The 44,384-nt window shown below is 39.2% G+C and carries 33 protein-coding genes and 1 tRNA gene; 22 read left to right on the top strand and 12 right to left on the bottom strand.

What is annotated here, in order from left to right; genetic code table 11:
• Nucleotides 1–232: 232 nt before the first annotated feature.
• Nucleotides 233–1,756, top strand: a complete 1,524-nt coding sequence (locus tag HZA38_05715) for a DUF4139 domain-containing protein (GenBank protein ID MBI5414978.1) — start codon at nucleotides 233–235, stop codon at nucleotides 1,754–1,756.
• 7 nt (nucleotides 1,757–1,763) lie between these two features.
• Here the strand turns inward: HZA38_05715 and HZA38_05710 are convergent, their stop codons facing one another.
• The 6 genes from HZA38_05710 to HZA38_05685 form a co-directional block, all read right to left on the bottom strand.
• Nucleotides 1,764–2,648, bottom strand: a complete 885-nt coding sequence (locus HZA38_05710) for a DUF2156 domain-containing protein (protein MBI5414977.1) — start codon at nucleotides 2,646–2,648, stop codon at nucleotides 1,764–1,766.
• Between the two features lie 62 nt (nucleotides 2,649–2,710).
• The gene (locus HZA38_05705; GenBank protein MBI5414976.1) at nucleotides 2,711–3,397 is read right to left on the bottom strand and encodes an S-layer homology domain-containing protein; all 687 of its coding nucleotides are present in this window, start codon (nucleotides 3,395–3,397) and stop codon (nucleotides 2,711–2,713) included.
• 85 nt (nucleotides 3,398–3,482) lie between these two features.
• Nucleotides 3,483–3,851: a hypothetical protein gene (locus tag HZA38_05700; GenBank protein MBI5414975.1), complete on the bottom strand. Its 369-nt coding sequence runs from the start codon at nucleotides 3,849–3,851 to the stop codon at nucleotides 3,483–3,485.
• Nucleotides 3,852–3,970: 119 nt separating this feature from the next.
• Nucleotides 3,971–4,744, bottom strand: a complete 774-nt coding sequence (locus tag HZA38_05695; GenBank protein MBI5414974.1) for a hypothetical protein — start codon at nucleotides 4,742–4,744, stop codon at nucleotides 3,971–3,973.
• Between the two features lie 154 nt (nucleotides 4,745–4,898).
• Entirely contained in the window at nucleotides 4,899–5,588 is a 690-nt protein-coding gene (locus HZA38_05690) for a hypothetical protein (GenBank protein ID MBI5414973.1), read from the bottom strand.
• 5 nt (nucleotides 5,589–5,593) lie between these two features.
• Nucleotides 5,594–7,135, bottom strand: a complete 1,542-nt coding sequence (locus HZA38_05685; GenBank protein MBI5414972.1) for a glycine--tRNA ligase — start codon at nucleotides 7,133–7,135, stop codon at nucleotides 5,594–5,596.
• Nucleotides 7,136–7,346: 211 nt separating this feature from the next.
• Here HZA38_05685 and HZA38_05680 point away from each other — a divergent pair, with 211 nt between their 5' ends.
• From HZA38_05680 to HZA38_05650, 7 genes are all read left to right on the top strand, one after another.
• Entirely contained in the window at nucleotides 7,347–8,801 is a 1,455-nt protein-coding gene (locus HZA38_05680) for a tetratricopeptide repeat protein (GenBank protein ID MBI5414971.1), read from the top strand.
• Between the two features lie 168 nt (nucleotides 8,802–8,969).
• Nucleotides 8,970–10,652: a hypothetical protein gene (locus HZA38_05675; protein ID MBI5414970.1), complete on the top strand. Its 1,683-nt coding sequence runs from the start codon at nucleotides 8,970–8,972 to the stop codon at nucleotides 10,650–10,652.
• Between the two features lie 83 nt (nucleotides 10,653–10,735).
• On the top strand, nucleotides 10,736–12,400 hold the full coding sequence (locus HZA38_05670) for a hypothetical protein (protein MBI5414969.1): 1,665 nt from the start codon (nucleotides 10,736–10,738) through the stop codon (nucleotides 12,398–12,400).
• A 62-nt stretch (nucleotides 12,401–12,462) separates the two neighbouring features.
• Entirely contained in the window at nucleotides 12,463–12,792 is a 330-nt protein-coding gene (locus HZA38_05665; protein MBI5414968.1) for a hypothetical protein, read from the top strand.
• On the top strand, nucleotides 12,782–13,138 hold the full coding sequence (locus tag HZA38_05660; protein MBI5414967.1) for a type II toxin-antitoxin system PemK/MazF family toxin: 357 nt from the start codon (nucleotides 12,782–12,784) through the stop codon (nucleotides 13,136–13,138). The genes HZA38_05665 and HZA38_05660 overlap by 11 nt, the downstream gene beginning before the upstream one ends.
• Before the next feature lie 17 nt (nucleotides 13,139–13,155).
• On the top strand, nucleotides 13,156–14,814 hold the full coding sequence (locus HZA38_05655; GenBank protein MBI5414966.1) for a zinc-ribbon domain containing protein: 1,659 nt from the start codon (nucleotides 13,156–13,158) through the stop codon (nucleotides 14,812–14,814).
• Between the two features lie 57 nt (nucleotides 14,815–14,871).
• On the top strand, nucleotides 14,872–16,530 hold the full coding sequence (locus HZA38_05650) for a zinc-ribbon domain containing protein (GenBank protein ID MBI5414965.1): 1,659 nt from the start codon (nucleotides 14,872–14,874) through the stop codon (nucleotides 16,528–16,530).
• 47 nt (nucleotides 16,531–16,577) lie between these two features.
• On the opposite strand, the gene HZA38_05645 is transcribed toward HZA38_05650, so the two are convergent.
• Together HZA38_05645 and HZA38_05640 are read right to left on the bottom strand one after the other, a co-directional pair.
• Nucleotides 16,578–16,913, bottom strand: coding sequence for a type II toxin-antitoxin system RelE/ParE family toxin (locus HZA38_05645; protein ID MBI5414964.1), 336 nt, complete (start codon nucleotides 16,911–16,913; stop codon nucleotides 16,578–16,580).
• 7 nt (nucleotides 16,914–16,920) lie between these two features.
• On the bottom strand, nucleotides 16,921–17,151 hold the full coding sequence (locus HZA38_05640; protein ID MBI5414963.1) for a hypothetical protein: 231 nt from the start codon (nucleotides 17,149–17,151) through the stop codon (nucleotides 16,921–16,923).
• Nucleotides 17,152–17,254: 103 nt separating this feature from the next.
• On the opposite strand from HZA38_05640, the gene HZA38_05635 reads away from it, so the two are divergent.
• From HZA38_05635 to HZA38_05610, 6 genes are all read left to right on the top strand, one after another.
• Complete coding sequence (locus HZA38_05635) at nucleotides 17,255–18,934, top strand: hypothetical protein (protein MBI5414962.1); 1,680 nt, start codon at nucleotides 17,255–17,257, stop codon at nucleotides 18,932–18,934.
• A 70-nt stretch (nucleotides 18,935–19,004) separates the two neighbouring features.
• Complete coding sequence (locus tag HZA38_05630; protein ID MBI5414961.1) at nucleotides 19,005–19,301, top strand: nucleotidyltransferase family protein; 297 nt, start codon at nucleotides 19,005–19,007, stop codon at nucleotides 19,299–19,301.
• Nucleotides 19,291–19,632, top strand: a complete 342-nt coding sequence (locus HZA38_05625) for a DUF86 domain-containing protein (GenBank protein MBI5414960.1) — start codon at nucleotides 19,291–19,293, stop codon at nucleotides 19,630–19,632. The genes HZA38_05630 and HZA38_05625 overlap by 11 nt, the downstream gene beginning before the upstream one ends.
• Nucleotides 19,633–19,639: 7 nt before the next feature.
• Nucleotides 19,640–21,313, top strand: a complete 1,674-nt coding sequence (locus HZA38_05620) for a zinc-ribbon domain containing protein (protein ID MBI5414959.1) — start codon at nucleotides 19,640–19,642, stop codon at nucleotides 21,311–21,313.
• Nucleotides 21,314–21,501: 188 nt separating this feature from the next.
• Entirely contained in the window at nucleotides 21,502–22,641 is a 1,140-nt protein-coding gene (locus HZA38_05615) for an ATP-binding protein (GenBank protein ID MBI5414958.1), read from the top strand.
• Nucleotides 22,638–24,311, top strand: a complete 1,674-nt coding sequence (locus HZA38_05610) for a hypothetical protein (protein ID MBI5414957.1) — start codon at nucleotides 22,638–22,640, stop codon at nucleotides 24,309–24,311. The genes HZA38_05615 and HZA38_05610 overlap by 4 nt, the downstream gene beginning before the upstream one ends.
• 80 nt (nucleotides 24,312–24,391) lie before the next feature.
• Here HZA38_05610 and HZA38_05605 read toward each other — a convergent pair whose 3' ends face one another.
• On the bottom strand, nucleotides 24,392–25,012 hold the full coding sequence (locus tag HZA38_05605) for an NAD(P)H-dependent oxidoreductase (protein MBI5414956.1): 621 nt from the start codon (nucleotides 25,010–25,012) through the stop codon (nucleotides 24,392–24,394).
• A gap of 147 nt (nucleotides 25,013–25,159) precedes the next feature.
• Between HZA38_05605 and HZA38_05600 the strand changes: the two genes are divergently transcribed.
• The 5 genes from HZA38_05600 to HZA38_05580 all read left to right on the top strand — a co-directional run bounded on the left by HZA38_05600 (nucleotide 25,160) and on the right by HZA38_05580 (nucleotide 38,368).
• On the top strand, nucleotides 25,160–26,089 hold the full coding sequence (locus HZA38_05600) for an ATP-binding cassette domain-containing protein (GenBank protein MBI5414955.1): 930 nt from the start codon (nucleotides 25,160–25,162) through the stop codon (nucleotides 26,087–26,089).
• A complete protein-coding gene (locus HZA38_05595) occupies nucleotides 26,086–28,353 on the top strand; it encodes a Gldg family protein (GenBank protein MBI5414954.1) in 2,268 nt (755 codons plus the stop codon). The genes HZA38_05600 and HZA38_05595 overlap by 4 nt, the downstream gene beginning before the upstream one ends.
• Entirely contained in the window at nucleotides 28,350–29,303 is a 954-nt protein-coding gene (locus tag HZA38_05590) for a DUF4340 domain-containing protein (GenBank protein ID MBI5414953.1), read from the top strand. Before HZA38_05595 ends, HZA38_05590 begins: the two co-directional genes overlap by 4 nt.
• A gap of 75 nt (nucleotides 29,304–29,378) precedes the next feature.
• Nucleotides 29,379–31,121: an ATP-binding cassette domain-containing protein gene (locus HZA38_05585; GenBank protein MBI5414952.1), complete on the top strand. Its 1,743-nt coding sequence runs from the start codon at nucleotides 29,379–29,381 to the stop codon at nucleotides 31,119–31,121.
• A 302-nt stretch (nucleotides 31,122–31,423) separates the two neighbouring features.
• Entirely contained in the window at nucleotides 31,424–38,368 is a 6,945-nt protein-coding gene (locus tag HZA38_05580) for an S-layer homology domain-containing protein (protein ID MBI5414951.1), read from the top strand.
• 14 nt (nucleotides 38,369–38,382) lie between these two features.
• Here the strand turns inward: HZA38_05580 and HZA38_05575 are convergent, their stop codons facing one another.
• Nucleotides 38,383–38,907, bottom strand: coding sequence for a hypothetical protein (locus HZA38_05575; protein ID MBI5414950.1), 525 nt, complete (start codon nucleotides 38,905–38,907; stop codon nucleotides 38,383–38,385).
• Between the two features lie 340 nt (nucleotides 38,908–39,247).
• Between HZA38_05575 and HZA38_05570 the strand changes: the two genes are divergently transcribed.
• Nucleotides 39,248–39,322: transfer RNA gene (locus HZA38_05570), tRNA-Gln, on the top strand.
• A gap of 189 nt (nucleotides 39,323–39,511) precedes the next feature.
• Here the strand turns inward: HZA38_05570 and HZA38_05565 are convergent.
• Nucleotides 39,512–40,351 (bottom strand): hypothetical protein, encoded by an 840-nt coding sequence (locus HZA38_05565; GenBank protein MBI5414949.1) that lies wholly within the window; start codon nucleotides 40,349–40,351, stop codon nucleotides 39,512–39,514.
• A gap of 365 nt (nucleotides 40,352–40,716) precedes the next feature.
• Here HZA38_05565 and HZA38_05560 point away from each other — a divergent pair, with 365 nt between their 5' ends.
• Both HZA38_05560 and HZA38_05555 read left to right on the top strand, forming a co-directional pair.
• Entirely contained in the window at nucleotides 40,717–41,952 is a 1,236-nt protein-coding gene (locus tag HZA38_05560) for a DEAD/DEAH box helicase (protein ID MBI5414948.1), read from the top strand.
• A 148-nt stretch (nucleotides 41,953–42,100) separates the two neighbouring features.
• A complete protein-coding gene (locus tag HZA38_05555; GenBank protein ID MBI5414947.1) occupies nucleotides 42,101–42,787 on the top strand; it encodes a hypothetical protein in 687 nt (228 codons plus the stop codon).
• Nucleotides 42,788–42,799: 12 nt separating this feature from the next.
• Here the strand turns inward: HZA38_05555 and HZA38_05550 are convergent, their stop codons facing one another.
• The gene (locus HZA38_05550) at nucleotides 42,800–44,257 is read right to left on the bottom strand and encodes an S-layer homology domain-containing protein (GenBank protein MBI5414946.1); all 1,458 of its coding nucleotides are present in this window, start codon (nucleotides 44,255–44,257) and stop codon (nucleotides 42,800–42,802) included.
• Nucleotides 44,258–44,384 lie beyond the last annotated feature (127 nt).

Raw genomic sequence — 44,384 nt, 5'->3', positions numbered from 1 at the left:
TTTCTTATATGTTCTGCTTTGAATAGTATGACTGCTCTCGGAATGCCAAAAAGTTACAAAATAGTATGAAAACCTTAGAAAAAGAAAATTGCTCTTTCCTGAGTCTCTATATTATGATTTGTGCAACAAAGCCATCAGGAAGTAGGAATCAGGAATTAGGAATTAGGGAGAAATCTCTCTTCACTTCCGAAAATATTCCTCGTATAGTGGATGATGATTTTTCTCTCAGAAAATGAAAAAGCAAATTCTTACGTGGATAGCAGGAATTCTTGGAATCCTTGCGCTTTTTGGTATTTCCCTTCTTCTTCCAACAAAAACGCAAAATACGCGAACTATTCCGCGATATGAGCCGATTACATATGTGCATAAAACTACTACAGAAAAACCTTTGAATTTTTTCACAGAATTAGCAAGCGCTGATGCGGGGGAAAAAGAATCTGTTGCGCTCACGGTGTATAATGGTGATCTTGCACTCGTGAAAGAATATCGCGAAATTGATCTCAAGAAAGGTGCGAATCAGGTAAAATTTACAGATGTCCCCGAAGGAATTATGAGTTCTTCCGTTCTCTTTCAAGATCTTGCAAAAAATGTAGCATCGGTTTTTGATCAGACATTTTCATTTGATCTTGTCTCAAAGGAAAAACTTCTCGAAAAATATCTCGGAAAAAAGGTTTCGGTAAATGTCACAAGAGGCGATACTGTGCAAACGGTTTCAGGGACACTTCTTTCTTCTGACTGGGGGAATGTTGTGCTCCAAACAGAAGACAAAGTCATGGCCGTCAGTAATCCCGAAGATATTTCATTTGAAAAACTCCCCGATGGTCTTATTATCAAGCCAACACTTATTTGGACACTCTTTTCTCCTGAAGATGGGAAACACGAGACAGAAACGAGTTATCTCTCGACAGGATTTAGCTGGAAAGCTGATTATGTTGCAGAAGTGAATGAAAAAAATACTGAGATTTTTTTGAAGGGATGGACCACTCTTACAAATTCATCAGGAACAACATTTCCTGCGGCAAAACTTAAACTCGTTGCGGGGGAAGTGAATAGAGTTCAGCCTTTTTCCGGTGGATATGCGCCAATGGCAGACTATGGATATGCTGAAGAAAAGTTGATGGCGCCACAACCTGCCTTTGTTCAGGAAAATTTATTCGAATATCATCTTTATTCGCTCGATACTCCGACTGATATTCTCGCTCGAAGTGAAAAACAAATTTCTCTTCTCGAAATTCCAAGTGTCCCCGTGGAAAAGGAACTTGTTTATGATCCGCAAAAAGATGGTTCTCGTATTCGCGCAGAAATTTTCTTTGAAAATTCTGAAAAAAATAATATGGGAATGCCACTTCCTGCAGGAACAGCGAGAGTGTATCAAGCTGATTCCGAAGGATCACTTCAATTCATTGGTGAGGATAGTATCGATCACACTCCCAAAAACGAAGAAGTTCGATTATTTCTCGGAAACGTCTTTGACGTAACCGTGGAAAAAAGGGAGATGAATCGGAGAACTCAGGACAAACTTCTTCCCATTGGAAAAACATGTGAATTTGTGGAAGAAGAGGTAGAAGTCCACAATCGGAAAGATGAAAAAGTTTCAGTAACTATCTATGCAGATGAGTGGTGGGGAAATGAAATTGAAATCATAGGCAGCGATGCCTCTTGGGAAAAAGAAGAAGCGGGAAGATTTAAAACGAAAGCATTTCTCGGAGCGAATGAAGAAAAAATCGTGAAGTACACCATAAAGAGGTGTTGGTAAAATAAGTTCACGACTCCACTGCGTATTTTTTTACGAGAAATTCAGGATACCAACTTTCCTTTGCTTTTCTGAGTCCGGGAATTCCGAGATCGTCTTCACGATTGAGGTACGTAAAATTTTTCGGGAGAAATCGTGCGAATTCATGAAGGAGAAATGGAGAAATTCCGACATACTCATCATCCGATTTTTCGAATTGTTCCACAAAAGTACGTGTATTTAATGCTTCTCCGCAAGCAAATCCCACCATTTTTTTCTCCACAAAAACTGCAATTCCAGAGAGAAAAAGTGAGGAGAAAAAATCGAAGGCTCTGAGAAGCGAATTATGTTCTACCAAGAGAGAAACACTTTTTTTACGATGCTCAAACCATTCTTCTTCAAGGAGTCTTGCTTCGGGAATCATTTCTGAAGTGAGGAGTTTTACTTCGGGATGATATTCCAAAAATCGTTTTATAAAGTTTCTTTTTCCATCAAATTTTTTTCCGCGCAAATTACACAAATCTTCGATTTTATAAGCATAGTCAGAGGTGTCTCTTTCAAAAACATTCTTCACGTTTTGTGGTAGATTTTTGATAATCCCTTCATCAACATATTTCCATGAGTATTCCTCGATTTCAGGAAGGCGTTCTGTAAGAATTTCAGCAGGATCTGGACCAACTGGGGGAAGGAATTTTAAGAGTGGAGTTTCATCGCGAAAGGAGATGAGAAGATGGTTCTTATATTCACAAAATTTGAGATGATATATTTCCGCAAGGCAAAAAATATTTGCGAAAAGAAGATTCGAGATCTGAGGTGGATATTTTTGAAAATATTCAAGAAAAATTTTCCGATCCTCAAGAGAAACAGGACGAAGAAGTTTTTGAAGAAATTCAGGATGATGGAGCATGCGATTCATGAAAAATTCGATGGATGTATCAAATCCGAGGATATGAATTCATCGCAAGAGTTTTATGGCAACTAAATTGTTGCGAGGGAAAATACGTATTCTGCAGAGCGCTTATTTCCCACCGTATCGAGAACGTTGATTTCGAGGGTTCCTTCAGATTTCTTATACGCATTCACATATGCATCTCTGAGAGGTGTGAGATCAAACTCAAACGCCTGAGATCTTCCCGTTGTGCATGTTTTTTCTGATTTTTTGGGTGGCGTAATATAAAGATTCGCTCCTACGGGAACAGAGTCTATAAAGGTTCCATCCCATAAAATTTTGATGTCCAAACTGGAACACGCGATATACTCAACAATAAAGTTAAGTGTTTCACCACTCAGCGTCACTGAATTTTCTTTAACGGTAACAGGATGAAGAGTCTCAGTATTTGGGATGTTCTCCTGAACTTCTACTGTATTTTTAGGAGGTGGAGTTTGTGATTCTTTCACATTAATGGGAACGCTCGCAATTTTTTCGTCAACATATGTCATCATGCGATCAAGCATCACTGCAAGTTCCGCACGACTTACAGGATTCGCTGGACCAAAAGATCCATCGTTATATCCCTTGATAATTCCTTTTTCGGAAAGATTTAGAACGGATTCCTGAAACCAGTCATCACTACGAACATCAATAAAACCTTTTGAAACAGCGTAGACGGTAGGAATTGCCACGAGGAGCATTCCGAGGAGAAATGGGGGAAGAAATTTTTTCATAGGAAGGGAAAATATATACGTAAAAGAGTATACCATCATTTTTTGAAAATATGATATTTTTTCTCACGGGCAGAAATCGGGAATCTTATTTCCAAAGATCAAGCCATACTCCAGTGTAATGTACCACGACGTACAAAAAGAAAATATATCCGACAACTCCAAGAATTCCAGTTATGAGAATGGTGTTCAAAATGACATTTCTTTTGCGAATCGCTTCGCTCAAATTGCAAATTTTTTCTTTTTTCCAAAAATAGGAAATGAGAAAAATGAGGAGAAAAAGAATTCCAATACCTCGGAAAATCCATTTGTATTCGCCATAAAGTGTATCTGCAAGTGAAGAAGCAAAAGAAACTGTGCTCACTCCGAGCAGAACGAGGAGCACGGGGGAAAGGCAGCAGAGTGAGGCGAGTATGATCGGAGCACCAGTGATTTTGAGAATTTCTTTAAACTTCATTTCATCGAAAATAATACCATTTTTGTCCGAAATTCAAAATATGTTTTGTGATATAAATTCCAAATTTAACAAGAGTCACCCGTCTTCGGGTGACCTTTGGGTCGCCCTCTTTTGAGGGTTCAACTCTTATTTTGTAGTTTGCTCAATAAGTAAGCTCTTGCAAACGTCCATTTTCTTTCGATTTCCTGCTCAGAAAGTTCGAGAGCTTCTGCTATTTTTTTTGAAGATAATTGGAAGAAATATTTGAGATCAACAATTTTCGTCATATCGGGATAGTGCTCAGACATCTCATCTGTGGCTGCACTAAGCTCAGAAGATCTTCTTATATCATCTGGGCGCAAAGCTTTATATTCTGCATCTGGAAGTGGAGATTCTTTGTTCAATCTCTTCGCATATTCTGCGAGATAATACCGCAATAATCTTGCTGCAATAGTCAGGAAGTAGGGATCATCCGGGTTAGCTCCAGTTTGGGTGCATGCTTTAGTGAACATCTCATAATTTGATGTTCTCTGTGATCCTGCTTTTTTCTGTTCTGCCACCTTCTTCATTTCTTCTGAAAATATTTGTTCTATTGTTCTTAAAAATTCGTCAATGATTGATGGGTTTATTTGATTAATCCCTAGTGTTTGCCTGAGATCTCGCTCTAGATCTCCTCGTATTCTATCTTTTGCAGCCGCAAACACTCCAGGTCTTCGTTCTTGCTCTCGCTTTTGCTTCATAAGCTTTTCATAGTACTCAGAAAATTCCGAGTCAGGTGTAAATGCTAATACCTGAGCTCTACGGTCTTCTTCTGGTGTAAGTTTTAGTGGATCTTCAACGAATCTTTTCACAAGATCGAAGTCTTTTTGATCATCGCTATCTAACGGCCCAGAGGTAGGGGTATCTGTACTCATGAGGGCATTATAGCATGTCTGATTTTTTTATCAAGTTCTTGTCCTTCATCGGAGTCTCTCGCAGAGGACTACGATGCTTATTCATCTCCGAACAGGAGCACGTTTACAAACGTGCTCCTGAATTAGCGGAGGGGCAGCTCCCGCTAAAAGGGACCTACCATTTGATTTTTATTTCTAACTTTTTTTTCTCATTTTCAAATCCAATAACTTTCGGATGTCTATTTTCTGGATTATCTATTGTGTCGTTAAAAAATAATGTTATTTCTAAAGGCATAAAAACTAGAGATACACCCCATAAATTTTCATTGGAGAGGTCACGTATAAAATCAATTTTCATATGATCTTTTTCCGGAACGGTATATGTGATTCTTTGATGAATATATGAAAGATTAAAAAATGGTGGCCATTTTTTAAAATCGAATAGTATCTTTACCCATTCATAAGGAACATTTCTATGATGACCTCCCCAAATGCCAGATGCTATTGCTCCGCACGCAAGTTTTAGCATCCATTTTTGAATATCTCGCCCGTTATGTTCAAATTTTAAATGCTCTGTGGATATGCTTCCTTGTATTCCTCCTCTAGTACAAGTGTATATCGTTTCAAAAAAACTACCACCAGCATTGTCTAGTTTGGATAGCTGATTATTATGTTTCACGCACAAAACATTTGCAGTAAGAGCTTTCTTCGCCAAAAATTTTTTCTCTTTTTGCCAAGGCATCCCTGTAACATAACATAGTTCTCCCATTAGTAAATTTAGAATCTTTTCGGATATATAATGCTCTTGTGACATTTTATCACTACATTCCCCAATACAATTGGCGTAACATTTATGCTGTTTCATATTTGTTATAAACAATATCTCTCCCTCAAAAACTCCAAAAGTTCAGAAATCTTCACCCTTTCCTGCTGCATCGAATCTCGATCTCGCACCGTCACAGATTCATCTTTCAAGCTGTCGTAATCAATCGTCACGCACGCTGGCGTTCCAATTTCATCATGTCTTCGATAGCGTTTTCCCACCGATCCGGTTTCATCATATTCCACATTTCCAAGTGATCTCAGTTGCTGAATTACTTCTCTCGCTTTTTCAGGAAGTCCATCTTTTTTCATAAGCGGAAAAACCGCAACTTTTACCGGAGCAATTCTTGGCAAAAATTTCATTACCACGCGTTCTTCTTGAGAATCAACCTTGGCAGAATCTCCTTCCGCTTGCAACTTGTCACTTGCAACTTTTTCTCTTGTATACGCGTCCAGCAGAATCGCTAAAAGTGGACGACCAACTCCAATGCTCGGTTCGATGACATGTGGAATAAATTTTCGACCACTTTCTTCATCGCGATATTCCATATTTTCCCCAGAAAAATTTTGGTGCTGCGTCAGATCATACGCCGTTCTGTACGCTCCAGCGGCGCAAAGTTCGCTCCATCCAAACGGAAAATTGTATTCAATGTCAGTCGTTCCTTTGGAATAGTGCGAAAGCTCTTCTTTGCTGTGATCGTGCATTCTCACATTCTCGGAATTAATTCCGAGAGTTTTCGTGACAAATTCAACCACCGAACTTTTCCATCCTTCCCACACATTTCGCCAATCGTCTTTTTCTGGATCGAAAAAATATTCGATTTCCATTTGTTCAAATTCTCTCGTTCGGAAAATAAAATTCCCTGGTGTAATTTCATTTCGGAATGCCTTTCCGATTTGTGCGATTCCAAACGGAAGTTTTTTTCGCGTCGTACGCTGCACATTCACAAAATTCACAAAAATTCCCTGCGCGGTTTCGGGCCGAAGATAAATATCCGCGCCTTCATCTTCAATCACTCCCTGTTTTGTTTTAAACATGAGATTAAAATTTCTCGCTTCAGAGAAATCTTTCGCACTGCAATCGGGACATTCTACGCCCATATCCTTAATTGCTTTGTAGAGGATGCTCAAATTCACGCCATCGAGAGATTTTGCCTCTCCTTTCTTGAAATCCACCAAATTTTGCATCAAAAATTTTGCCTCCGTTGTACTCATTGTCGTCGGAGTCTTGTCGTTCAAAAGATCATTCAGATGCGCTTTTACCCATTCAAAGAGCAATTTGTCCGCTCGATGCCGTGTTTTACATTTTTTGCAATCAATAAGCGGATCAGAAAAACTTCCCACATGCCCACTCGCTTCCCACACTTTTGGATTCATAAGAATCGCCGCATCAATTCCGACAATATCTTCGCGTCCATACACAAAAAACTCCCAAAATGCTTTTTTGATGTTATTCGCGAGTTCGACGCCAAGGGGACCGTAATCCCACGAATTCGCAAGTCCTCCGTAAATTTCAGACCCGGGGAAAATAAATCCTCTGCTTTTGCAGAGAGCGGTGAGTTCGTCCATAGAAACTTTCTGGTCGGGCATGGGGAAGTGTCAAAATTGGCTGTATTGTAAAGTACAAAGTACAAAATACAAAGTACAAAAAAAGAAAAAGTTTTGTATTTTGTGCTTTGTACTTTGTGCTTTGTGTTTTGTGCTTTTTTTGTCAGAATGTCTTTGTGTTTCTCGTCGTTCTTCATTCGTCATTCCTAACCTAATTCCTAATTCCTAATTCCTGATTCCTAATTCCTTTCCTATGAACCGATTTGCCAGTGTATTCTTCGCATTTGCCCTCGCGTTTTTTCTTGTGGGCACTGCACGATTTTTTTTCCCGCAGTGGTTTCAGGGCGGAATTTTAGATTTCTCCTCTTATTATTCAAATACTTCTGAAAATGTCGATCCGAATTCTGAAAATACAGAAAAAGAAAATTCTCCAAAAACCGCAGAAGAACGATTTTTGGAAGAAACTCCTGACGACGAAGTGAAGCTTTTTGAAAGAGCTCAACAATTTTATTCTCACGGAGCTCTCTCCCTTGCAGAAAACGATCTCGGAATTCTTATCGAAAAAAATTCAAAACACAAAGAAGCTTTTGTGATGCTCATTAAACTTCAAGTACAAATTAAAGATTTCGCTGCAGCCGAAACTACTGCAGAGAAAGCTCTCAAGGGAAACTTTGCAAATGATTCAGAATTTATAGTTCTTCTCGGCGATCTCTACCTGCAGCAGGCGAAAGTAGAAAAGGCGAGAGAAACGTTCCTCACACTTCCAGAGAATTCTTCTGAACGGAATTTCTTTCTCGGCCTTATCGCTCTCTATGATGGAAAATACGATGAGGCGGAAAACATGATTCAAAAAACGACAGATGCTTCCAAATACAAAACCAGAAGCGATATTCTTCTCGCGGCGTTTAAGGAATTTTCGCTCTTTCCCGATGGGAGCCCACTTCATCGTGATGTTTTGCTCGCCAAAGCGCTCAATGAAGTCGAGCAATTTGAGCTCTCGCTTGCGCTCTCAAAAAAAGTACTCGTAGAAAATCCGGGATATAGAGATGCGTGGATCGTGAATGGATATTCTTATCTTGCGCTCCGAAGACCTGAGTTTGCACAAAATGCTTTCGAGCAGGCATATGAAATTGATCCCGCAAATACGTTTGCATCGTATTTTCTGGGAATTGCGTACAAAAAATTACGAGATTATGATCGCGCACTCAGTTTTTTTGACCGAGCGCTCAAAAATGGATTCGAGCCTCCTCAAGAAGTGATGAGCGAAATTGCAGACATTTATTATCTTCAGGGAAATTACGAACTCGCTTTTCAGGAATATGAGGATATGCTTAAAAAATTTGGAGGAACAGAGGAAGAATTCGTTCGCCCGATGAATATTGTTCTCACTTTTTTACAAAAACCGGAAATGGGAATTCTCCTCGGAAATCTCGCTATAGAGAGTCATCCGACTGATCCGATGTCCTTCAATTTACGAGGATGGGCGTATCTTGAAAATGGGAATTTAGAACTTTCGGAAAAAGATCTCCAAAAATCTCTTGCTCTTGATGCCAACTTTGTACCTGCAAAACTCAATATGGGAATTTTGAGAGAAAAACAAGGACGGCTTGAGGAAGCCCTCGATCTGTATGAATACGTGTATAAAGCGGATCCACTGAGTGCGATTGGAGAAAAAGCGGTGGAGAAGTATAATGCGCTGCTGAAGTAGGGAACAATGTAAAATGCGAAATGTAAAATGTAAAAATAAGTTCTAAATAGTAATGTTTAAAAATTAGGATTTAAGATTTATTTTTACATTTTTCCTTCTATATTCTACATTTTTGCCGTCTTCTCCAAATTTCCACCAACACATCTTTCAGCCTCTCAAAAAATCAGAATGAAAAAATGTGTCAATTGTTCGGCATCATTTCAGGTTTCCCCGGAAGATGAAAAATTCCTCGAAAATATTTCGCCAGTTTTTGGAGGAAAGAAATATTTGATTCCATCTCCAACATTTTGTCCGGATTGTCGGCAGCAACGAAGACTCGCATTTCGCAATGAACGCAGTTTATTTCGAAGAAAATGTGATTTTTCCGGAAAGCCGATTGTCTCCATTTATCATCCAGAAAATCCAATGAAGGTGTATGCGCATGAAATCTGGTGGAGTGAGGAATGGGATGCGCTGAGCTACGGAAGAAATTTTGATTTTTCTCGTTCATTTTTCGATCAGATGAAAGAATTGATTTTTGACGTTCCCCGAATGAACCTCTCTGCTTTCTCCAATGAAAATAGTGAATATGTTCATCTCTCCGCATTCAATAAAAATTGTTATCTTGTTTTTGCCGGAGAATATAATGAGGATTCGATGTATTCAGAACACATCATTCGTTCGAGTTTTTGTTTTGATGGAACAGAGGTTTCCGATTGCCATTTTTGTTATGACTGCGTGAATATAGAAAATTCATATCAGGTGTTTTTTTCCCAAAGCCTCAGAAACTGTTCCGATTCATTTTATCTCGCCAATTGTCAGGGGTGTAATGACTGCATCATGTGTTCCAATCTGGTGCAAAAGAGCTATTGCATCAAAAATGTAAAATATTCAAAAGAGGAATATCAGAAGCGAAAAGAAGAATTTCTTCAGCGTCTTTTCGAAGACAGAAAGGGGACTGATGCCGAATTTGCAGAATTCAAATTGAGCCAAATTCAAAGAGCGAGTCATAATTTAAACTCAGAAAGTTGCATTGGAGATTACTTGGTTTCTTGTAAAAATTGTACAGAAAGTTTCGATTGCGTTTCAAGTGAAGACTGTAGATTCACTTACGCTGGATTCAATGTAAAAGATCTTTTGGATGTGACGAATACGACAGAAAATGAACTTGCGTACGATTCGATCAGTGTTGGATATAGGAGTTATAACACCATTTTTACCCAAGGAGCATGGACGTCATCATCAAATATTCTGTATTCGTATGAATGTCATGCTTCTCAAAATTGTTTCGGATGCGTTGGACTCAAAAATAAAAGATACTGTATTTTGAATACACAATATTCAAAAGAAGAATATGAAAATCTCGTTCCCAGAATCATAGATCATATGAAAAAAATCGGCGAATTTGGAGAGTTCTTCCCCGTATCTCTTTCGCCATTTGCCTACAATGAAACCATTGCTCAGCAGCATTTTCCGTTATCAAAAGAAGAAGTTACTCAAAAAAATTGGCTGTGGAGAGAGGAAGAAATACCAGATTTTTCTGGCGTGAAGAAAAAAATCCCCGCATCGAAACTTCCATGTCATATTTCAGAAATTCCCGATGACATTTTGAATTGGGCGATCATTTGTGAAGAATCCGAAAAACCATTTAAAATCCAAAAAGCGGAACTCGAATTCTATCGAAAAATGAATTTACCCATTCCGCATTTTCATCCTGATGTTCGATATAAACACCGAATGGCGCTCAGAAATCCGAGAAAGCTATGGAATCGAAATTGTACGAAATGCCAGAAAGAAATGGAGACGACGTACGCACCGGAAAGACCGGAGATGGTGTATTGTGAGGAGTGTTATTTGAAAGAAGTGTACTAAATCGTCTATCATGAAAGCGACACGGTCGTTCGAGACCCTGAAGGGTCCTCAGACCCGATGGACGCCGTGTCGCTTTCCGGAACATGCACAAAACCTGCAAAAATTGCTTGGCATCATTCGAAATTTTTCCCGAAGATCAGGAGTTTTATAAGAAAATGAAAGTTCTGGAGCCGATACTCTGTTCTCTTTGTCGGATGCAACGTCGTCTTGGGTATCGAAAAGAACGGTATCTATTTCGTCGTAAGTGTGACTTCACGGGAAAAGAGATTATTTCTCAATTTCCCGTAGATACACCTTTTCCCGTATATGGAAATGATGTGTGGTGGAGTGACGCGTGGAATCCACTTAAATTCGGACGATCACTTGATTTTTCGCGGCCATTTTTTGAACAATTTTTTGAACTTCGTGATACTATTCCTCGTTCTGCACTGCAACAACAAAGACCAATGGAAAACAGTGAATATTGTAATTGCGCGAGCCTTAATAAGAATTGTTACCTCGTATTTTCCACAAATCATTCTGAAGATTGCTCTTACGGTTCATGGGTAAACTATTCAAAAAACTGCATCGATAATCTTAGTATTGATCGATGCGAACTCTGTTATGAATGTATAGGCTGCAAAAATTGTTACAATTTGCGATATTGTCGAGACTCATACGGTTGTCGTGACTCTTTTTTTCTGCGAAATTGCACGGAGTGCCGCAATTGCTTTGGCTGCAGCAATCAAATTCACAAAGAATACATGGTACTTAATGAGCAAAAGACGAAGGAGGAATATGAAAAGTTTCTCAAAAGTGTCCACACGGGAAGTTCCCGAGAAATGTCAGTAGCAAAAAAAAGAATTGATGGGGTTTTGAAAGATCTCATTGTCAAAGAATTTCATGGACTTAGTGTTTATAGTTCGACCGGTGATTATTTAAATAATTGCAAAAATTGTTTTCTGTGTTACGAATGCACGAATTCAGAAGATCTGCGATATTCCGTCTGTCTCCAGAGTAGTAAAAACTCAATGGACTACAACTATTGGGGTCAAAATGCAGAGTGGATCTATGAATGCCATGCATGTGGATATGATGTCTATAATCTCAGATTTTGTAATCTTTGCTGGTCTGGTTCTCATGATCTCACGTATTCAGATCATTGTTTTTCAACAAAAAATTGTTTCGGATGCGTTGGACTCAAAAGAGAAGAATATTGCATTTTGAATAAAAAATACTCAAAGAAAGAATATGAAGAGATTATTCCCAAAATTATCGAGCACATGAAACAAACTGGAGAATGGGGTGAATTTTTTCCTGTTGAAATGTCACCATTCGCCTACAACGAAACTGTCGCACAGGAATATTTTCCGATGACAAAAGAAGAAGTTTTACAAAAAGGTTGGAAATGGAAAGAAGAGGAAAAATTTGATGCGTCGGGAATTATGAAAAAAATTCCCGCATCAAAACTTCCTGATTCGATCACCGATATTCCAGATGATATTTTGAATTGTGCAATAGAATGTGAAGAATCTGGAAAACGATTTAAAATTCAAAAAGCAGAACTGGAATTCTATCGAAAAATGAATTTGCCGATTCCACATTTTCATCCTGACATTCGACACGCGCATCGCATGGCGCTCAGGAATCCGAGAAAGCTATGGAATCGAAATTGTGCGAAATGTCAGAAGGAGATTCAGACGACGTACTCACCGGAAAGGCCGGAAATTGTGTACTGCGAAGAATGTTATTTGAAAGAAGTGTATTGAAGGCGACGATCGCATCGTCGCTCACGTGCGCGAATATGGATTCGCGCTTTCCGGTGTAGTTCTTGACAATTGGAGACCCAATTGGGTACAATGGTGGTATGAAGACTTCAAATACAATTCGTCCCACAAATCTCCAGCCGAGGCTCTATCGGGAAATAAAGCGCCTTGCGAAGACGGATGACTATATTGTTATTGTGAATCAGGAGAATGAGCCCGTATGCGTCCTCGCCGGATACTCCCTGATAAAAGATATTGAATTAGAAAAAAGAAAGAAGGAAAAGATGAAAACAGGAAAAACCCTTGCAGATCAAATAGAAGAATACTACCAGAACATTCCTCAGGATGAGAAAGATATTATGGACTCTGGCATTGAAGATCTCTATGAATATTAAGTACGGAGATATCGTAGTTGCCGATTTTGCGCCTCAAATAGGGGCTGAAATCACAAAAAAGAGACCTGCTCTGGTCGTTTCTCGCAATGAAATTAACGTGAAAGGACCACTCTGCATCCTAATTCCCATCACGGGAAATGTCCAAAAAATGTTGCCCTTTCACATTTTTGTGAAGGCATCAGAAAAGAATGGACTTCTTTGTAATTCTAAGGCTGTTCCTGAACAAATTAAATCTTTTGATAAACGGCGAATCCTGAAAAAAATAGGAAGGCTGGAACAAAAATACCTACAGGAAATTCAAAATTCTACGGCATTTGTACTCAATCAGGAAATCGCTCATACGTAATTTATAACCGCTTAAAAATGAATACCTGTAAAAATTGCTCGGCAGAATTCGAAATTTTCTCTGAAGATCAGGAATTTTATAAAAAAATGGAAGTGCCAGAGCCGACATATTGTCCGGATTGTAGAGCTCAAAAAAGAATGGCATTTCGAAATGAAAAAACTTTATATAAAAGAAAGTGCGATTTGTGTGAGAAGAAAATTGTTTCCCTGTACTCATCCGACAAACCATTTCCTGTGTATTGTCCGGAATGTTATTTCAGCGACGCATGGGATGGACTTTCCTACGGACAAAAGTTTGATGAAAAAATTCCTTTTTTTGAACAATTTTCAGAACTTCTGCAAAAAGTCCCACGGCTTGCTATCATGAACAAACAGTCTGAAAACAGCGAGTATTGTAATTATTCTTTTGCCAATAAAAATTGCTATCTTACGTTTGGGAATCATTATGAAGAAGACTCCGTGTATGGAAGATACTCCACGAAAAACAAAAACTGTATGGATTATTTGTGGTTATACGGTTCTGAACTCTGTTACGAATGCTCATTTTCAAAAAGTTGTTATGAATGTGTGTATGTACATCACTCAGAGAATTCTCAAAATTGCTTCTTTTCTGTAGAACTCAAAGATTGTAAAAATTGTTTTTTTTGTTCCAATCTCAGACACAAAGAATATTGTATTTTGAACAAACAGTATTCAAAAGAGGAATATTCTCTAAAATTGAAAGAATTCAATTTGAATAATTTTCAGGGGTTCGCAAAGGCACGAAATTTTTTTGTAACGGAATTGAGAGCACAATTTCCATTTCGCGCACTATACCAAGTCAATACTGAAAATTCGACAGGAGATAATTTAGAAAACTGTAAAAATGTTCAAAATTCTTTTGACTGTACAAATTGTGAAGATGTCGCATATTCTCAGCAAATTGATGAAACGTACAGTTCCATGGACATGACATGCATGGGATATGATCGCGGCGAAGTGTGTTATCAAACTATTGGATGCACGGCAACATCATTTTCCATGTCCTGCGATTCGTGCTGGCAAGACCATAATTTGCTGTATTCGAACTTATGTTTCTCTTCAAATAATCTTTTGGGATGTATTTCTCTGAACCACAAACAATATTGTATTTTGAATACTGAGTATTCGAAAGAAGAATATTCTTCCCTCTTGGACAAAATTCGCCACCAAATGGAGCAGGAAAAATCGTGGGGAGAATTTTTCCCTCCGGAGACTTCTCCTTTTGGATACAATGAAACAATCGCACAAGAATATTTCCCGATGACAAAAGAAAATGTGGGATCGAAGGGATGGAACTGGAAAGACATCGAAAAGCCAGATTTTTCAGATGTGACAAAAAAAATCCCTGCGTCCAAACTTCCTGATTCAATTACAGATATTCCCGATGATATTTTGAACTGGGCAATTATCTGCGAAGAATCGGGAAAACTTTTCAAGATCCAGAAAGCAGAACTTGAATTTTATCAAAAAATGAATTTGCCGATTCCCCACTATCATCCAGACATTCGACATGCGCATCGAATGAAACTCAGAAATCCACTAAGACTTTGCAACCGAAATTGCATGAGATGTCAGAAAGAGATTCAGACGACGTATGCGCCGGAACGTCCGGAAATTGTGTATTGTGAGACTTGCTACCTTGCAGAAGTGTATTGAAAATAATGTAGAGACGTAGCATGCTACGTCTCTACAGAAATTACATTTTTTTTCATCATGCACAAAACCTGTAAAAATTGTTCGGCAAAATTCGAAATCTTCCCGGAAGATCGGGAATTTTATAAAAAAATGGAAGTGCCAGAGCCGACACTTTGTCCAGATTGCCGGATGCAACGGCGAATGGCTGTTCGAAATGAACGAAATCTCTACAAGAGAATCTGTGATCTCACCGGAAAATCAATAATTTCGTGTTATTCTCCTGAAAAACCATTTACGGTATATCACCACAAAGAATGGATGAGCGACAAATGGGATCCTCTTTCATACGGACGAGACTTCGATTTTTCCCGGTCATTTTTCGAACAATATGCAGAGCTTCAAAAAGATATGCCGCGTATAAGTCTTCATGTGAATGACACCATGGAAAATTGTGATTATTGTAATTATGGGGGAACTTCAAAGGATTGCTATTTGACATTTTGCCCAGTTCAGTCAGAGAAATGCCTCTATTCTTGGACTCCTGGCATGTGTCTTGAAGACATAGATGGATATGCCAACATTTCCTGTCAACACGTATATGAATGCTCAACGGTGGAATATTCATATGAACTTTTTTATTCAAGCTTTTGCCAAAATTGCAGTAACTCCTATTTCCTTTTAGATTGTAAAGATTGTCAGTATTGTTTCGGATGCACGAATCTTCAGCACAAAAAATATTACTTTTTCAACGAGCCACTTTCGAAAGAAAATTTTGAGAAAAAAGTCGCAGAAATCACCTCCTCCTCTTCTCATTTGCAAAAATTCGCCCAAGAATTTTCTCAATTTTTCTTACGGTTCCCGCGAAAATGCGTGAGAAACACACAAGTAGAAAATTGCGAAGGCGATCTTCTCCGGCACTCAAAAAATTGCAAAGAATGTTTTGATACTTTTGATTTTCAAGATTGTCGCTATTGTTTTCTCGGAGGACTCAAAAGCCATCATATTTATGATTCTTTCGTCATTGGTATTGGGGCGGCAGAATGCTATGAACATGTAGGATCTCTTGGATGCAATCACTCCGCTTTCGCAATTTTTGCAAGAGGGCTCAGTGATTCGTACTACACTGATTCTTGTACAAATTCGCAAAATATTTTCGGGTGTATTGGGCTGAGATATAAAAAAAATTGTATTTTAAATAAGCAATACACAAAAGAAGAGTATGAGAAGATCCTTCCAGAGATTATCGATCACATGAAAACAACAGGAGAATGGGGAGAATTTTTCCCTGTCGAGATTTCTCTATTTGCTTACAACGAAACTATGGCACAGGAATTTTTTCCCATGACAAAAGAAGAGGCTCTGAAAAAAGGTTGGAAATGGCGAGATGAAGAACAAACTGAACTTCTTGGAACAACGAAAAAAATCTTTGCATCAAAACTCCCCGACAAAATTGAAGATGTTTCTGATGATATTTTAAATTGGAGTATAGAATGTGAGGAGTCTGGAAAACTTTTTAGAATTCAAAAAACAGAGTTGGAGTTTTATCGAAAGATGAAAATTCCTCTTCCCCATTTCCATCCTGATGTCCGCTATATCAAAAGATTACAGCGAAAAAATCCTCCGAAATTGTGGAATCGAAACTGCGCGAAATGTCAGAAGGAGATTCAAACAAGCTATAGTCCTGAGAGACCGGAAATTGTGTATTGTGAGGCTTGCTATTTAAAAGAAATCTATTGAATGCGCGAATCCATATTCGCAAGCCAAAGGCTTCGCTTTGTGGTCGATTAAATCTTCTCAACAATTTCCTGAATTGTCTGATGAAAATGATATTCGAGTTCGTTCTCCGTAATGGCTTCTGTTTCTGACTTGGCATACATACAAAGAGGAAGAAGGAGATCTTTTGCGACGTAAAAATATACATAGGCGCGAAATCCTCCTAATTTCCCTTTTTTCATATCAGAACTCGGAATGCGAATTTTATAGATCGATCTTCCAATTGAAATTGCGCGCTTTTCATCAAATAGCTCAATCACATTCAAAAGATCATCATTTACCTGAGGATATTTCTTCTTCAGTTTTCGGAGTTGTTTTTTAAAATATTCAGTAAAAAATATTTTCATAATTTCTTTAGACATCATGTAACTGATCTCTCGCAGAGGGAAGTTTGCTGACATCAAGGCGATCGAGAAGAGTGTTCAAAACCTGAACGGATTTGTCGAGAGAATTCGATTTCGTCAGGAAATAATACTTAATGAGAAAAGTAACAGTAGAAGTTCGGTTTCCGAGTCCTTCTTCTTCCTGAATAATATCGAGTTCCTGAGGGATTTTTGCTGGTACTTTGAGCGTGATGGAGGTCATGAGATGGAATATTTACATAATAAATACACCTTTATTATATAAATAATGCTCTAAAAAATCAATCTTATTGTGAAATGCAGAAAAAATACGATATTCTTTTCCCATGCACAAAACCTGTAAAAATTGCTCGGCAGAATTCGAAATCACAAACGAAGACTTAAAATTTTATGACAAAGTTTCGCCTGTGTTCAATGGGAAAAAATATGTGATTCCTCCACCAAAGCTTTGTCCAGTGTGTCGAATGCAAAGAAGATATACGCATCGCAACGATAGATCTCTGTATCGAAGCGTTTCTTCGCTGAGCAATGCTCCTATGATTACCATGTATGCTCCGCAATATGGATTTACGGTGTACGAACAGCATGAATGGTGGAGTGATGCATGGGAACCAAAAGAATATGGAAGGGATTTTGATTTTTCGCGACCTTTCTTTAAACAATTTCAAGAACTTCAGAAAAAACTTTCTCGGTTCAATGTATTTAATAGAGATACTGAAAATTGTGATTATGTGAATTATGCTCCTCATTCGAAGAATTGTTATTTACTTTTTGGATCGTGGTTCAATGAGGATTGCATGTATGGACAGATGCTGAGTGAGTGCAAGGATTCGATGGAGAATCTTTTTCTTTTCGATCACTCTGAACTTTGCTATGAAAATGTAGATTGCTCCGAAAATTATCGTGCGTTTTTTTGTCAAAATTCCAGTAAGGTAACAGAAAGTTGGTTCTGTTTTGATTGCAAGAATGTTGAACATTGTATCGGATGCTATAATCTCAGGAATAAAAAATATCATCTAGAAAATAAGCCAGTTTCAAAAGAGGATTACGAAAAAATTCAGAATGAATTTTCTTCTTTTCAGAAATTACAAGAATATAAAGAAAAGTTCCGAATACTCGTAAGGAACAAAGTTATTCATGAAAGCATAAGGGGATATAGCAATGAAAATGTTTCTGGAGATCTTATTTTTAATTGCAAAAATGCGAAGTTTTGTTTTTCCACTTATAGGTGTGAAGACATTGCTTATTCTTCACGGGCAATGGAAGTGAAAGATTCGTATGATTTTGAAGGAGGAGGGAAGGGGCAGCTTCTTTATGAGAACATGAGCAATGATTTTAGTTATTTTTCTATTAGTTGTACCACTGGAGAATATTTGCAAAACACTCATTATTCGGATCTCTGTTTTAATTGTAGTAACTGCTTTGGATGCATTGGACTGCGTCACGAGCAATATTGCATTCTGAACAAACAATATTCAAAAGAAGAATACGAAAAGCTCGTTTCCAGAATTATCGAGCATATGCAAAAATCAGGAGAATGGGGAGAGTTTTTTCCGATTCAAATGTCGCCATTTGCATACAACGAAACGATTGCTGAGGAATATTTTCCGATGACCAAAGAGGAAGTTCTAACAAAAGGATGGAAGTGGAAAGATCAAGAGAGATTCCATGCATTAGGAGTTATGAAGAAAATTCCTGCATCGAAACTTCCCGATTCGATCATCGATATTCCAGATGACATTCTCAACTGGGCAATTCAATGTGAAGAATCAGGAAAGCTTTTTAAAATTCAAAAAGCAGAGTTGGAATTTTACCGAAAAATGAATTTACCAATTCCACATTATCATCCAGACATTCGACATGCACATCGAATGGCACTCAGAAATCCGCGAAAGCTTTGGAATCGAAACTGTGCAAAATGTCAGAAGGAGATTCAAACGACGTATGATCCGGAGAGACCGGAAATTGTGTATTGTGAAGAGTGTTACCTCGCGGAGGTATACTGAATCTTAAATGAAATATTCTTGAGGAAAAACAAGAATTCTTTTAAGATAAAACCGTATTTTATCAGTTTCCATGGATACGAAATCAGAAATTGTTCAGGCACTTCAGAAGCATGAAGCTGAAATTCGTCAATTTGGGGTCCAAAAACTTGGTATTTTTGGATCATTCTCACGGGATACAGCGAACAAAGAGAGTGATATAGATTTTGTGGTTATTTTTGAACCGGGGAAAAAGAATTTCTCTCGATATATTGATCTTGTATTTTTTCTTGAAGATTTGTCTTCACGGAATGCTGATGTTCTCACTCCTGAATCCATGAGTCCATATCTAAAACCCCATATTCTTGAAGAGCTTGAATATGTCATTTGAACCGCTCGAATATGTTCGGCATATTCTTGATGAAATGAATTTCCTCATAAAGGAATCTACGAGTCTTCAAAAAGAGATTTTTCTCAAAGATTCGGTACTTCAGAGAGCGTTTATTCGAAGCCTCGAAATTATAGGGGAAGCCGCAAAAAAACTGCCGCTTGATTTCAGGGAAAAATATCCTCATATTCCCTGGAGAAATCTGTGCGGAGTAAGAGATAAGCTCATTCATGATTACTTTGGAGTTGATTATGAGATTGTGTGGGATATTGTGAAAAATAAGCTCCCAGAATTGAAGAGAGATTTTGAGCTTATGTTTTTGGAAAACAAATAAAACATCCATGCATAAAACCTGCAAAAACTGTTCGGCAGAATTTGAAATCTTCCCGGAAGATCAAGAGTTCTACAAAAAAATGGATGTTCCAGCGCCGACAATCTGTCCGGAGTGTCGAGAGCAGCGAAGGGCAGGCTGGAGAAATGAAAGGAACCTGTATTATCGAATGTGCAATGCGACACAGAAAAAAATTCTTTCTGCATACCATCCAAGCACAAAAATTACCGTCTATGATAATGATTATTGGTACTCTGATAAATGGGATGGGCTTATATTTGGGAAAAATTTTGATTTCTCCAGACTATTCCTTGATCAGTTTACAGAGCTTTTTCGAGAAGTCCCACAATTAGCCAGATCAGCAACAGGAAATCAAAATTGCGATTATGTAAATCAATGTGGATGGTGTAAAAACTGCTATCTTATCTTTGAAGCTGATGGAGATGAGGGCTGCATGTACAGCAGTCATATTTATGATTCTCGATTCTGTCTCGACTCCTCTTATATCACCAATTCAGAGCTGTGCTACGAATGTGTCGACTGCCAAAATTGTTACGATTCTCAATTTCTCGTCAACTGCCAGAATTGCAGTGAGTCATTTTTTCTCCAGAATTGTGTTGGATGTAAAAATTGTTTTGGATGTGTCAATCTGAGAAACAAGCAATATTATTTCTCCAATGAAACGTGTACGAAGGAGGAATATTTTCAAATACTTCAAGAAGTATTTGTGAATCAGCATCAACCCAGAAAGGAAGTAAAAAAATCTTTTTTTGAAGAATACATCGTGAGATTTCCCCAAAAGCATATTCATAGTATTCAGAATGAAGATTCTTCAGGGGATTATTTACAAAACACAAAAAATTGTCAGTATTCGTTCGATGTTCAAAATTCCCGCGACATAAAGTATGTGTATGATTCTCGAAATCTAAAAAATGTTTATGACATGCTCGTATTTGGAGCAGGAAAAGGAGCCGAATTTTGCTATGAAGTTCACGAAATTGGAGATGGTGTGCGAAATATTTTTTTCTCAGATCAAATTTGGTCTGGATGCCATGATATTTGGTATTCAAAACTCTGTATCCAAAATAGCCATAATCTTTTTGGATGTATCAGCCTCAAGCATAAATCCTATTGTATTCTCAATAAGCAATACTCCAAAGAGGAATACGACGCACTCATACCGAAAATAATGGAACATATGAAAAAAACTGGTGAGTTCGGTGAATTTTTTCCGATATCACTTTCTCCTTTCGCATATAATGAAACGATAGCAATGCAATACTATCCCCTCGAGAAAGCAGAAGTTCTTCAAAGACAATGGAAATGGAGAGAGGCAGAAGAACCGAATTTCTCCGGAATTACTAAAAAAATCCCAGCCGTGAAACTTCCACCCACGATTGAAAGAATCCCTGATGATATTTTGAATTGGGCAATTGGATGCGAAGAATCTGGGAAATTTTTTAAAATTCAAAAAGCGGAACTTGAATTTTATCGAAGGATGAATTTACCGATTCCTCATTTTCATCCAGATATTCGACACGCGCATCGCATGGCTCTGAGAAATCCTCGCAAACTCTGGGACAGAAATTGTATGAAATGCGAGAAATATATTCGGACAACGTATGCTCAGGAGAGACCGGAAATTGTGTATTGCGAATCTTGCTATCTTAAAGAAGTTTATTGAGTAAAACTGCTGTAAATTATTGGGAAATTCAAAAAACAAGATTCACCTCGAGCTTGTTGAGAGGTGAGGAGTGTTATCTGAAAGAAGTCTATTAAGGAAAATTCATGATAAATTCTATTGTATTTTCATGTAATTTTTGATAAAATTATGAACGTACTCATGTAATTTTAAAATTTATGAGAAACAGAATAGTTTTGAAGCAAATAGAACGCACGCTTCTTAGGCATCATCCAGAGAAGAACAGGGCAATTATCCTTTATGGACCACGTCAGGCGGGAAAAACTACGCTTGTAAAACACATTATCGAAAAATACCCAAAGAAGGCAAAATATATGAGTTGTGATTATGCAGATGTGAGGGATGTGTTTGCCTATGAAAACAGCCATAAACTCAAGGAAGTTGTGCGAAATCTTCAACTTCTTGTCCTCGATGAAGCTCAGCGCATTGAAAATATTGGTCTTGTTCTCAAAATACTGGTGGATGATTATCCGAATGTGCGCGTAATTGCGACTGGATCTTCTAGTTTTGACCTTTCCAATAAAATATCAGAACCGCTTACAGGACGAAAACATGAGTTTCTCCTTTTTCCATTTTCCTTTGAAGAGCTTTTTCAAAAAGAACTTCCGCATGAGCAAAAACGGCACCTCGATTTTCTTTTGAGGTTCGGAAGTTATCCGGAAATAGCAGAAAAAAATGAAACGGAAGCGGAAATATATCTCAAAGAACTTACGGGAAGTTATCTTTTTAAGGATGTTTTTACCTTTCAAGAACTCAAAAAACCAGAACTTCTCACAAAGCTTTTGAGGCTTATCGCGTTCCAAATCGGATCTGAAGTGTCATATCATGAACTCGCTCAAAAACTCGGAGTTGATCAAACAGTAATTCAGCGGTATTTATTTCTTCTCGAAGAAGCTTTTGTTATTTTTCGTCTTTCGGCGCTCAAACGGAATCTTCGGAATGAAGTCACAAAAAGCAGAAAAATTTATTTTTGGGATCTTGGCATTCGAAACAGCCTTATTCAAAATCATAATCGCCTCGAATTTCGTAATGACATCGGAGCGCTTTGGGAAAATTTTTGTATCGCAGAACGGATGAAATACCTGAATAATCATCAAAAAGGCGTGAACCACTATTTTTGGAGAACATACGCGCAAAAAGAGATTGATTATATTGAGGAAGCGGGAAATACGCTTTGTGCATATGAGTTTTCATGGAATCATAAAAAAAAGAGAAAACTCCCAAAAGCTTTTTCAGAAAGTTATAAAAATAGCACATTTGAAGTCATCCATCCCGAAAATTTTCAGAAATTTCTCTTGGGGAATTCATGAAAACCTGTAAAAATTGCTCGGCAGAATTTGGAATAACAGACGAAGATCTAAAATTCTATGATAAAATTTCGCCAATTTTTGGAGGGAAAAAATATGAAATTCCTCCTCCGACGTTGTGTCCGGATTGTCGAATGCAACGCCGAATGACGTTTCGAAATGAACGACACTTATACTACCGCACATGTGATCTCTCTGGGAAAAGTATTATTTCCTATCACCATACTAACAAAGGATTTCCCGTATATGACCATCATGAATGGTGGATGGACAAATGGGATGGCTTGGAATATGGAATGGATTTTGATTTTTCTCGAACATTTTTTGAACAATTTTTGGAATTACAAAGAATGGTTCCACGGATAAGTATGACGATAAGTCATTGCGAAAATTGTGATTACGCTCCCTATTCGGTGTACTCAAAAAATTGTTACATGTGTGTTTCATGTGTTGAATCAGAAGATATTTTTTTCTCGTACCAAACTCACTATTCTCGCGATTCAATAGATTGTAGTTTGGTTAATAATTGTGAGCTTTGTTATGAATGCATCCATTCTCAAAATTTGTTTCAATGTCAATTTTGTGGGGATTGTACGAATTCAAGATTTCTCTTTTTCTGCAAAGACTGTCGGGGATGTAGCAATTGTATTGGATGTAAAAATCTCGTAAATCAGAAGTATTGTATTTTTAATAAACAAGTATCCGAAGAAGAATTTTCGCAGACAAAATCCGAACTTGAAGGCTACCGAAATGGAAGGCTCATGTTTGAAAAAGCATATACATTTTTTTTAACACAACCAGAACGTTCTAGCCATCTTATCAATTGTGAAAGTTCTTTCGGAGATTACCTTGTTGGGTGTCAAAACTCTTTCGCGTGTTTTGATGCAAATGGACTTGAAGATTGCTCGTACGCATATCTTGTCCCTGGGCATTCCAAAGATTGCCAGGATATTAATTACACGACAAAAGCTGAATTGGTCTACAACAGCATGAGTCCGGTGAATAATTATCACACAAAATTTGCATTGCACTCTTGGGATATGCAATATTCTGCATATACAGATGAATGTTTCTATTCGGAATATCTCTTTGGCTGTATTGATCTCAAACGGAAGAAGTACTGTATTCTGAACAAACAATATTCAAAAGAAGAATACAAAAAACTCCTTCCAAAAATAATTGAATACATGCAAAAAACCGGAGAATGGGGAGAATTCTTTCCCGTCGAAATTTCACCATTTGCATATAACGAAACAATTGCTCAGGAGTACTTTCCAATGAGCAAAGAAGAAGTCTTAAAAAAAGGATGGAAATGGAAAGATGAAGAAAAATTTGATGATTCGGGAATTACCAAAAAAATCCCTGCTCAAAAATTACCAAATTCGATTACAGACATTCCAGACGATATTTTAAACTGGGCAATAATTTGTGAAGAATCGGGGAAGCTTTTTAAAATCCAGAAAGCAGAACTCGAATTTTATCGAAAGATGAATTTGCCGATTCCGCACTATCATCCGGATGTTCGACATGCGCACCGAATGGCGCTCAGAAACCCGCGCAAACTCTGGACAAGAAATTGCGCAAAATGTCAGAAAGAGATTCAGACGACATACGCGCCGGAGAGACCAGAGATTGTATATTGTGAGGAGTGTTATTTGAAAGAAGTGTATTGATTCATTTATCATGAAAGCGACACGGTCGTTCGAGACCCTGAAGGGTCCTCAGACCCGATGGGCGCCGTGTCGCTTTCCGATCACATTTTTGTAAACAAATCCTTCTCTGAAAATCTCACTTTTGGTCTTGCTGGTCCTTCTTTACGATACCCAATTGTCAGCAATGCTGTCGCGGTCATGTGAGAGGGAATTCCCAGTATTTCATTCACCTTCTCCGGTTCAAATCCTTCCATTGGGCAGGAATCTATTTTGAGTTCAGCGCACGCAGCCATCGCAAAGCCAAGAGCTATATATGCTTGCCGTTGTGCCCACGTCATTTGTTTTTCTTTTGGCATGTCCTTAAAAAATCCCTGTTGATACGCTTTATAATCTTTGAGTTTTTCCAGCACGGAAGCATCACCGCCGCTGGCAACTTCAAAATATTCATCGATGCGTTTTTCGCTGGTGTCATTTCGCGCTGCAAATACGAAGAGATGAGACGCATCGGTTATTTGTGTTTGATTCCACGCCGCTTCTCTCAGCTTTTTCCGCGTTTCCATATCGCTCACTACGTGTATATGATAGGGCTGAAGTCCAAAAGAAGATGGAGCGAAGCGAATTGCGTCAATAATTTTTTCAAGATCTCCATCCGAAACTTTTTTCTTGGGATCAAATATTTTTGTTGCAAATCGCCAGCTGAGCCCAGTAAGAAAAGAGTCCATAATTTGGATAATAAAATAATACAGGACAAATTATATCCGATTTTAGAAGAATTGCAAATTTTTCTTGAATCATTCCAAAAAAGTTGCTAGAGTATGCGCTGGTTTTTTTTACAGGCGATATTTCGTGGAAGTTTTCCTTTGACGATTATGATCAAAGTTTTGAATCTCACCAAAAAATATGGAGAGAATGTGGCGGTAGATTCGCTTTCATTCGCTGTTTCTTCTGGCGAAATTGTGGGCTTTCTCGGTCCAAATGGAGCTGGAAAAACAACAACGATGCGTATGATTTCTGGATATCTTTCTCCAGATGAGGGGAGTATTCATGTGAATAAAATTTCAGTGGCAGATGATCCTGTTGCGGCACAGCTTCATATTGGATATTTGCCCGAAAACAACCCGCTCTATAAAGATATGCTCGTTTCTGATTTTTTAAATCTTTCTTCAGATCTTAAAAAAATTCCGCAAAAAGAGAAGAAAAAATCGTTTGAATTTGTCGTTTCTGCTGTCGCCATTAGTGATGTGTTTTATCGTCCTATTGGAGAACTTTCAAAAGGATATAAACAAAGAGTTGGACTTGCTGCGGCACTTCTTCATAAACCAAAAGTCCTACTTCTCGATGAACCGACGGAAGGACTTGATCCAACTCAGAGAAATGAAATCCGGCAGCTTATTCGGGAACTCTCAAAAAATCATACGATCATGATGAGCACACACGTCATGCAGGAAGTCTCTGCCGTGTGCAGTCGAGTCCTCATTATCCACAAAGGGAAACTCGTGGCAGATGGAACACCTCAGGATCTCGGCAAGCAAATTCAAGGTGATACGCTCCTCGTTTTTGAAGTTGAAGGAGAGAATGTAGAGTCATCACTCAAGGCATTAGAAGGCGTAAAACATTTGGAGATTCAGAAAATTTCGCCGAAAAGAATTCGGGCTGAAATTTTGTCGAATCCAAGCGTTGAACTCCAGCCCGAACTTTCTCGCCTTTCTGAGGAGCATAAATGGATTATTTGGAAGCTGAATGAAGAAGGAAAGGGGCTCGAGGATATTTTCCATATTCTTACGAAAGAAAATCCATGAACATCTTTTTGAATGTCCTAACGATCGGCAAGAAAGAACTCAAGTCGTATTTCGATAGCGCTACTGCGTATATCGTTCTTGTTGTGTTTCTCCTCCTCTGGCAATTTCTCTTTTTCAAATCAATATTTCTTGTAGGAGAGGCATCTCTTCGCATTCTTTTTGATCTCCTTCCGTGGCTCTTTCTCTTTGTCATCCCAGCGCTCACAATGGGATCTGTCTCTCAGGAAAGGACTGAAGGAACACTCGAAGTTCTTCTTACACATCCTCTTAAGGAATGGGAATTTCTTCTCGGAAAATTTTTGGGAAGTTTTATTTTTGTAATCATTGCGCTTCTTTTTATTATTCCTATAGGTATTAGTCTCAGTCTCTATGGTGATTTGGACGGAGGAGTAATACTGGGTCAATTCTTGGCGAGCATATGCATGGCAATGGTGCTCATTAGTCTGGGAGTTTTTGTTTCTAGTTTATTTAAAAGTCAGATTACGGCGCTCCTTATCTCTGTCGTTGTGAGTTTCTTTTTTATTGTTTTCCAATTGGGATTTATTACTGGAAGTTTGCCAGTAGCAGTTGGATCTCTTCTCGAGAGGCTTTCCATCAGTTCTCATTTTACTTCTATGGCTCGAGGAGTAATCGATCTCAGAGATATTTGGTATTTTCTCTCAATGACGGCGGTCTTTTTGAGTCTCGCATATCTCCAGCTCATCAAAAGAAAATCAGGAAATAAAAAAGAAATATATCGCTCTTGGAAAATAGGAGTGGCGCTGTTCATCGGAATCGCAGTTCTCCTGAATGTCCTCGGTTCGCGCATTCCCGGACGCATTGATCTCACAGAGGAAAATTTATACACACTCTCTCCCGCCACGAAAAATCTCGTGGGAGGTCTTCAAGATGTGGTAAATGTTACTTTGTACGCTTCTGCCGAACTTCCCGCCCAGTTCAAACCGCTTCTTCGCGATACAGAAGATATTTTGCGTGATTATGAAACCCTCGCAAAGGGAAACATTGTATTCTCAGAAAAAGATCCCTCCGATAACGCTTCTCTGAAGTCAGAGGCAACATCACTCGGTGTACAAGAGGTACAATTTAACGTGGTAAGTGGAGAAGAATTTCAGGTAAAAAAAGGATATTTTGGCCTCACGGTAGCACATGGAGGCAAGACAGAGGCGATCCCTTTCATTGAAAATACCGGAGACTTGGAATATCTCCTCACGAGTTTTATTGCAAAGCTCACGACAACGGAAAAGAAAAAAGTTATATTCCTGTCTGGTCATGGAGAAAAGAGCATCACTCAGGGGTACTCGACTTTCGTAAACGAACTCAAGGGACAATTTGATGTACAAGATTTTTCATTTCCCGCATCTTCATCAGAAGGAAAAGTTACTCCAGTAAAGACATTGCCGGAAAATACTTCAGTACTCGTTATTGCCGGACCCACTCAGGAAATTCCATCTGATGAAAGAGAGGGAATTCGTTCTTATATAAAAAATGGCGGAGCTGCACTTTTTGTAGTCGATCCGGTGAGCGTTGATCTTAAAACATTTAGTGCAAGTGAAAATGCGAACAGTTTTGCTGATTTCCTCAGCGAATATGGTATTCAAGTTGCAAAAAACATTGTGTACGACCTCAAGTCAAATCAAAATGTCCAATTTGGAGGAGGATTTGTCACAATATTCCTCCCGTATCCATTTTGGATCAATGCGCTTCCTGCTGATACAATGTCGCCTATTATGGTGAAAATAAAACAAATGGTCTTCCCGTGGGCGAGTTCCCTCAGTATTGATACTGATGCGATGGCGAAGAAAAATCTTGTTGCTACGAAACTGGTTACGACAACGAATGGAGCAGGAGAACAGAATGGCTCATTTACGCTCGATCCACAACAACGATTTTCCAATTCAGATCTTTCCGAAAAACTTATTGCTGTGAGTGTTACGAATGCCGGAGAAAATGAGAAACAATCACGAATAATTGCAGTGACCGATTCAGACTTTCTCACAAATGATATGGTTCAGCGCACAGCGGAAAATTTTGCATTCGGAATGAATTCTGTTTCTTGGCTTGCACAAGAAGAATCCCTCGCAGGAATTCGTCTTAAAAGTCGTGCAATGAATCCTCTTACGTTTGAAAATGAAACCCAAAAAGCGCTGGTGAAATTCGGAAATATGGGGATTGCTATTCTTTTCCCACTGTTCTTTGGCGTGTATCGGCTCATGCGTCGTCGTTCTCTTCGAAAATTCTCATTCCATTCATATTTTAAAGTATGAAGAAACATACCAATCTCATTCTTGCCGCCATTTTTGCCGTGCTGCTCGTTCTCTCTACATATTCTCTCTGGGGCTTGTATGTGTTTCCCAAAACAGAAAACTCCGGAGTTTCTGAAATTACACTCGGAAATACATCTCTGAGTGATGTTGATACCATAGTGATCAGTGATACTTCCTCTGAAAAATCTTTTACAAAAAAAGATGGAGCGTGGAATGTGAATGAATTTCTTGCTTCAGAGTCAGAGCTCAAAAAAATCTTTGACAGTTTTTCCAGTAGAGAAGTGCAAGATCTTGCTTCAAAAAATCCAAACAATCATGAAAAATTTGGCGTTGCTGAAGGAAAAAGTATCGTCTTTGCCATGGAGAAGAAAGGAGAAGTCCTTTGGAAATTTCTCATCGGAAACCCAGGAAAAGAGCCTCAGACATTTTATATTCGAAAAGGAGGAAGTGATAATGTATATTTAGCAAAAGGAAATCTTCGAGAAATTCTTTCAAGAAATGTTGATGCATGGAGAGATAAAAAAATTGTTGAGATAGACCGAAATACCATTGCCAAAGTTATTCTCGAAAAAGGAAAAGACATTCTCACCATAGAAAAATCAGCAGATGGATCCACGTGGGCAGTTTCTGATGGCAATCAGCAGAAAGCTTTTGATGGAGAAAAAGTACAAAAGTTTTTTGATGCGCTCTCTCCGCTCGAAGCTTCAGGCTTTTTGAATGAAGACCAGAAAAAAGAATTCAATGAAGCAAAGGAAGGAAAAATAACACTTCAATTTCTTTCTCAGAATGAAGAAAAGAAGGTGGTGATTCGTCTCCTAGAAAAAGATGGATCATACTTTGGAAATGTGGAAGGAAGTGATACCTATTATTCTATTTATACCTACGCTCTTTTTGATGTTCTTTTGGATGCAGGGAAAATTTTTGCAATACCGAGTCCAGATTCGGAATAGAGAATCAACATTCCAAACATCAAAAAATACGCTTCCTCTTGCTGGGAATCAGTCTTTGGAGTACACTCCGAATTCATGAATATATTTCTTCGCACTCTCGGCTTCTTTCGTGAAAAAAAATGGTGGGTAACATCGCTTGTTTTCGTTGCCTTTTTTCAGGCAAGTTTAAGTCTTGTTGAACCGATTTTTTTCCGGGAAATCATTGATACGCTCACCAATTCTTCAAAAAATGAAGAAACTCTTGAGGCACTCTCTCAAGTTCTTTTTCTTTGGATACTTGTTGCCATTTTTGCGATGACAGCACAAGTGATTCTTACCTATTTTACTGATGTTCTCGTACACAAACTTCATGTCAAAATTTGGAAAGAGGCAATTGAGCGCGTCCTTTCGCTCTCTCTTCGTTTCCATAATTCCAAAAAAGTAGGAAGCACGATGCGTCGTATTGAACGTGGTTCGGATAATATTTTTGAAACACAACTCGATTTTTTGCGTGAAGACCTTCCCCGTATTTTCACACTGCTCTGCATTCTCCCGCTCCTTTTTTGGCTCCACTTTCAAATGGCAGTGCTTCTCAGTATCATTCTGCCAGTAATTCTTACACTTGCGATTTGGGGATCGGTAAAAACGAATCAAAGACAAGATGAGATTGAAAAGTATTGGACAAAAGCGTCAGGTGTTTCCTGGGATGCGGTTGCGAACATTTCTGTAATCCAAAGTTTTACCGCTTTTGGAAGAAAAATGCGCGAGATTACTGCTCTTATTTGGGAAGCGCATACAAAACAGCTTAAGGTTCTCAAATGGTGGTGTTTTATTATTGTTCTCGGAAAAGCTGCTTCTTTTCTAGCAACAATTTCCGTTTTTGCGCTCGGAGGAATGCTTTTTCTGAAGAACGAAATTACCATTGGGGAGATTGTCATGTTCTCCGGATATTCTCTCCTCGTGGTGAATCATGTGGAAAGCAGTTTATGGCATTTTCAAAGGTTTCTCTGGAGAAAATACAAACTCCAGCAATTCTTTGAAATCTGGGATGAAGTCCCCGATATCATGGATGCGCCAAATGCTCAAAAAATGCCAGTTGTTCGCGGAGAAATAGAATTTCAAAATGTCTCTTTTTCTCATGATAATCAGAGCGAAGCACTCAAAAATGTTTCATTTTCGATTCCGCCAGGTCAAACCGTTGCACTTGTGGGGCACACTGGGAGCGGAAAGACCACAACGGTAAATTTGCTCTCGAGATTTTTTGATATTGATTCCGGGAAAATTTTCATCGATGGAACAAACATCTCCACGGTTACGCAGGAGTCACTTCGAAAAAATATCGGAATGGTATTTCAGGAAAATTATTTGTTTCATGAAAGTATTTACGAAAATCTTCAGATTGGAAATCCAAAGGCAACAAAGAATGAAATCGAAGCTTCGTGCAGAGCTGCGCATGTTTGGGAATTTATTTCTGAATTGCCAAAAGGAATTGATACTGTTGTGGGAGAGCGTGGTGTAAAACTTTCTGGAGGAGAGAAACAGAGAGTAGCGATTGCCCGAGCGCTCCTCAAAAATCCGCCAATTTTGGTACTCGATGAAGCGACAAGCGCTCTCGATGCCGAAACAGAACAGAGAATTCAAGAAGCATTAGAGAAATTGATAAAAAATCGAACTACGCTCATTATTGCGCACCGTCTTTCGACGATAAAAAAAGCAGATATGATTCTCGTGTTCGAGAAAGGAAAGATTGTGGAAAGAGGAACATACGCTTCCCTCATGCATAAAAAGGGGAATTTTTCTAGACTCGTTGAGGCGCAGGTTTCTGGATTTGTGATGTGAGTGAGAGCTCAGGATAACAAATTTCCTCAGATTCGCATATTTTTATTTGCCTTTTTTAAGAGAATATGCGAAGATGATTTCGGTCGTAGATACTCACTTCGGACATTGCGATCTTAGGGAATAGAGGCGTAGACAGTGGTAACGGGTGAGTACGAACCAAATTTTCCTCTCAAGGGTATGAGAGGATTTTTTGTTTTGTCTCTTCGAAATATTCCTTCTCAAAGAAATCAGCGAAATCACTTTAAGAAAGTGACAAAATAGTGTACAATAAGGGGAAATAAAAATTTTTCATATATACAAAAATGAAAACAAAACACTTCTTCGCTACAATCCTTTCTCTTATACTTCTCATTGTGGGAGGTGTAGTTCTGTATTGGAACGAGCTCTTAGGGAAATATCTCTACAAGGCAGAGATAGCTCCACAGAATACATATACAGTGACTACAAATGAAGACAGAGCACTCGATGGCACTCCGTGTGCGGTTGGTGATTGTACTCTAAGAGAAGCGATAGAATTAGCGAATACCGATCAAAATACGAGTATTATTATTTTCGCAGAAAATGTTTTAAATAATACAATATATCTCTCTGAGGGAGAACTTCTCATCACGGCGCCCCTTATTCTCGACGGTGATGGAAATATTGATGTCGATACTGGTGACAAGGTTACCATTAGTGGAGATGTTGGAAATGATGGAGATATGAGCAACAATGTGAGAGTCTTGCATGTGAAAATTCCTCCAGAAATTCCTGCGGGACAAAACTTGGTAATGCTTCACGGCATCAATATTCAGGATGGAAATGCAAGAGGTGAAAATGGGGGAGGAGGAATTTGGAACGAAATAAATTCCTCGCTTAACCTCATTGAAGTAAACATTACCCATAACATCGCAGAAAATGGAGGAGGAGTATACAATCAGGGAACTCTCTATTATTCTTTCGGAACCATATCAGATAATATTGTTGGAGATAAAAATGGCGTTGGTGGAGGTATCGCGAATGATGGGCAAGAAATTGAAGGGGCAAATGCAGCATCTGGACAAATTCTCATTCACTCATCTACCATCAGTGGTAACTCCGCTGTTAAAGGCGGAGGAATTTGGAATTCTGGTCCGAAAGCTCGAAGTGATATTAAAATTTCAACCATTTCCGGAAACTCAGCCACTCAAGAAGGAGGCGGAATATTCACGGATGGAATGTATGTATTTTTGCATGAATCAACGGTGGCATACAATACCGCTGGCGAAGACGGATCTGAAAATGTTCTTGGAGCTGGAATAAGAATTCACGCGCCGGATGATACTCAGGTAATTCAAATTTGGAATAGCATTATTGCGCAGAATAAATTCTATGGAGGAAATCTCTCCGATGACATCAACGCTTCTGGAAATTCCGCTGAAATAAGTGTTGTGGAAAGTTTGGGATATAACATTATCGGATATGCTCATATCACTCAAAATTTCCTTCTTCGGGATTCAGATCGTGTAGGAAATTCTCCAGATGCGCCTCTTGATCCAGGACTTCTTCCTCTTGAAGATAATGAGGGAGCGACAAAAACTCATGCGCTTCAAGAAAGTGGCGCGGCAATTGATTCGGGAGATCCAACTGTTCAAGATGAGAGTCTTAATGATCAGCGAGGAGAAGGACATAAAAGAGTAAAAAATGGAGGCACTCAAAAAAGAATTGATGTTGGAGCATTTGAATTTGGCGCAGAACCAGAACCGCAAGAACCAAATCCTTTTCTGGTAAACACAGATCAAGATATTGTTGCCGAAGATGAACTTACGAGTTTGCGTGAAGCGATTAACGCCGCAAATGCGGATCCAGATTTGAATACGATTGAGTTCGATTCGGATCTTGCAGGGAAAAAAATTACACTTGATGAAACGCTTAACATTGCTTCAAGTATGGAAATTAAAGGTCGAGTTAATGGAAAAGGAAATCCAGTAATTACGATAAGTGGGGGCGGGAGAAGAATAGTTATGGCGATAGCGGCTCGAAATGACGCCAAAGTGAAAGTAAGTGATGTGATAATTACTGAAGGAAATGGACATCAAATTGAACAAGGAAGTGGTATTCGTGTGACATCAGGTGCCAATGTAACTCTCATCGGAGTTCATATTATAAACAACAAAAATGCTAGTTCAGGCGGTGGAATTGCGAATCTTGGAGGTGTTGTACTTCTGAAAAGATGTGTTATTTCCCAAAATTCTGCAAAATTTGGTGGTGGAGGAATTGTGAATTATGGTCAAGAATCAACCCTAATATTGCAAGATACCATTGTTTCTCAAAACATTGTTGAGGATCAAGAGGATCAAAAGGGGGCGGGAATATTCAATAAAGATGCCTCTCTTAGCCTTATTCGAAGTACTGTGTCTCAAAACGAAGCAGTAAATGGTTCTGGGGGAGGAATATATAATTGGAGTGATACACATGGAACATATCTTCTCATGGATACCAGCACCATTTCTGGAAATATCGCAAAGGTGGGAGGAGGGATTGTGAATGTAGAGGCTTCTGCAATTATAAAACACAGCACTATTGCAAAGAATGTAAGTACGAGCGAGGCAGGAGGAGGGATTCGATCTGAAAATGGAAAGGTTACGTTGAGCTACACTCTCGTTGCGGAAAATAAAAATGGAGAAAATCCTGATGATGTTTTTGGTGTAATCATGAGTAATGGGCATAATCTTTTTGGACAAGAAATCGTGGACGGTGCAGATGAAACAAAAGGAGATTTCTTGGGAAAAAACGCAGTACTCGAAGAGCTCAATAATTATGATGACGGATACACACAAGTGCATCTTTTAGGAGTAGGAAGCGAAGCTCTTAATGCAGGAGGAAGTCCAGAGGCAGAAAATGTTCCATACACAGACCAGCTCCATCATTTACGCATCAAAGACAAAATTGATATTGGCGCAGTCGAAATGGGAAGCGAAAAGCCGTTAGTTCCCGAACGACCTTCTCTTCTTGTTACAACTCCAGAAGACATTGTTGATGGAGAAGACGGGGAAACGAGCCTCAGAGAAGCAATTCAATATATAGGTAATGGCACGCTTACGGGAACAATTACATTTGATCCAGAAAGATTTCTGGGTGACGAAAATGTAATTCGTCTTCAAGAAGAACTCGTCATTACTTCCGATATGGAGATTCAAGGACTTATTAATGAAGAGGATGAAAGCCCAAAAATCATTGTGAGCGGTGAAAAAAATGGGAGAGTTTTGAATATTGTCGATGAAAACAATGGAGCTTCAGTAACAATAAAAAACTTGGTGATTACAAACGGAAAAGCTGACAATGGCGGAGGAATTTATGTTGCAGAAGACAGTTCTCTTACTTTGAGCGAAAGTATTGTTTCGAAGAATCACGCGGATGTGAGTGGTGGAGGAATCTATAATGAAGGGACAGTACTCTTAGAAAAAAGTACTCTCGTGTACAACACCGCAGCGAAAGGAGGAGGAATTGCTACTGATGCGGAAGTACATATGACAAACTCAACTGTTTCCACAAATACGAGTACATTGGGTGGTGGTGGCATGTATGTATTTGGTGGTGATACAGATATCCGTTTCAGTACAATCGCGAACAACAATTCAGAAGAAACCATAAATCCTCTTGCTACAGAAGAAAATAGTCATATAAAAACGGCGATGACTTCTGAAACTTTCCCAAGGGAGCGGGTACTCGTAGCAAGTATTGGAAATTTCTTCATACCACAGCGGAAGACAATTGCTCGAAAGGATCGAAGTATTGGCGGTGGAGGTATCTTGATAGATGCAGGGACAGTCACGTTAGATCATACAATTGTGGCCGACAATACGCATGGAACGAATGTCAAAGGATCTGATGACATCGTCGGGATCATCACCAGCAATGGGTATAATATTTTTGAGGAGAGATCACGGCTTGTTTTTGCAAATGGCGAACAGCCAACTGACATTCGTGACAGCGACCCAAGACTTGGATGGCTGGTAAATTATGGCGGAAGAACACCAACTCATTCTCTCAAATCAGGCAGTATAGCTCTTGATAAAGGCGACCCAACTATTGCAGATTGTTCGGAAAGTGAAGGGCAAACTCCAGAAAATGCTTATTGCGCTCCGGAAACAGATGAACGAGGCGAAGGATTTCAAAGAAAAGCAAACGATAAAATTGATATCGGAGCGTTTGAGCTTCAAGATTGTACAGTACAAGATGATTATGGATCAGGTCACGAAAATGCCTGTTTCATTATCTGTGCGCCAAATACTCATCGAGAAGGAAGAGAGTGTGTGCCAGATAAAGCTCCAGCACCTCCTCCTAATATTTGTGAGTATTATGGATCAGATCACGAATGTAATCCGAATCCGCTTCTCGTCACCACAGAAGTAGACGTTGTAGATAATTCAGATTCTGTTTTGAGTCTTCGAGAAGCAATTGCTGTCGCAAATGGAAATCCAGATATCAATGTCATTAGATTTGATTCTTCAGCTCTCGGAGGAAAAACTCTTCGCCTTAAGAGTGGTGACGGATACGGAGAACTCCTTATTACTTCGAGCATGAATATTGAAGGCATTCTTGATGAAGAAGGAAAATCGAATATTACTATCAGCGGAAAGGCGGGAGAAGAAAATATTGAGTATAACGTGAGAGTATTTCATATTAATGGTACTGCGGGGAATGTCGAGGTAACCTTGAAAAACCTGACAATACGAGATGGAAATATTGACGGAAATGGAGGTGGAATCTTTAATGAAGCAACGCTAACAATTGAAAATAGTACTATTTCTGGGAACATGGCAAAATATGGAGGTGGAATAGAAAATGAGAAAGATAATGGCAATATAACAATTAAGAATAGTACTATTTCTGGAAATAATGCTACTTATGGTGGAGGAATAGAAAATAATGGCAGTATAATGATTGAAAATAGTACCATTTCTGGAAACACTGCAAAATTAGGTGCTGGAATAGAAAATTATAACGATATAGCGATTGAGAATAGTACTATTTCTGGAAACACTGCTGATGTTTCAGGTGGAGGAATGTATATTGAAGATGATGGCAGTATAACGATTGAGAATAGTACTATTTCTGAAAACATTGCAAAATTAGGTGGTGGAATTTGGGCTCACTCAGTAGATATTGTTATTAATAACAGCACGATTGCTCGAAATTCTGTAGTCACTGATGGAGAAGGAGGTGGCGTAAAAATAGTTACGAATAATGATGGGGAAACTGGAGATGTTAAACTTAGCCATACAATTGTTGCAGAAAACACACGAGGAATTATTCCCTTTGGTCAGGCTGAAGCAATTCTCGATGATGTTTCTGGACCAATTACGAGCAATGGATATAACCTCTTTGGAACAATCGAAAATGCAACTATTACCTATCCAGAAGATGAATCAGTAACCAGTGATGACGATATTGTAGGAATTGTTCATCTTGAAGACCTCAAAGATAACGGTGGTACAACATTTACTCATGCCCTTCTTCCAGGCAGCAAAGCAATTAACGCAGGGAACGAAAATGCCGAACCAGGAAAAAATGGTATTCCAAAAACCGATCAAAGAGGACAAGACAGAATCCAGAAAGGAAGAATCGATATTGGAGCTTTTGAATCGTCTCTCGAGGCAAATCCAGAGCCAACAGAATGTGATCCGTCTGAAGTAGATAATGGAGATGTTGGTCTCCCGCCTGAGTGTAAAATTACTTGTGATGATGGATTTTCTCTCGACGGTGATAAATGCGTAAAAGATGACTCAGAACCAGAAAAATGTGATCCGTCTGAAGTAGATAATGGAGATGTTGGTCTCCCGCCTGAGTGTAAAATTACTTGTGACGATGGATTTTCTCTCGACGGTGATAAATGTGTAAAAGATGATTTAGAACCAGGAAAATGTGATCCAATAGATAATGGAGAAGTCGGTCCGCCACCAGAATGTAAGATCACCTGTAAGGAAGGATTTTCTCTTAGAGATGGAAAATGTGTTCTCGATAAAGACCCAAATCCAAACCCAAATCCTAATCCTAATCCTAATCCACCTCAGACACCGCCTCCAGTAAGTGGTGGTGGTGGAGTGAGGCGAGAACTTCTGGAAACTCCGTACACTCTTCCAGAAACACCTTCTTTAGTAGATCCAATAATTCTACAAAATCGTGCGGTTGATCTTCCCGATAATGGAGCCTCAGAAGCGACATTTACGAGAGATGTGACACTTGAGGAAAAAGATGAAAAAGCAAGTGTACATTTTTCAAAGGGGACAGTTGTGATGAATTTGGGAACGCAGAAAAAATATAAAGAGAAAATTCTCTCTCCACAAAAAGTAGTAAGTACCAAGTTGCCAAAAGAACTTCCTCCATTTTTTACATACGTAAATGCGTATGAAATGAAGGCAGAGAAAGGAGAATCTCTCACTTTTTATCAATGTATAGAGAGCGCTGGATCACAGGGAAACGACATTTGTACTGCTGGAAAAAAATCGGTTCCAGGAATAACAATTCTTACTTTACCACTTCCCGAAAAATATTATGGAAAAACAGGATTGAAAGTTCTTTTCTATAATGTGAAAGAAAGTGTGTATAGGGAAGTACTCGGAGAAAAACTTTCTGAGGACGGGAAGAGTATGCTCGTTGAAGTAGATCACTTTACACTTTTCGTGGTCGCAGAAAGCACCGCAAAAGCAGAAATTCTTGAAACCAAAACAAAAGGAGAACTTACTTCGATTCCAGAGAAAAAAAATGTTCCAGGAACGGCAGATTGGGCGCAAGAATGCGTGCAAAAATTGCAAGAAAAAGGAGTGGTGCAGAAAACCGATAATTTCCGCGGAAATGACAATATTATTCGTGCAGAAGTTGTCAAAATGGTTGTTACTCTCAGTGGAAAACAGCTTAGCGCCGACGAAACGCAGATATTTCCAGATGTTCCTTCGGATGCGTGGTTTCACAAATATATCACTACCGCAAAAAATCTCGGATGGGTGAAAGGATATTTCGATAACACTTTTGGACCACAATACAAAATATTTCGAGCTGAAGCACTTAAAATAGCGATGAAATCTGCAGAAATATCTGACGAAATCGAAAGCGAAACAGAAAATCCATTTCCAGATATTTCGAAAGATGATTGGTATTTTGGGCCAATACTTTCTGCGTATTCAAAAAAATGGGTTCACGGATACGAAGATGGAACATTCCGCCCTACAGAATTTATCACTCGAAATGAATTTGCAAAACTCTCATGTGAAGCATTTGAGCTCTAAGTGACAACAACGCTTCACATCAAAAAATCCACAACAAATCGGACCACTGGATCAACATCTTTTCCATACACGATAGCTCCTCCCAGTGCTCCGGTAACCATCATTGTTGTAAATCCTGCCACTGCCAGTATCATGAGAATCCATCTCTTCAGAAGGATTCGAGAAAGTACATTGCAGACATAAAACACTCGAGTGCTCAATCGATAGTTTTTTATTTTTGTTTTTACAGAATGGCAACATTCAAAATGATTCAGAAAAAATATTCCGTACGCAAAAGACGGCAGAACAAATATCCATGTGGCAATAGTCGCGAAGAACGAATGCATTTTAATAAGATCGCTTTTTCCCAGAATCTCTGCCGCGAGTTCTCCAGTTTGTAGAGTAATGAGTGCGCTTATGAATCCTGTAAGAACGAAAATTCCTTTCACAAAGTTCCATGTCACGTTTTTCTGAAGCTTTCCAAAAGAAATGATTTCAAAAACGGCGTAGGAAGTGAGAAGCGCAATCGGGAAGTGAACGAAGAGGGGATGAATATTCATACAGGCATACAAAAATCGGAAAGAAATATATCATTCATGAAGAGCAGAAGTCGATTTTTTAGTGGAAAAATATGAAGAAACATTTACAATGTCGTCAATGATCCGGAGTCGCCAAGCGATGCGCTCCATTTGCGAGCCGGAGGCGAGCATTTTGGAGCCCATCGTCCCGGACTTGATCCGGGATCTTGTAAAATTTTTCCATCTATTTACAATTCACTCATTATTCGGGAATCGCCAAGCGATGCGCTCGGCTTGCCGAACCCATCGTCCCGGAAACGAACGAAGTGAGTTATCCGGGATCTGGTAAAATCTGTTCAATCGTTTACAATTCACTCATTATTCGGGAGTAGCCAAGTGGTAAGGCAGTGGACTCTGAATCCACCATTCGAAGGTTCGATCCCTTCCTCCCGAGCCAAAGTTGAATTCGAGACGAGCCCAATGCGGAGCATTGAGGTGAGTCCGAAGATACTTTGTCCCGCATTTCGCGAAGCGAAACTGCGGGACCCCCGAACTTCATAAAGTGAAGAATCTCACTTCCCGAGCCAAGTATATCTGTTCTTTTAAGGCCCACTTTTCCGTTTTCCCCAAACACCTCCCATTCGAATCACATCAAGGATTTCTTTGGATTTTTTTTCGGCAAATAATTTTCTCCAGTAATCACTGACTTTCCTGTTTTTTCCTCCAAAGCAAGGCGTGCATCTTTCGCAATTTTTCCGCCTTTTTTAGCGGGAATTTTGTTTTCCTCAAAGCCTTTTGCATGAGTCACTTCGGCAATTTTTTGGGTAGAAAGTTCCGCCAGAGCGGTGAAGATAAGTTCTGCGTCCGACATGTGATCACGTAAATTCTGTGTTCTGAGATGTTTCAATTGTTTATGTTTCTGAATGGAGAGATCGCTCCATTCTTTGTGGATGATGTTTGTCAGAATTGCGAATTCATTCTGTTCTTTAACTTCATTATTTTTCCAATAATCCGTTAATTTGTTCCTGATTTCCTGTCCCATCATTCGTTGCTGAATCCATTTTTCACTTCTCCCCATTTTTTGCCAATATTCACGTGACCGATTCATAGCTTTTTCTGGATCACTCATCTCTTGCATTCGTTCATAGCCGACTTTTGCCAGCCAAAGCTTAATGGGCTCCGCTTTTTTACTCGGAATTGATTGAACGAGGCGAAGCAAGGTTGCAACATCAGCCGCATCTGTTGCGTAATATTTGCCATCTTGAGCCACAAATTTCAGTTGGTGACAATTTGTCACCAACTCACTTCCTTCTGTTTTCAATCTTTCTTTGAGCTTGTTCCAGTATTTTCTCGCAGTTTGATAATTACTTTGCTGAGTCAAAGCTTGAATAATGTCCACCACTGAAAAAAACCATTTTTCAGTTTTTTCATCGTAATATCGACGAATTCTTTTGCCCTCAAAAATAGCAATTTTTTCTTCGTTCATAAAAATATATGAAAAAATCACTCATGTAGTATAAATCACTTTTAAAATTTTCATGAAAGGCAAAAATTCACCACTCGAGAAAAATTGAGTTATGAAGCCATTTTCTTAAATGTTTTTCTGTTGTCGAGCTCCGTCGACAGAATAGACATTTCATAAAACACCTGGGGAAAGCCGTATTTTGTGAATGAGCATTTTTTTGTCTCATGAAAAATTTTACAGATATTCTATACTGATACCAGATTTTTTTTAAATTATTATGGCATATCGTAAATTGAACAATCTCACGGAAAAAGAAGGTATTGTCCCGTCCCTACTTCCTTCATGAATCTCTATCTTTTCTCCTCCACTTGCGCTACACTCAGCACATGATCCCACCACAAAGTAGCAGTTTTCATGGACTTGGTATTGCACCAAAAATTCTTGACATCCTCACGAGGAATAATTACATCGTACCGACTCCAATACAGCAACAATCGATTCCCCACGCTCTTGAGGGCAAAGACCTTATGGGAATTGCTCAAACCGGTACCGGAAAAACTCTCGCATTTGGTATCCCAATGCTTCAGCGTTTAGTTCAGGCTAAAGGACTAGGACTTATCATCGTTCCCACCCGTGAACTTGCTTTACAGGTTGATGAAGCAATTCAGAAAATCGGTCGACAACTTGGACTCAAAACCGTTGTACTTATTGGAGGAGAGCCAATTTTTCGCCAAATTAAACGCATCCAAGCGAATCCACATATAATCATCGCAACTCCGGGAAGACTCATCGATCATTTGGAGCAAAGAACGGTTCGTCTCGATGCCGTCAAAATTCTTGTTTTGGATGAGGCCGATCGTATGCTCGATATGGGATTTGCCCCACAAGTGAATAAAATTTTGGCTCGTGTTCCGAGCGAGAAACAGACGATGCTCTTCTCCGCGACGATGCCAAAAGAAATCGTGGCCATTGCCGCCAAATATATGAAACTTCCGATTCGCGTTGAAGTTGCGCCTTCTGGGACCGCGGCAAAAGACGTCACGCAGGAATTATTTTTTGTCGATAAACCGAACAAAGTTTCCCTGCTTATTAAAATATTATCGGAATATAGGGGGAGCGTTCTCATTTTTACTCGGACGAAATATGAAGCAAAAAGAATTGCCAGCAAAATTCGCGACAATGGTCATAATGCTTCGGAAATTCATTCCAATCGCTCGCTTTCTCAGCGCAGGGAAGCGCTTCAGGGTTTTCGAATTGGGAAATATCGAATTCTCGTTGCCACAGATATCGCCGCTCGCGGGATTGACGTATCAGGAATTGAACTCGTGATAAATTATGATCTCCCCGATAACCCCGAAGATTATGTACATCGTATCGGCAGAACTGGTCGTGCCGGCTCAGTTGGTCATGCTATTTCTTTTGCCGCTCCACATCAACGTGGAGGAGTTCGAAGTATTGAACGCCTCATTCGTCAAAACCTTCCCGTTTCCCAAACTCCAAACACGCCTCCCTTAAGAACTGCTTCTTCATCAGAAAATGCTGAGGAAAAGCGAAGGTGGACTCCTCGGCGAAATTTTTCCCACAGGAACAATCATCAGCGAAGAAATTCAGGGAATTTTTGATGGTATTTCACTTTTTGTATTCCATTAAAACAGGCTCCCATCCAGGGGAATGAGAATCTTTAGCCGAAAAAAGAGAAGAATCTCTTTGCTTTTTCCCTAGGATAGGAATAGAGTCCCTCAGCTCAATTTAACTCTTATCAACAATTCTATGGGAAATTTTCATAATAAAAGAAGTGGCGGAGGATTTGGAGGTCATTCTCGAGGCAACGATTTCGGTCGTAGTAGGGGCGGATTCGGTGCGGGAGACAGGAGACCAGAGATGCACAGTGCAACATGTTCTGAGTGTGGAAATGACTGTGAAGTCCCGTTTAGACCAACAGGAGAAAGACCCGTGTACTGCAGTGATTGTTTTAAAAGTATGAACAGTTCATCAGGAGGTCGAGATTTTGGTAGAAAAGAATTTGGAGGAAGAGATCGCGGAGACAGAGCAGACCGAGGAGGAGACAGAGGACGCTCAGATTTTGGGGAGAAGAGAATGTATAAGGTTGTCTGTGCCGAGTGTGGCGACGATTGTGAGGTTCCGTTTCGCCCAACAGGCGAAAAACCTGTATATTGCAGTAAATGTTTCGGCAAGGATGATGGTGGATTCAAACCGAAGAAATCTGGTGGCGATTACGCACAAGAATTTGAACGCTTGAATTCAAAGCTCGACAAGATCATCAAGGCGCTTGAAGCCGCTGGTCTCAAGAAAGAAGCGGCAATAGTAAAGCCGATTCTTGAGGAGAAAAAAGAAGAGCCAAAAAAGGCAGCGTCTCAGGAAAAATCCAAGAAAAAAGAGCGAGAGGAGAAGGCTGCGCCAAAAAAAGTCGTAAAGGCGAAAAAGAAATCAAAGTAAGGAAATTATAATTTACGGCAAAAACGGCACCACATCATCCGTTGCTGGAGTGAGTTTTTCGATAATTGGTGTTGCGGTGGCATAATCTGCTCCCAGATTTTTTTGTGCTTCTCCGTCGACACACTTTGCAAAACTCGCGTAGGGAAGAGAATTCTCGATGCAATGGAGAAGAGTATTCGTATGATACGATCCAGTATTTGAATCTCCAATACTTTCTTGATTCGACTGAGAAGATGCGCTCACCCAACCGACAATTGTTTTTGCGAGAGCGGCAGCTTTTTGTTCATACAGTGGCACAACATTTCCGGAATAACACGTATCGTGCACGAGAGAAAATTCTTCGCTGTTCATGGTTTCAAAACCGTGCGTCTTCATTGTCTCGGCAAGATCAGGGAGGGGAATTGTCACCACATTCTGAATCGGATTCCCTGCCGCATCCGTTCCGTTTTCCATTCTGACAACGAGATTTCCCGAAGGCTGCATGCCGTGTGATGTGACATAAAAGAAAAATGCTTTGTTTCCGCCATTTCTTGTGGAAAGGGTCGAAATGACATCGAGTTGTCTGCTGATTTCTGTGAATGGATTTGCTGGAGTATTATCGATATATGATGTTTGATACCCTTTATTACACAGAAATGTGTTCATATTTACAGCATCTTGTTTGAAGAATCGATCTTCTCCAAAAGAGACAATGAGTGCGAACTTCTTGGAATCTGCTGGTGCATTGCAGGGTTTCATTACGGGACTAGGAAGTGATGCCTGCGGAGCAAGTCCTGCTTTTGTTCCGACGTAGGTCAGATCCTTTGTATTAGTTCTTTCTGTGTCGGTATTCCAGAGTTCTTTTCCATCTACAATTGGCCATAAAAACGAAGAATTTTGCGAAATTGTACAGCCATTAAAATTTACCGTCATCATTTTGGTGTCATGTCCGAACTTTGTATTTGGCGCTGTATCGAGCCAAAAAAACCATGATTTTTCGGAAACATTTTCCACTATTCCTGATTTGGAATCATCTGTAAATACCTGAAAATAATCTCTTTTTCGCACCGGATCTTTTTTTCGGTAGAGCGCAAAAAAATCTTTTTTCGGATCATTTGCAATAACTTGGTCGTAGAGCATACTTTGTGCGATATCGGCATTTGTACAATCAGCAGAAGGAGTTCCTGATGATCCTCCACCAATAAATTGTGCGTCATATTTCACGTCATATGCATCTCCTGTTTCCCGAACGACATAATCGCGGTAAATATATTCCGCCATTTTTCCACGGGTAATTGGTTTTGCCGGTTCAAAGAAGTTTCCCGAATCGTCGATGATGTTTTTTTCTACAGCATAAAGAAGATATCGGCTGTACCATTCATCTGCACTGACATCTTGAAATGGCAATGATCCCTCGGAAGTTGAAGAGAGAAGATCCCATGAAACCAGTTCTCCGAGAATTTTTAGCGCTTCCACTTGGCTTTGTTGCACAAATCATAATATAGAGACTCAGGAAAGAGCAATTTTCTTTTTCTAAGGTTTTCATACTATTTTGTAACTTTTTGGCATTCCGAGAGCAGTCATACTATTCAAAGCAGAACATATAAGAAAAGATTCT

This window comes from Candidatus Peregrinibacteria bacterium, assembly GCA_016220175.1.
Classification (GTDB): Bacteria; Patescibacteriota; Gracilibacteria; order CAIRYL01; family CAIRYL01; genus JACRHZ01.
The sequence above is the reverse complement of the archived record's forward strand: the minus strand, read 5'-3'. Positions and strand labels throughout refer to the sequence as shown.

Excerpts from the sequence above, each read along its gene's own strand:
- HZA38_05715 (MBI5414978.1), top strand. The coding sequence starts at position 233 with ATGAAAAAGCAAATTCTTACGTGGATAGCAGGAATTCTTGGAATCCTT.
- HZA38_05710 (MBI5414977.1), bottom strand. The coding sequence starts at position 2,648 with ATGAATCGCATGCTCCATCATCCTGAATTTCTTCAAAAACTTCTTCGT.
- HZA38_05705 (MBI5414976.1), bottom strand. The coding sequence starts at position 3,397 with ATGAAAAAATTTCTTCCCCCATTTCTCCTCGGAATGCTCCTCGTGGCA.
- HZA38_05700 (MBI5414975.1), bottom strand. The coding sequence starts at position 3,851 with ATGAAGTTTAAAGAAATTCTCAAAATCACTGGTGCTCCGATCATACTC.
- HZA38_05695 (MBI5414974.1), bottom strand. The coding sequence starts at position 4,744 with ATGAGTACAGATACCCCTACCTCTGGGCCGTTAGATAGCGATGATCAA.
- HZA38_05690 (MBI5414973.1), bottom strand. The coding sequence starts at position 5,588 with ATGAAACAGCATAAATGTTACGCCAATTGTATTGGGGAATGTAGTGAT.
- HZA38_05685 (MBI5414972.1), bottom strand. The coding sequence starts at position 7,135 with ATGCCCGACCAGAAAGTTTCTATGGACGAACTCACCGCTCTCTGCAAA.
- HZA38_05680 (MBI5414971.1), top strand. The coding sequence starts at position 7,347 with ATGAACCGATTTGCCAGTGTATTCTTCGCATTTGCCCTCGCGTTTTTT.
- HZA38_05675 (MBI5414970.1), top strand. The coding sequence starts at position 8,970 with ATGAAAAAATGTGTCAATTGTTCGGCATCATTTCAGGTTTCCCCGGAA.
- HZA38_05670 (MBI5414969.1), top strand. The coding sequence starts at position 10,736 with ATGCACAAAACCTGCAAAAATTGCTTGGCATCATTCGAAATTTTTCCC.
- HZA38_05660 (MBI5414967.1), top strand. The coding sequence starts at position 12,782 with ATGAATATTAAGTACGGAGATATCGTAGTTGCCGATTTTGCGCCTCAA.
- HZA38_05655 (MBI5414966.1), top strand. The coding sequence starts at position 13,156 with ATGAATACCTGTAAAAATTGCTCGGCAGAATTCGAAATTTTCTCTGAA.
- HZA38_05650 (MBI5414965.1), top strand. The coding sequence starts at position 14,872 with ATGCACAAAACCTGTAAAAATTGTTCGGCAAAATTCGAAATCTTCCCG.
- HZA38_05645 (MBI5414964.1), bottom strand. The coding sequence starts at position 16,913 with ATGAAAATATTTTTTACTGAATATTTTAAAAAACAACTCCGAAAACTG.
- HZA38_05640 (MBI5414963.1), bottom strand. The coding sequence starts at position 17,151 with ATGACCTCCATCACGCTCAAAGTACCAGCAAAAATCCCTCAGGAACTC.
- HZA38_05635 (MBI5414962.1), top strand. The coding sequence starts at position 17,255 with ATGCACAAAACCTGTAAAAATTGCTCGGCAGAATTCGAAATCACAAAC.
- HZA38_05630 (MBI5414961.1), top strand. The coding sequence starts at position 19,005 with ATGGATACGAAATCAGAAATTGTTCAGGCACTTCAGAAGCATGAAGCT.
- HZA38_05625 (MBI5414960.1), top strand. The coding sequence starts at position 19,291 with ATGTCATTTGAACCGCTCGAATATGTTCGGCATATTCTTGATGAAATG.
- HZA38_05620 (MBI5414959.1), top strand. The coding sequence starts at position 19,640 with ATGCATAAAACCTGCAAAAACTGTTCGGCAGAATTTGAAATCTTCCCG.
- HZA38_05610 (MBI5414957.1), top strand. The coding sequence starts at position 22,638 with ATGAAAACCTGTAAAAATTGCTCGGCAGAATTTGGAATAACAGACGAA.
- HZA38_05605 (MBI5414956.1), bottom strand. The coding sequence starts at position 25,012 with ATGGACTCTTTTCTTACTGGGCTCAGCTGGCGATTTGCAACAAAAATA.
- HZA38_05600 (MBI5414955.1), top strand. The coding sequence starts at position 25,160 with ATGATCAAAGTTTTGAATCTCACCAAAAAATATGGAGAGAATGTGGCG.
- HZA38_05595 (MBI5414954.1), top strand. The coding sequence starts at position 26,086 with ATGAACATCTTTTTGAATGTCCTAACGATCGGCAAGAAAGAACTCAAG.
- HZA38_05590 (MBI5414953.1), top strand. The coding sequence starts at position 28,350 with ATGAAGAAACATACCAATCTCATTCTTGCCGCCATTTTTGCCGTGCTG.
- HZA38_05585 (MBI5414952.1), top strand. The coding sequence starts at position 29,379 with ATGAATATATTTCTTCGCACTCTCGGCTTCTTTCGTGAAAAAAAATGG.
- HZA38_05580 (MBI5414951.1), top strand. The coding sequence starts at position 31,424 with ATGAAAACAAAACACTTCTTCGCTACAATCCTTTCTCTTATACTTCTC.
- HZA38_05575 (MBI5414950.1), bottom strand. The coding sequence starts at position 38,907 with ATGAATATTCATCCCCTCTTCGTTCACTTCCCGATTGCGCTTCTCACT.
- HZA38_05565 (MBI5414949.1), bottom strand. The coding sequence starts at position 40,351 with ATGAACGAAGAAAAAATTGCTATTTTTGAGGGCAAAAGAATTCGTCGA.
- HZA38_05560 (MBI5414948.1), top strand. The coding sequence starts at position 40,717 with ATGATCCCACCACAAAGTAGCAGTTTTCATGGACTTGGTATTGCACCA.
- HZA38_05555 (MBI5414947.1), top strand. The coding sequence starts at position 42,101 with ATGGGAAATTTTCATAATAAAAGAAGTGGCGGAGGATTTGGAGGTCAT.